The sequence below is a fragment of the Paenibacillus monticola genome, assembly GCF_009664975.1.
GTDB lineage: Bacteria > Bacillota > Bacilli > Paenibacillales > Paenibacillaceae > Paenibacillus_AQ > Paenibacillus_AQ monticola.
The window spans coordinates 1-56,410 of sequence record NZ_WJXB01000009.1; the positions used below are offsets into that span (position 1 = coordinate 1).

Annotated in this window: 61 protein-coding genes, 1 pseudogene and 1 riboswitch (1 of these 63 cut by a window edge); of the genes and pseudogenes, 45 read left to right on the forward strand and 17 right to left on the reverse strand. The window is 46.9% G+C overall.

Annotated elements, in window-relative coordinates; translation table 11 throughout:
• Positions 1-81: 81 nt before the first annotated feature.
• From GJB61_RS20820 to GJB61_RS20835, 4 genes are all read right to left on the reverse strand, one after another.
• On the reverse strand, positions 82-1,062 hold the full coding sequence (locus GJB61_RS20820) for a polyprenyl synthetase family protein (protein WP_154120965.1): 981 nt from the start codon (positions 1,060-1,062) through the stop codon (positions 82-84).
• A 16-nt stretch (positions 1,063-1,078) separates the two neighbouring features.
• Positions 1,079-1,528 carry a hypothetical protein gene (locus GJB61_RS20825; RefSeq protein ID WP_154120966.1) on the reverse strand — a complete coding sequence of 150 codons (450 nt, stop codon included), beginning with the start codon at positions 1,526-1,528 and terminating at the stop codon, positions 1,079-1,081.
• 296 nt (positions 1,529-1,824) lie between these two features.
• Entirely contained in the window at positions 1,825-3,711 is a 1,887-nt protein-coding gene (locus tag GJB61_RS20830; protein WP_154120967.1) for an FAD-dependent oxidoreductase, read from the reverse strand.
• 49 nt (positions 3,712-3,760) lie between these two features.
• Positions 3,761-4,657, reverse strand: a complete 897-nt coding sequence (locus GJB61_RS20835) for an FMN-binding protein (protein WP_154120968.1) — start codon at positions 4,655-4,657, stop codon at positions 3,761-3,763.
• Between the two features lie 497 nt (positions 4,658-5,154).
• Here GJB61_RS20835 and GJB61_RS20840 point away from each other — a divergent pair, with 497 nt between their 5' ends.
• The 5 genes from GJB61_RS20840 to GJB61_RS20860 all read left to right on the forward strand — a co-directional run bounded on the left by GJB61_RS20840 (position 5,155) and on the right by GJB61_RS20860 (position 9,465).
• A complete protein-coding gene (locus GJB61_RS20840) occupies positions 5,155-5,421 on the forward strand; it encodes a hypothetical protein (RefSeq protein ID WP_154120969.1) in 267 nt (88 codons plus the stop codon).
• A gap of 107 nt (positions 5,422-5,528) precedes the next feature.
• The gene (locus tag GJB61_RS20845) at positions 5,529-6,941 is read left to right on the forward strand and encodes a sensor histidine kinase (RefSeq protein WP_154120970.1); all 1,413 of its coding nucleotides are present in this window, start codon (positions 5,529-5,531) and stop codon (positions 6,939-6,941) included.
• A 104-nt stretch (positions 6,942-7,045) separates the two neighbouring features.
• Entirely contained in the window at positions 7,046-8,320 is a 1,275-nt protein-coding gene (locus tag GJB61_RS20850; RefSeq protein ID WP_154120971.1) for an MFS transporter, read from the forward strand.
• 20 nt (positions 8,321-8,340) lie between these two features.
• On the forward strand, positions 8,341-9,006 hold the full coding sequence (locus GJB61_RS20855; protein WP_154120972.1) for an oxidoreductase: 666 nt from the start codon (positions 8,341-8,343) through the stop codon (positions 9,004-9,006).
• Between the two features lie 78 nt (positions 9,007-9,084).
• Complete coding sequence (locus tag GJB61_RS20860) at positions 9,085-9,465, forward strand: RidA family protein (RefSeq protein WP_154120973.1); 381 nt, start codon at positions 9,085-9,087, stop codon at positions 9,463-9,465.
• Between the two features lie 74 nt (positions 9,466-9,539).
• Here GJB61_RS20860 and GJB61_RS20865 read toward each other — a convergent pair whose 3' ends face one another.
• Entirely contained in the window at positions 9,540-10,298 is a 759-nt protein-coding gene (locus GJB61_RS20865) for a TspO/MBR family protein (RefSeq protein ID WP_338115998.1), read from the reverse strand.
• A gap of 171 nt (positions 10,299-10,469) precedes the next feature.
• Between GJB61_RS20865 and GJB61_RS20870 the strand changes: the two genes are divergently transcribed.
• Positions 10,470-12,920 (forward strand): glycoside hydrolase family 31 protein, encoded by a 2,451-nt coding sequence (locus GJB61_RS20870; RefSeq protein ID WP_154120974.1) that lies wholly within the window; start codon positions 10,470-10,472, stop codon positions 12,918-12,920.
• A gap of 49 nt (positions 12,921-12,969) precedes the next feature.
• On the opposite strand, the gene GJB61_RS20875 is transcribed toward GJB61_RS20870, so the two are convergent.
• A complete protein-coding gene (locus GJB61_RS20875; protein WP_154120975.1) occupies positions 12,970-13,644 on the reverse strand; it encodes a hypothetical protein in 675 nt (224 codons plus the stop codon).
• Between the two features lie 308 nt (positions 13,645-13,952).
• Here GJB61_RS20875 and GJB61_RS20880 point away from each other — a divergent pair, with 308 nt between their 5' ends.
• Both GJB61_RS20880 and GJB61_RS20885 read left to right on the forward strand, forming a co-directional pair.
• Positions 13,953-17,039 (forward strand): DEAD/DEAH box helicase, encoded by a 3,087-nt coding sequence (locus GJB61_RS20880; RefSeq protein WP_154120976.1) that lies wholly within the window; start codon positions 13,953-13,955, stop codon positions 17,037-17,039.
• A gap of 33 nt (positions 17,040-17,072) precedes the next feature.
• A complete protein-coding gene (locus tag GJB61_RS20885; protein ID WP_154120977.1) occupies positions 17,073-17,861 on the forward strand; it encodes a hypothetical protein in 789 nt (262 codons plus the stop codon).
• Positions 17,862-17,964: 103 nt separating this feature from the next.
• Here the strand turns inward: GJB61_RS20885 and GJB61_RS20890 are convergent, their stop codons facing one another.
• The gene (locus GJB61_RS20890; RefSeq protein ID WP_420819762.1) at positions 17,965-18,699 is read right to left on the reverse strand and encodes a GTP pyrophosphokinase; all 735 of its coding nucleotides are present in this window, start codon (positions 18,697-18,699) and stop codon (positions 17,965-17,967) included.
• Between the two features lie 199 nt (positions 18,700-18,898).
• Complete coding sequence (locus GJB61_RS20895) at positions 18,899-19,276, reverse strand: hypothetical protein (RefSeq protein WP_229522159.1); 378 nt, start codon at positions 19,274-19,276, stop codon at positions 18,899-18,901.
• A 205-nt stretch (positions 19,277-19,481) separates the two neighbouring features.
• Between GJB61_RS20895 and GJB61_RS20900 the strand changes: the two genes are divergently transcribed.
• From GJB61_RS20900 to GJB61_RS20915, 4 genes are read left to right on the forward strand one after another with little or no spacing between them, the layout of a single operon-like run.
• On the forward strand, positions 19,482-20,264 hold the full coding sequence (locus GJB61_RS20900; RefSeq protein WP_154120979.1) for a zinc ribbon domain-containing protein: 783 nt from the start codon (positions 19,482-19,484) through the stop codon (positions 20,262-20,264).
• Between the two features lie 36 nt (positions 20,265-20,300).
• Positions 20,301-21,101 carry a TrmB family transcriptional regulator gene (locus GJB61_RS20905; protein ID WP_154120980.1) on the forward strand — a complete coding sequence of 267 codons (801 nt, stop codon included), beginning with the start codon at positions 20,301-20,303 and terminating at the stop codon, positions 21,099-21,101.
• A gap of 35 nt (positions 21,102-21,136) precedes the next feature.
• Positions 21,137-21,442, forward strand: a complete 306-nt coding sequence (locus GJB61_RS20910) for a hypothetical protein (protein WP_154120981.1) — start codon at positions 21,137-21,139, stop codon at positions 21,440-21,442.
• Positions 21,443-21,487: 45 nt separating this feature from the next.
• Positions 21,488-22,066, forward strand: coding sequence for a xanthine phosphoribosyltransferase (locus GJB61_RS20915; RefSeq protein ID WP_154120982.1), 579 nt, complete (start codon positions 21,488-21,490; stop codon positions 22,064-22,066).
• A 128-nt stretch (positions 22,067-22,194) separates the two neighbouring features.
• Here GJB61_RS20915 and GJB61_RS20920 read toward each other — a convergent pair whose 3' ends face one another.
• Positions 22,195-23,151, reverse strand: a complete 957-nt coding sequence (locus GJB61_RS20920; protein WP_154120983.1) for a diacylglycerol/lipid kinase family protein — start codon at positions 23,149-23,151, stop codon at positions 22,195-22,197.
• Between the two features lie 101 nt (positions 23,152-23,252).
• The gene (locus tag GJB61_RS20925; protein ID WP_154120984.1) at positions 23,253-23,591 is read right to left on the reverse strand and encodes a DUF4870 domain-containing protein; all 339 of its coding nucleotides are present in this window, start codon (positions 23,589-23,591) and stop codon (positions 23,253-23,255) included.
• A gap of 586 nt (positions 23,592-24,177) precedes the next feature.
• On the opposite strand from GJB61_RS20925, the gene GJB61_RS20930 reads away from it, so the two are divergent.
• From GJB61_RS20930 to GJB61_RS20960, 7 genes are all read left to right on the forward strand, one after another.
• Positions 24,178-24,366, forward strand: a complete 189-nt coding sequence (locus GJB61_RS20930) for a hypothetical protein (protein WP_019913840.1) — start codon at positions 24,178-24,180, stop codon at positions 24,364-24,366.
• A 397-nt stretch (positions 24,367-24,763) separates the two neighbouring features.
• The gene (gene coxB / locus GJB61_RS20935; protein ID WP_154120985.1) at positions 24,764-25,810 is read left to right on the forward strand and encodes a cytochrome c oxidase subunit II; all 1,047 of its coding nucleotides are present in this window, start codon (positions 24,764-24,766) and stop codon (positions 25,808-25,810) included.
• A gap of 127 nt (positions 25,811-25,937) precedes the next feature.
• Positions 25,938-27,782 carry a cytochrome c oxidase subunit I gene (gene ctaD, locus GJB61_RS20940; protein WP_154121091.1) on the forward strand — a complete coding sequence of 615 codons (1,845 nt, stop codon included), beginning with the start codon at positions 25,938-25,940 and terminating at the stop codon, positions 27,780-27,782.
• Positions 27,779-28,405: a cytochrome (ubi)quinol oxidase subunit III gene (locus GJB61_RS20945; RefSeq protein WP_154120986.1), complete on the forward strand. Its 627-nt coding sequence runs from the start codon at positions 27,779-27,781 to the stop codon at positions 28,403-28,405. The genes ctaD and GJB61_RS20945 overlap by 4 nt, the downstream gene beginning before the upstream one ends.
• 4 nt (positions 28,406-28,409) lie before the next feature.
• Positions 28,410-28,733: a cytochrome C oxidase subunit IV family protein gene (locus GJB61_RS20950; protein ID WP_154120987.1), complete on the forward strand. Its 324-nt coding sequence runs from the start codon at positions 28,410-28,412 to the stop codon at positions 28,731-28,733.
• A 100-nt stretch (positions 28,734-28,833) separates the two neighbouring features.
• The gene (gene ctaG, locus GJB61_RS20955) at positions 28,834-29,754 is read left to right on the forward strand and encodes a cytochrome c oxidase assembly factor CtaG (protein ID WP_154120988.1); all 921 of its coding nucleotides are present in this window, start codon (positions 28,834-28,836) and stop codon (positions 29,752-29,754) included.
• Positions 29,755-29,779: 25 nt separating this feature from the next.
• Positions 29,780-30,244 carry a DUF420 domain-containing protein gene (locus GJB61_RS20960; protein WP_154120989.1) on the forward strand — a complete coding sequence of 155 codons (465 nt, stop codon included), beginning with the start codon at positions 29,780-29,782 and terminating at the stop codon, positions 30,242-30,244.
• A gap of 113 nt (positions 30,245-30,357) precedes the next feature.
• On the opposite strand, the gene GJB61_RS20965 is transcribed toward GJB61_RS20960, so the two are convergent.
• The gene (locus tag GJB61_RS20965) at positions 30,358-30,969 is read right to left on the reverse strand and encodes an HD-GYP domain-containing protein (RefSeq protein WP_229522161.1); all 612 of its coding nucleotides are present in this window, start codon (positions 30,967-30,969) and stop codon (positions 30,358-30,360) included.
• A gap of 146 nt (positions 30,970-31,115) precedes the next feature.
• Between GJB61_RS20965 and GJB61_RS20970 the strand changes: the two genes are divergently transcribed.
• The 11 genes from GJB61_RS20970 to GJB61_RS21020 all read left to right on the forward strand — a co-directional run bounded on the left by GJB61_RS20970 (position 31,116) and on the right by GJB61_RS21020 (position 39,340).
• Positions 31,116-32,081, forward strand: coding sequence for a tyrosine-type recombinase/integrase (locus GJB61_RS20970; protein ID WP_154120990.1), 966 nt, complete (start codon positions 31,116-31,118; stop codon positions 32,079-32,081).
• A gap of 496 nt (positions 32,082-32,577) precedes the next feature.
• Positions 32,578-33,312, forward strand: coding sequence for a hypothetical protein (locus GJB61_RS20975; RefSeq protein ID WP_154120991.1), 735 nt, complete (start codon positions 32,578-32,580; stop codon positions 33,310-33,312).
• Positions 33,313-33,371: 59 nt separating this feature from the next.
• Positions 33,372-33,767 (forward strand): GntR family transcriptional regulator, encoded by a 396-nt coding sequence (locus GJB61_RS20980; RefSeq protein ID WP_154120992.1) that lies wholly within the window; start codon positions 33,372-33,374, stop codon positions 33,765-33,767.
• A 16-nt stretch (positions 33,768-33,783) separates the two neighbouring features.
• Positions 33,784-34,713, forward strand: a complete 930-nt coding sequence (locus GJB61_RS20985; protein ID WP_154120993.1) for an ATP-binding cassette domain-containing protein — start codon at positions 33,784-33,786, stop codon at positions 34,711-34,713.
• Between the two features lie 3 nt (positions 34,714-34,716).
• Positions 34,717-35,619: an ABC transporter ATP-binding protein gene (locus tag GJB61_RS20990; protein WP_154120994.1), complete on the forward strand. Its 903-nt coding sequence runs from the start codon at positions 34,717-34,719 to the stop codon at positions 35,617-35,619.
• Positions 35,612-36,895, forward strand: coding sequence for an ABC transporter permease (locus GJB61_RS20995; protein WP_154120995.1), 1,284 nt, complete (start codon positions 35,612-35,614; stop codon positions 36,893-36,895). Before GJB61_RS20990 ends, GJB61_RS20995 begins: the two co-directional genes overlap by 8 nt.
• Positions 36,896-37,124: 229 nt before the next feature.
• Positions 37,125-37,607, forward strand: a complete 483-nt coding sequence (locus tag GJB61_RS21000; RefSeq protein ID WP_154120996.1) for a DUF2975 domain-containing protein — start codon at positions 37,125-37,127, stop codon at positions 37,605-37,607.
• A gap of 11 nt (positions 37,608-37,618) precedes the next feature.
• Positions 37,619-37,819 carry a helix-turn-helix domain-containing protein gene (locus GJB61_RS21005; RefSeq protein WP_154120997.1) on the forward strand — a complete coding sequence of 67 codons (201 nt, stop codon included), beginning with the start codon at positions 37,619-37,621 and terminating at the stop codon, positions 37,817-37,819.
• A complete protein-coding gene (locus tag GJB61_RS21010; protein ID WP_154120998.1) occupies positions 37,816-38,577 on the forward strand; it encodes a DUF817 domain-containing protein in 762 nt (253 codons plus the stop codon). The genes GJB61_RS21005 and GJB61_RS21010 overlap by 4 nt, the downstream gene beginning before the upstream one ends.
• A 62-nt stretch (positions 38,578-38,639) precedes the next feature.
• The gene (locus GJB61_RS21015) at positions 38,640-38,828 is read left to right on the forward strand and encodes a hypothetical protein (protein ID WP_154120999.1); all 189 of its coding nucleotides are present in this window, start codon (positions 38,640-38,642) and stop codon (positions 38,826-38,828) included.
• A 155-nt stretch (positions 38,829-38,983) separates the two neighbouring features.
• A complete protein-coding gene (locus GJB61_RS21020; protein WP_154121000.1) occupies positions 38,984-39,340 on the forward strand; it encodes a nuclear transport factor 2 family protein in 357 nt (118 codons plus the stop codon).
• A 157-nt stretch (positions 39,341-39,497) separates the two neighbouring features.
• Here the strand turns inward: GJB61_RS21020 and GJB61_RS21025 are convergent, their stop codons facing one another.
• Both GJB61_RS21025 and GJB61_RS21030 read right to left on the reverse strand, forming a co-directional pair.
• Positions 39,498-39,950 (reverse strand): hypothetical protein, encoded by a 453-nt coding sequence (locus GJB61_RS21025; RefSeq protein WP_154121001.1) that lies wholly within the window; start codon positions 39,948-39,950, stop codon positions 39,498-39,500.
• Positions 39,951-39,996: 46 nt separating this feature from the next.
• Complete coding sequence (locus GJB61_RS21030; RefSeq protein WP_154121002.1) at positions 39,997-40,515, reverse strand: hypothetical protein; 519 nt, start codon at positions 40,513-40,515, stop codon at positions 39,997-39,999.
• A gap of 129 nt (positions 40,516-40,644) precedes the next feature.
• Positions 40,645-40,813: riboswitch (cyclic di-AMP (ydaO/yuaA leader) on the reverse strand.
• Positions 40,814-41,377: 564 nt separating this feature from the next.
• On the opposite strand from GJB61_RS21030, the gene GJB61_RS21035 reads away from it, so the two are divergent.
• Positions 41,378-41,770 carry a MerR family transcriptional regulator gene (locus tag GJB61_RS21035; protein WP_229522170.1) on the forward strand — a complete coding sequence of 131 codons (393 nt, stop codon included), beginning with the start codon at positions 41,378-41,380 and terminating at the stop codon, positions 41,768-41,770.
• Positions 41,760-42,749: an oxidoreductase gene (locus GJB61_RS21040; RefSeq protein ID WP_420819763.1), complete on the forward strand. Its 990-nt coding sequence runs from the start codon at positions 41,760-41,762 to the stop codon at positions 42,747-42,749. The genes GJB61_RS21035 and GJB61_RS21040 overlap by 11 nt, the downstream gene beginning before the upstream one ends.
• A gap of 118 nt (positions 42,750-42,867) precedes the next feature.
• Here GJB61_RS21040 and GJB61_RS21045 read toward each other — a convergent pair whose 3' ends face one another.
• Together GJB61_RS21045 and ytxJ are read right to left on the reverse strand one after the other, a co-directional pair.
• On the reverse strand, positions 42,868-43,110 hold the full coding sequence (locus GJB61_RS21045; RefSeq protein ID WP_154121004.1) for a glutaredoxin family protein: 243 nt from the start codon (positions 43,108-43,110) through the stop codon (positions 42,868-42,870).
• Positions 43,107-43,433: a bacillithiol system redox-active protein YtxJ gene (gene ytxJ / locus GJB61_RS21050; protein WP_154121005.1), complete on the reverse strand. Its 327-nt coding sequence runs from the start codon at positions 43,431-43,433 to the stop codon at positions 43,107-43,109. Before ytxJ ends, GJB61_RS21045 begins: the two co-directional genes overlap by 4 nt.
• Before the next feature lie 244 nt (positions 43,434-43,677).
• Between ytxJ and GJB61_RS21055 the strand changes: the two genes are divergently transcribed.
• The 8 genes and pseudogenes from GJB61_RS21055 to trxA form a co-directional block, all read left to right on the forward strand.
• Positions 43,678-44,400: an SDR family NAD(P)-dependent oxidoreductase gene (locus GJB61_RS21055; protein WP_154121006.1), complete on the forward strand. Its 723-nt coding sequence runs from the start codon at positions 43,678-43,680 to the stop codon at positions 44,398-44,400.
• A gap of 49 nt (positions 44,401-44,449) precedes the next feature.
• Positions 44,450-45,085, forward strand: a complete 636-nt coding sequence (locus tag GJB61_RS21060) for a ThuA domain-containing protein (protein WP_154121007.1) — start codon at positions 44,450-44,452, stop codon at positions 45,083-45,085.
• Positions 45,086-45,323: 238 nt separating this feature from the next.
• On the forward strand, positions 45,324-47,075 hold the full coding sequence (locus tag GJB61_RS21065) for a spore germination protein (protein WP_420819764.1): 1,752 nt from the start codon (positions 45,324-45,326) through the stop codon (positions 47,073-47,075).
• Positions 47,076-47,109: 34 nt separating this feature from the next.
• Positions 47,110-48,201 carry a GerAB/ArcD/ProY family transporter gene (locus tag GJB61_RS21070; RefSeq protein WP_154121008.1) on the forward strand — a complete coding sequence of 364 codons (1,092 nt, stop codon included), beginning with the start codon at positions 47,110-47,112 and terminating at the stop codon, positions 48,199-48,201.
• Positions 48,198-49,391, forward strand: coding sequence for a Ger(x)C family spore germination protein (locus tag GJB61_RS21075; RefSeq protein WP_154121009.1), 1,194 nt, complete (start codon positions 48,198-48,200; stop codon positions 49,389-49,391). Before GJB61_RS21070 ends, GJB61_RS21075 begins: the two co-directional genes overlap by 4 nt.
• A gap of 83 nt (positions 49,392-49,474) precedes the next feature.
• Complete coding sequence (locus tag GJB61_RS21080) at positions 49,475-50,668, forward strand: Ger(x)C family spore germination protein (protein WP_154121010.1); 1,194 nt, start codon at positions 49,475-49,477, stop codon at positions 50,666-50,668.
• 95 nt (positions 50,669-50,763) lie between these two features.
• Complete coding sequence (locus GJB61_RS21085; RefSeq protein WP_338116001.1) at positions 50,764-51,141, forward strand: MerR family transcriptional regulator; 378 nt, start codon at positions 50,764-50,766, stop codon at positions 51,139-51,141.
• 23 nt (positions 51,142-51,164) lie between these two features.
• Positions 51,165-51,458 (forward strand): annotated as a pseudogene (trxA, locus tag GJB61_RS21090) (thioredoxin); the annotation flags it as partial.
• Positions 51,459-51,542: 84 nt separating this feature from the next.
• On the opposite strand, the gene GJB61_RS21095 reads toward trxA, so the two are convergent.
• A complete protein-coding gene (locus tag GJB61_RS21095; RefSeq protein WP_154121012.1) occupies positions 51,543-52,421 on the reverse strand; it encodes a CHAD domain-containing protein in 879 nt (292 codons plus the stop codon).
• A gap of 193 nt (positions 52,422-52,614) precedes the next feature.
• Here GJB61_RS21095 and GJB61_RS21100 point away from each other — a divergent pair, with 193 nt between their 5' ends.
• Entirely contained in the window at positions 52,615-53,502 is an 888-nt protein-coding gene (locus GJB61_RS21100; protein ID WP_154121013.1) for a lipoate--protein ligase family protein, read from the forward strand.
• A 59-nt stretch (positions 53,503-53,561) separates the two neighbouring features.
• On the opposite strand, the gene GJB61_RS21105 is transcribed toward GJB61_RS21100, so the two are convergent.
• Complete coding sequence (locus GJB61_RS21105; RefSeq protein WP_154121014.1) at positions 53,562-54,341, reverse strand: carbon-nitrogen family hydrolase; 780 nt, start codon at positions 54,339-54,341, stop codon at positions 53,562-53,564.
• 129 nt (positions 54,342-54,470) lie between these two features.
• On the opposite strand from GJB61_RS21105, the gene GJB61_RS21110 reads away from it, so the two are divergent.
• From GJB61_RS21110 to GJB61_RS21125, 4 genes are all read left to right on the forward strand, one after another.
• Complete coding sequence (locus GJB61_RS21110; RefSeq protein WP_229522172.1) at positions 54,471-54,899, forward strand: MarR family winged helix-turn-helix transcriptional regulator; 429 nt, start codon at positions 54,471-54,473, stop codon at positions 54,897-54,899.
• A gap of 37 nt (positions 54,900-54,936) precedes the next feature.
• On the forward strand, positions 54,937-55,572 hold the full coding sequence (locus GJB61_RS21115; RefSeq protein ID WP_154121016.1) for a nitroreductase family protein: 636 nt from the start codon (positions 54,937-54,939) through the stop codon (positions 55,570-55,572).
• A 24-nt stretch (positions 55,573-55,596) separates the two neighbouring features.
• Positions 55,597-55,893 (forward strand): putative quinol monooxygenase, encoded by a 297-nt coding sequence (locus tag GJB61_RS21120; protein ID WP_154121017.1) that lies wholly within the window; start codon positions 55,597-55,599, stop codon positions 55,891-55,893.
• A 162-nt stretch (positions 55,894-56,055) separates the two neighbouring features.
• On the forward strand, positions 56,056-56,410 hold the beginning of the coding sequence (locus GJB61_RS21125) for a phospholipase D-like domain-containing protein (protein WP_154121018.1). Its footprint extends 1,247 nt past the window's final position; 355 of the gene's 1,602 nt are visible here — the first part of the coding sequence; its start codon is at positions 56,056-56,058; its stop codon lies off the right edge, out of view.

The window sequence follows — 56,410 nt, forward strand, 5'->3', positions numbered from 1 at the left end:
AGCATGCAAAAAAGCGGATACGACCCATGAGATGGGGTATCCGCTTTTTTGTTGTTTAGAAGTATGGGCGGGGCTACAGGCTTATCGGTCGCGCCCGGCAAAGTATTGCAGGAGCGTCTCGAGATCCGCGTGCGCTGGGTAAGCAGAGAGTTCCTGCACGATACCAGCGGCCTGCTCCAGATAGTCCTGGCTGATCTCTTCAGCCCGGGCCAAGGCATCGCTGCGGTTGATCAGATTCAGCACATGCACTACTTCAGCATCAGAAGAGTCAGGACCAATTTTACGGATGTCAGAGGCTAGTTCAGAATCCTGAAGGGCATAAAGTACAGGCAAGGTTACTTGGCCGTGGCGCAGATCGCTTCCCGCTGGCTTACCAAGGACCTCTGTAGATTGTGTGAAGTCGAGCAGATCATCCTGAATTTGAAAGGACATCCCCAAGGCTTCTCCAAAGGAATAGAGTAGATTAGCAACCTCCTCAGGACTTTCGGTGGACAATGCGCCAACACGTAAGCAGGTAGCCATGAGCAGTGCTGTTTTGTTTCGTGATTTCTCCAAATACTGATCCATTGTAATATCGTAATCAAAGGCATGTTCCATTTGCTGATACTCACCCAGGCACAGCTGAGCAGTGGCAACAGAGGATAAGTCGTGTACATAACGGTTTTTGTCTCCGGTATGCTTGCTCAATAACTCAATTACGCGGGCGGACATGTAGTTGCCAATATGAACCGCAGATAGTACACCAGTCTTGGTATGCAGGGCAGGGCCACCCCGTCGAAGCTCAGCATCATCAATGATATCGTCATGAATAAGGGAGGCGGCATGAATAAATTCAGCAGCGGCAGATAATTGAAGCGCCCTGCGCCCTGTGGGCTTTCGGCCAAAACGGCTGCCCACAATAACCATAAGCGGTCTAAGTCGTTTGCCGCCAGAAGCGACGAGTTCGAGAACACTTTGTGCCAGTTGCGACTTCTTAGGTACGTCTTTATCGCGTGCTACAAGGTTTTCGATTTCACGATTAATTTCATTCAGATCTATATTCAAGGCTTCGTGCAACTTCATGTATCGTTCCCACCTGTCAAATAGCTTTGCTTGTGCGGTTCTGTTGCCTGCGTTCTTGGTTCAGGAATTGTTCCATTCCAGCAGCCGGATTTTCTTCCGCAAAGTCCCCATTTGACCGTCGGATCTGCATTTTTTTGATCGAAGGAGCCAAATAAGCAACCAGGTCAAGCTCCCGGTATTTTACTGCAAACTGCAGGTAAAAGCTGTAAAGATAGTCTCCATCCAAAATGTTGCGAGTAAGGTCGGGATGATGTGGGGTGCATTCCATATGGCGTTCTGCAGCCAAGGTGAGAATGGTGTGAATACCCAGCAAATGAACTTTGCGGTTATATTCCAGATCATGGCGTTCCAGTACCGAGAGCAGTTGCTCACATTCCGCCGGAGAGAGCTGAAGCTGAATTCCGGCAATCGGTGACATTTCAGCTTGCAGCAACCGGAAGGTATCTTCAATGAGTTGTCTGTTCACAAGATTCTCTCCTTCTTGTCGGTTTTGCCGGAAGAAACCATACCCCTGATTATCCCTACAAAACCATTTGGTAAGAAAAATAGTGGCGCTCTGTTATAGCTGACGCCGGTTATAATAACAAAGCATGACATAAAGTGTATGCTTTCATCTTCTTAAATAAGGAGAGTAATGTGTCCTAGGGACACATTACTCTTAAGTACATCCATATTAGGTAGGCTGTAACAACATTGTTTCTACACTAATCACATATATGATTAACTAATCAAGTCATGAATAATGTGACAAAGGGATTAACGTCAGTCGGTGTACAAGTACCAGCGCCTAACGAGCGGAATTCTCTTCCAATGCTTCTTCAGCCACGGAAGGACATAGTAATCTAAGCCAAACACGCTTCCTGATCCACCAATTGTAGCGATTGCTGCAGCGGTGTACCATAACATTTCAGTTGAAGCCATTTTTGTAGACCAGATCATAACAGCCATACCAATAGTTGCTATAGAAGAAATTGCTGTGAACAAACCAACGATGAGCATTACACCAAATACGATTTCTGCACAGACCATTCCAATTTGGAACCATTTTGCTAAGAAGGTGTAGCTTCCATCGTTATTGTAGAACATTAGATCCATGAACCAGTTAGTAATATTGTATACAAATCCAGGTACGGGCAGTGCTACTACAGCTTCTTTGGCAGTACTAACTGCTGATGCTGCGGAAGAAGCGTCTACCGTAGTTTTAACTGCATCGACTGCTACACTGGCTGCCGAAGCGGCGTCAGTAGCATAAGGTGCGGCTGGAATCAGGAAAATCTTATCCGGATCTTCCCAAATCTTCTTCAACTTATCGATACCTTCATAGAGCCACATGCCACCGAGCAGCATGCGAAGCGGAACGATCCAGAAGTTAGGTGAACGCTTGGAGAAATAACCGCCCAAGAAGCTCTTGCGATTCTCAACATGGAAGAACTCATGCATCATGTATGTCCATACTTTGTTGAAACCTACAACTTGGGACAAGTAGAACATATTGATAAAATGCTTGGACAACATCGCCATAAAGCCAGTAAGCATAAAGAACTTGCCTGGTAGGCCAACGTTCGCTACACCGTAACGGCTACCGATGGAAACCATGGTACCGTGGAAGCCTGGTTTGTATGCTTTTTTAGCTGTACCATTGATGTCTGCTGCAATGTTGGTCGCAATCACCGGAGCGGCTTGTTCAGCATTCTCAACCATCTGTGGGACAGGACGGGTTTCGCCTTCAGGAATAAAGAAAATGTTATCCCCAACAACGTACACGTTCTTATGATCCACACTTTCCAGGTTCTCATTCGTAACAATACGTTTGCGACCTTGTTGTTGAACATTATCACCCAGAGTGCCTACAAGTTCGGAACCTTCAACGCCGGCTGTCCAAACTACTGTGTGTGCATCAACAATGTTTTTCTCGCCGAGAGCAACACTGCCCTTGCCTACTTCGGTGATTTTTGCGCTTGTAACAATCTCTACATTCAGCTTGCGAAGACGAGCTTCAGCTTTCTGAATGAGCTTATCAGGCAGAATCGGAAGAACCTTAGGAGCCATATCCGCCACGACCAGACGAACCTCGGAAGGATCGATGTAGAATTCTTTGCAGAGCTCATCGCGATTTTCGGCCATTTCGCCAATCAATTCCACACCGGTAAATCCAGCGCCTACAACCACGAACGTCAACATGGAGCGGCGAACCGCTGCATTCTTTTCTTTCGCTGCTAATGTGTACATATCACGGATTTGACGTTTCAGAGCAACGGCATCATCGTATGACCAGAAGGAAAGAGTATTTTCTTCTGCTCCGGGAATACCGAAAAATGTTGGCTTGCTGCCTGTGCCGATTACAAGGTAATCATAAGCATAGGTTGCTTTTTCGGATGTTAGCTTTTTAGTTTTGAAATCAATGTTAGTGACTTCATCCAGTACGACATCGACTTTAAGACCAGCAAATATTTTTTTGAGATCAATCTTAATCGAATCCTCTGGAGCGCGGTTAGCAGCAACCTCATGCAGCTCAGTCAATAGAGTGTGGTAAGGATTTCGGTCAATAAGCTTGATTTCAATTTCTTTGTTGTTCTTAAATTTCTTTGCCAGTTTCTTAGCCGTGAGTACGCCGCCGTAGCCGCCACCCAAAATGACTATTTTTTTCAAAAGAAACTCACCTCATTCATCTGATTAGCTGCAAGAGAATTGCGAATAATTATTTCGCGCCTTCGAGTGCTTTTTCTGCCAGTGTAAAGTATTCGCCTACATGGATGGAAACGCCGGAGATAGCATCAGTCTTGCCTTCAGCATCAAGTGCAGGTGCTGCACCTTTATTCTCAAGGAAGTAAGCTTCAGCTTTGGCAATTTCTTCATGCCATTCTGCAGTAGCGCCGCCGGCTTTCATACCGTATTTGCCATCTACAGAATATTGTTTCTTATCGTCGCCAGCAGCATTCACACCACTGAATTTAACTGCTACAATGTTGCCGTTAGCAACACTCAGAGCAACAGTGGATTTCCAGCCGGATTCAGCATCCATTTCACCTTCAGCTACGTAACCGCCGTCTTTATAAGCACCAGCTTCAACAGGACCGGCAGCAAGAGCAGCTTGAGCAGCAACTACAAAATCATTAACATGTACAGATACGCCAGAAACAGCGTCAGTTTTACCTTCAGCGTCAAAAGTAAGAGCAGCTGGATCTTGTTTTTCAATTAGAAATGCTTCAGCTTTAGCAGCTTGTTCATGCCATTCAGCTTGAGCACCGCCTTTTTCAACCAAGCCGTATTTACCATCTTCAGATACCTTTTTCTTGAGATCGCCAGCATTTTTTACATTGAACGCATCCCAGTTAGCCTTGGTAATTTTGCCGCCTTCTACAGTTAAGAGTACGTAAGTTTGCCAGCCAGTTTCTGCATCAGCTTCAATAGTTCCGTAGTAAGTACCGTCTTGGTACTTTGCTGTTTCTGTTGCAGCATTGGCGGAATTAGCAGCTGGTGCAGTTGTTTCAGCAGGGGCATTAGTTGCGGCTGGGGCGTTGTTTGTGTTGTTGCCACAACCAGCGAGTACTCCAAGTAAAAGGGCACTCGACAAGATTACAGAAGCTTTTTTCATTTTGATATGACCTCCAAAAATAGTTTAAAATATATATATTAAAATGTAAAACATTTTAATAGTAAATAGAAGTGATAAAAATCACTTTATAAATGACATTTGTCACTTTGACTTGGGTGCAAAGCCCCACTTTGTAGCAAGCATATGACATATATCGGCATACAATAAGAAAAAATTTAATTATCTCAGTTCTTCTTCGATGGCATTTTAGCACAAGGAAGGAGATAAGGCATGTGAAAATAATCACTTAAAAAAATGATAAATTATTTTACATATGGATCATATCAAATTTTAAAATATATTGATAGCTAATATTATAGACTATTATGTGACAAAAAGTGACTTAATACTTGAAAGTAAGTATGCAGGAAATGGATTCACTCAAAATAGAGCGGGGTAATATAAAAGAAAGAATATAAAGTGCTTAATTCATAATAATTGCTGACCATAAAGCCTCAAGGCAGGGTAATGACATTTCTTAAGGAGAGGCGATGTCTATGTACAAATCTCATGTGGTGGCAGGCAGAATTATTGAAATCAACGCTGATCGGGTGCTTACACAGCAAGGAGACATGTTCTGCACCTACCATCCCCGGTACTATATGCTTCCGGCTGTTGAGACGTGGACAGAAGCCGAGTGTGACCCTGAAGAGGATACTGCAACACAGAAGCAAGGGAACATTACGGGAGACCTGCCTAAAAGGCGTTGGAATCCCATAAAATCCTGGTTCTCGTTACAGAAGAAAAGCGCAAATCGTATCTGATTTGCGCTTTTCTTCTGTAATAATGGTCTTGTAGATTTGAATCATTATTATTATGGTAATATGGTGGATAAGAATTGCAATTTACTATGTGTAACAGGAGTGAATCTATGGAATATCTGAAAATATTTTTCGTGAATACGGCGGTGTTAATTACCTTAGCCTATTTGGCAAATTTGATATATAAATTTACGATCACTAATGCACCTGAACAGATGAAGAAGATTTGCTGGGTACTTTTGACGATATTCGCGGGATGGAGCAGTATGTTTTTTGGCTATAGGTTGGATGAACATGTGATTTTTGATTTGCGGTTTGTGCCGCTAATCATCTCTACTTTGGCTTTTCCACAACCCTTTATACTTATAATGATAGGTGTTGGAACCGGGCTAGCGCGATTAACCTTCGGGGTTAACGAAGCTGCAGTAGTAGGAACTCTTAATTTGTCCATTCTGGGGTTTGTCTGCGCAGCGCTCAGCTTCTGGGTACGTCGTTCTACCTCAACTATAGTGAACAAAGGGCTTACTATAATACTCATCGTAAATCTAGTCAATGCCCTTAATATCATTGCCTTTGGCGTTATACCTGACAAAGAGTACATAACTGGGATAATGCCAGTTACTTTCCCAGCCGGTTTAATTCTCAGCATGCTATTTGCACTTATTATCCGCGACTTCCAACTGGAAATGATGCGTAATGAACAGATCCAGCGGGCAAACAAAATGTTGTCTGCTCAGACTGAGGAGCTGCACAAGAATAAAATTGTGCTTGAAGAAAGAGCAAAGCAATTAATGAAGGCTTCTCAATATAAATCTGAGTTTCTGACGAATATGTCACACGAGCTTAGAACACCACTAAACAGTATCATTAATTTATCGCAGTTAATTGAAGAGAAGGATTCCTCACTCAGTGAGGATGAGATGGTGGAATACGGAATGATTATCCATCGTTCAGGCGAGGATCTACTGATGCTTATTAATGATATCCTGGATCTATCCAAGGTAGAGGCAGGTCAACTGGATATATTAAATGAGGAGTTGAATGTTAGTGAAGTACCGGAGCTCCTTGCTTTGCAGTTTAATGTCATGGCCCGACAGAAGGGGCTGGAATTTAATATTGTTCTAAATGAAGATGTACCGTTAACATTAACTTCAGATCCGCAACGAGTACAGCAGATTCTTCGCAATCTGCTCTCTAATGCTTTTAAATTCACGAAGGTTGGCCACATCTCGCTAATTATTCGAGTAGAGAAGAAAAGAGCAGGAGCTGTAGACAAGCGCTGGGTCGTATTTGACGTGCAAGACAGTGGGATCGGGATTGCCTCGGAGAAGCACACGATTATTTTTGAAGCCTTTCAGCAGGCGGACAGCACAATTAGCCGAATGTATGGCGGGACCGGGCTAGGGTTGTCAATCAGCAATGATCTGGCCAGACTTCTCGGTGGTTTTATTACTTTGAAGAGCGTGGAAGGAAAGGGGAGCTTATTCTCTCTATATTTACCCCTTGAAGGCACATCAAAGTAAGCGGTTAGAGACTCCAACATTTTTTGTGGTTTTGGCGTATTGACAGAAGAGTGATGCTGAGTAGAATGAAGCCAAAGCCGCATCGAAGGAGTGTTATAGTCCGTATGAACATCATGAGAAGGAGGCCGTCGACTAGCCGTCCGAAGCTTAGCCGTAAAGCCTCAATACATCGTAAGAATTTGCGGATAGCTACATTTGAGGGAATCCCGGCAACGATCTTTCAGGTACTGCTTCAAGGGCAGTTCCTGACAGGATTCTTGTTGTATTTAGGAGCTACGTCAAGCCAGATTGGTTTTGTTCTGGCACTGACGACCCTTGTTAATATTGCGCAGATAGGTGTAGCCTTTCTAATTCAAAAACTGCCGAGCCGCAAATGGGCCATGGTTACCTTTATCGGACTGCAGAGGGTGCTCTGGGGTTCTACAGGACTTGTTCCATTTATATTCCCGCATCAATATTGGGTTATAGCCTTTATTGGCTTGTACACTATGGCGTTTATTGTCAACACGGTCAGTGGTGTGCTGTGGAGTTCAGTGATTAGCGATCTTGTTCCCTCGCGTGTACGGGGGCGTTATTTTGGGATTCGGAATACCCTGCTGAATGCTCTGGGGAGTTTGGTCTTGTATGGTGGCGGAGTTATTCTGGACCGTTATCCTGGAGGGCATGGCTTTCTCATCCTTTATATTGTTGTATGGATTTTCTCTATGACGAACGTGGTCGTATTTTTCTTTTACCCGGATGTGCCTTTCGAGAAATCCGAAGAGATTAAGTTTCTGCCCATGTTTAAAAAGCCGCTTCATGATAAGTTGTTTATGAAGTCGACCTTGTTCCTCGCCGCCTGGCTGCTGCTGCAGAACGTGACCGTTCCTCTTTATTCCTATGTCATGCTGCAGCTGCTGCATATTAATTATGAGACGTTATCCTTGCTTAATGTGGCTCAGACGCTCTTTATGATGGCGAGCTTTTATGTCTGGGGCAATCTAAATGCCAAATACAGCAACAAGCGTCTGCTGTTCTGGACATTGCCAATTATTGCGGTTTCCTCATTGCTTTGGGGGCTGTTGTCCGTTCTTCCAATGCTGCTTGTTCTCTTTGCGGCGCATATAGTATTTGGTGTCGGAGTGGGCGGGTTCAACCAATTGGCCTTCAACTTTCTTATCGGAGACACACCTAAGAAGGAGCGTCCGATGTATATGGCCATGTATGCGGCGCTCACGGGTCTATCTTCCTTTTTCGGACCCCTTATTGGAGGTAGGGTTTACGAAGTGATCAAGCACTGGCCGCATTGGACTCAGGTGTACGGTATGCAGTTGGTCATCGGTACCCTGATGATTGTATTGGTGCTGGTGCAGGGCCGGCGTATTCTCAGAGATGAATAGAAGTGAAAGGGAGTTTTACCATGTCAAGGGTAGCAATGGTACTAGGAGCCACCGGTTTGGTGGGCAGTGCGCTTACGGAGGAATTGCTAAGCCGTGCAGGCTGGGCTGAGGTCCGTGTGCTCGTGAGGCGTCCGCTGGCGCTGGAACATCCAAAGCTAAAGCAAACCGTTGTGGATTGGGAGCAGCTTTCACAATATAAGGAGCAGTTCCAGGGTGTAGATGCTGTCTTTTGTTGTCTGGGTACCACTATTAAAAAAGCCGGTTCGCAAAGTCAATTCGAGCGCGTGGATTTACAGTATCCACTGGAGGCTGCTGTGCTTGCCAAAGATCATGGAGTGAAGCAGTTTCTGGCGGTATCCTCGATGGGAGCCAATGCGAAATCGCGCAGCTTCTACCCCCGAACCAAGGGCCGGACTGAGGATGGATTAATTGCTGTAGGTTTTCAAGGCTTACATTTGTTTCGGCCTTCCCTGCTGCTGGGTAAGCGCGAGGAGTTCAGATTGGGTGAGCGGGTTGCAAGCAGGGTGATGAAAGCTCTGGATTTCATGATGGTTGGCAAGGCGGCCAAATACCGGGGGATACCAGCGGCAATAGTGGCCAGGGCAATGGTGAATATCGCGCTTGCGGATACCCATGGTGTACATATGTATACTAATGAAGTGATACACGTGATTGGTAAACGTTAGGAAGTTGCTTTTGGCGGAGTGCTAGTCGTACAATGTCGGTAGTGAAGAAATGTACACAATTTGGGGAGGATCAGAAATATGAGTAAAAAGCAGATCGCTACAACAAAAGCACCCGGAGCCATCGGCCCGTATAGTCAGGCAGTGGCTACTGGTAATTGGGTATATACTTCAGGCCAGCTAGGACTAGACCCGGAGACAGGAACACTGGTAGAAGGCGTGCAGGAGCAAGCCCGTCAGGCCCTCAGTAATATTCAGGCTATCCTCGAAGAAGCTGGAGCTTCATTGGATCATGTCGTGAAGACAACGGTATTCCTTAAGGATATGAATGATTTCGCGGTCGTTAACGAAGTTTACAGCACTTTTTTTACAGAACCTTATCCAGCCCGAAGTGCCATTGAGGTTGCGCGTCTGCCTAAAGACGGACTCGTGGAAATTGAAGCGGTTGCCCGCAAGAAATAAGATAGTAGATTTAGGCTTCATAATATCCCCCGTTGCTCAACTTGTAAGCTGAGCCAACGGGGGATATTTCTGTTTCAGTACCTGTTGCGGCGTGGAGTCAGGAGCAGCCAGATGCTATAGAGAAGCAGGAGTCCGGCGGCAACTAGACCGGTTATATAGACATTGTTAGCATCCTTGTGTTCCAGGGCAATGGCAATGTAAGCCCACACGAATACCAGTGGATAGACGCTATCCCGGTTAGGGTAACTGACTGCAACCGCGAGCAGTGTACCTACACAGAGCATAATAACAGCCCAAGTGGGATCACTAAGGCCAAATCCGTCCCAATTATTTTTCTCCAAAACCACACTGACGTTAACGATAGTGGCTACTGAAATCCAGCCTAGATAGATGCTGAAGGGTAAGCGGATTAGCCATTTCTCACCACGGGTAGGATTTAGGATACGTCGTGAAATCTGGTAGATCATAATAAGTGTAAACAACAAAAATATCATGGCCACCAGCGACAGTTCGATATACAAATACTGCCAGAGCAAGAGCCAACCTATATTAAAGATACAGCTGAGGATAAACCAGATGCCGATCGATTCTATAGCATTATTGGAACCTGCAGCTGGACGGAATTGATAGATGACGAACCCGGCTAGGAGCAGATAGATCAGTGACCAGATTGAAAAAGCGTATCCTGCAGGTGTTAAATAAGTGTAATACATGTCCGAAATTTCAGCGGTATTGTTCCCACCCAATGGTAACGTTATAGAGAGTACATTTACAGTAATCATAGCGAGAAAGAACAGCAGGTTCCACCATTTAAAAGGATTAGTGCGGCTCACATTATTCACTCCTTAAGCTTAGTTATATATAGAATATACCCGCTTTGGTACGACTTAAGACTATTATTCCGAAAAATGACTTACAGGTCATAATCTTTTGGGATAGGTTACCTGCACTGCGGGGTAATATGTAATATTAACAGCGGTAAAAGCCAAAGGGAGGGCAGGTTAATGGAGAGCAGCGAGGCGATTCGTCCTGAGAAAATGGGTCCGATGGTGATAAAGGAGACTTGGAATACCCCGGGCAGTATAGTTTCCTGGGAACGTTCAGAGAATATCTATATCTGCCGTGGGGAGTGCGGCGGCATTGTATTTATTTTTTTGAGTGATGAAATGTTTCGCATGAAGGTATTCCGCGATCGGGTGCCTGATTTAACAACGACAGCAGCAGTACTGGTTGAGAGCTGTATTCCGCATTTATTCCCTGTGGAGGAGACGGAGGAGCAGCTGATCTTCACGACCAGTGCGATCACACTCTTTCTGGAGAAGAAAACATTCATTATTCGGGTGGAGAATGTCCAGGGAAAGGTTATTATGCAACAAAACCTGACCAGTTGGAATCCGCGCGGTGCCAATCATGCCGAATATGATATGCAGCCAGACTCGCATTTTTACGGATTGGGTGAGAAATCGAGCTTTCTGGACAAGCGCGGGGAACACTACACGAACTGGAATACCGATGTATTCGCACCACATTTACCGGAAATCGAAGCCCTCTATGAGTCGATTCCGCTGCTCATTCATATGCACGACGAACTCTCCTATGGACTGTTTCTGGATAACTCGGGCCGCAGTGAGTTTGATATGCGTTCCCATGGGGTGGCCTTTACGATTGGCTGCGCTACCGGAGCTTTGGATATTTATTTTATCAATGGTCCCGAAATGAAAGATGTTGTGAAACGGTATACCTCGCTAACCGGACGGATCGCTCTTCCGCCAAAATGGGCCATAGGTTATCATCAGTCACGTTACAGTTATATGAACCAGCAAGAAGTATTGCAGCTGGCTCGAACCTTCCGCGAGAAGCGGATTCCCTGCGATGTTATTTATCTCGACATACACTATATGGACGAATACCGGGTATTTACGTTTGATCCTGTTAACTTTCCAGAGCCGGCGAAGATGATGGCTGAGCTGCTGGAGCTTGGGGTGCGGATTGTTCCGATCGTGGACCCAGGAGTGAAAAAAGATCCCAATTACAAGGTGTACAAGGAAGGTGTGCTGGATAAGCATTTTTGCCGCAGGCTGGAGGGGGATATTTTCTTAGGTGAAGTATGGCCGGGAATTAGCGTTTTTCCTGACTTCAGTGATAGCCGAACCTCTGAATGGTGGGGCGATCTCCATAAATATTATACGGACCTTGGGATTCAGGGAATCTGGAATGATATGAATGAGCCAGCGGTATTTAACGATACCAAAACAATGGATCTGGATGTGATGCATTTCAACAATGGGCGTCCGGTAACACATGAGGAGTATCATAATTTATATGGCATGATGATGTCCAAGGCCACCTATGAGGGTTTAGCAGAGCATTTGCAGGGTGAGCGTCCTTTCGTACTGACAAGAGCCGGATATGCGGGGATTCAGCGTTATGCGGCTGTATGGACGGGAGATAACCGCAGCTTCTGGGAGCATATGGCCATGGCCATCCCAATGGTGCTTAATATGGGGTTATCCGGGCTGGCTTTTTCAGGGCCGGATATTGGTGGCTTTGCCCACCACACCTCAGCACAACTGCTGGTACGCTGGACGCAAATGGGTGTCTTCTTCCCGTATTGTCGTAATCACTCTTCGATCGGAACGATGCGTCAGGAGCCTTGGTCCTTTGGAGAAGAGGTCGAAGGGATTCTGCGAGAATTCATCGGCCTTCGTTACCGCTGGATGCCATATTTGTATAACCTGTTTCATGAGGCGGAGCAGACTGGAATGCCGGTGATCCGTCCGCTCGTGCTGGAGTATCCACGCGACCCGCATGTGACCAATCTGTGTGACCAGTTCTTACTGGGTGAATCTGTGCTGATTGCTCCCATATACCGTCCGGACACCGATCACCGTTCCGTCTATTTGCCCGAAGGGCAATGGATTGACTACTGGGATGGAACGGTTAATGAAGGGGGACGTCACATCCTGGCTGCAGCACCGCTACATATTATGCCGATGTACATTAAGGCAGGCAGCTTTATAGCGGAAGGTCCGCTGAAGCAATATGCAATGGAAGAGACGGGCGAGCTGGTCATTGTTCATTTGTATGGAGCGAAGGCTGAGGTAGGTTTCAATGCTGCCTTTACCTTGTATGAGGATGACGGACATAGCTTCGGCTACAGGAGAGGTCGTTACTCTGAGCTGGCCGTAAAAGCAGTCGGAGATGAAGCAAGCATAAAGCTCAGTTGGTCCTATCTCCTTCGTGATTACGAGCCGCATAGAGATGTGTTGCGGTTTGCCCTCTGTTATCCTTTCTTTACAATAGCTGCTGTAAGCGGACTTTCACAGATAAGCATGGAGCAACTGGAGGATGGTCGCGAAGGATGGGTACAAAAGGGAAACAAGGGTGGAATTATTGTGCAGGTGGGCGATGCTCCTGAAGGCGGAGAGTTTATGATTAGTGCGGAGAAGGGATAATTCAATATGTTGGTGGGAAGGGGCTGTCCTGAAGAGGGTAGCCCTTAATTTATTTCCAAACTCGGGCATGCTGTCCGTCACTGAGGGTGATCTTAAATGCTCCGTTGATCTGCCCACTAAATGGTTCATTGCTTGTTAAGGCAAGCTTGAACTCCTTATGAAAGGAATTGTCCGCCCGAGGCTGCAGTACAAGGTCAGATAGTAGGATGGACTCTTGAGCTACTGGGTAGAAGGAGTCGATCGGGAGCTCGAGTACAGCCTGAACTGTTATTGCATCCTTGCTGTGGTTCTTGATGGGTAACTGACAGTTACCGCTAAGCTGTTGCTCAATCCATACATAGTTACAATTAACTTGGTGTGGGTCAAGTCCCACCGCATAGATGCTGGATGCAAAATAATGCTGATAACCGATAACTAGCCAGTCTGGAGCACTATTTAAACATATAAAGGCAGCAAAAAATAGCACAAGGCGATGTCTGGAGATCGCTTTATTCAAATAGAAAAGGGCAACAATAAATAGAACTGTCAGGAAGATACCTGAGGAATGGAGTCCGGTTTCAGAAGCCGATCGTGAATAAAGTGGGATGCCTAAGGAACGCAACAGAGCATCAAGCAGAGTATCAGGACCTGGGTAGCGGATGCTAAATACGATCATTACGGTAAAAAGTATCAGTGCGATAATTAAAGAACGTTTGCTTTTAATGAGAGGCGTTCCATGCTTCATAAATCACGACTCCTGTAAAATTTTCTCAATTATAACATGAGATTGAGGCCTAACTCGAGGTAATCGCTTTATTTTCTGCTAAAATCTACAGAAAATGTGCAGAAACGTTTTTAAATCAGGGCTTTTTCGTATAAGATGAAGAGATGAAGATAAATCCATTTGGAAATATAGGAGCGTTCGAGTGCTGCGATGGTATCTAGGACGTCCGTTTCATTTATATAGCTTCAATATGTATTTGACGGACGCCATCCAAAAGAAGGATGGCAAAGCCGTTTCTTCTTACTTGCTTAAAAGACAGGAGATCACCGATGACAAAGCATCTGTATGCAATATGGTTAGGGGACGTATTATTCTGCTTCTCCGGCGAAACTTCAGAGCCGAAGGTAGATGCCTGGACCCGTGTGGTCAAGAGGCTGGAGCTACGGGGAGGCTTGCGTCCTTTTACGGGTGCTGCGCTGCGTTTGGCGGAAGTGAAATATCCGGTTCCTCCTGTAGAAGGAAAACCGGTGCGGCGTGTGCTGCCTGGGCGAACGCTTGAAGGATTGGCGTTGGTACCTCAGGATGCTTTTGAACTGCTTTTGTCCTGGGATGAATCACTATGTTTAAGTCAGGGAGTGGAGCCAGGTGGTGAATTGCGGTACTGGGCTGCTGTAACCCGCTTTGCGCTGGAGTTAATGGGCAAAGGTGGAATTACACCGGGAGCTTTACCGCCGCGTCCCGTGGGATCGCGCCGCCGTGGAGGAGAACAGGCAGCTACGGCTTGCTGGTCTCCTGCTTTTCGCAACCCCGAGGATAAGGAAATCTTTCTGCAGCTGGCGGCATCCATGCCGGTACTTGCCTTGGGAACTCATACTGCAGAGGCTGGTGATTTGTCCTCGCGTGAAGAGGCTGGAGGCTATGTGCTGTACTCTTTTTTACAAGCTGTGATGAGTGCGGAGATTAAGCGGGTTATCGCAGGCATCGAAGGTGAGCTGACGCCGTATAAGGTTAATTATCGCCGTGGTCGCTCTCCTTTGACGGAGCTATGGTGGAATAGTCTGCTCACGGGCAGTCGTGATATTCCCGTGCAGGGGACTCCGGCAGAGGTAACCGAGCTGCTCACCACCGTCAACGAGACGGCTGGCAATGAAATGCCCCATTCCCAGACAGAGGAAGCGCGGAGTGGAATGCTGGGTCTTGGCCTGCGTCTGGAGCCACCAGGGGACGAGAGCGAGGTTTGGCGCTTAACCTTCTGGGCAGAGAGTAGAGAAGAAGGCGAATTCTGGCTTCCGGCAAAATCGGTCTGGAGCAGTAAGGAACGGGAATTCACGTTATGGGGGAAACGCTACCGTAACATTCAGCAGCAGCTTCTTACAGTACTGGGGCGAGCTGCGAAGGTATCACCGGATATTCAGCGTGGGCTGTCTGTGCCGGCTCCGGATGGTGTTGATCTGGAGCCTCAACGCCTGTATTACTTTCTGAAGGAAAGTGTACAGGAATTGACTAGCCGGGGAATAACGGTACAGATGCCTTCTCGCTGGAGTCGGGAGGGACGCCGTAGGATTGGCATGAAGATGCAGATGCAGCCGTTGGAGATTGGAACAGACGGCCCTGCACCGGTGGCTCTTGGTATGGAAGCACTAATTTCATTCCGTATTGAGGCGTCCCTTGGAGAATCATCCATCACTGAAGAGGAACTGAATGCCTTAGTTGAAGCGGGTGTGCCCTTTGTACGTTTCCGTGGGGAATGGATTGAGGTAGATCCGAAGGAAATTCGTCAGGTTCTTAAATATATGAAGCGTCATGAAAGCGGAGAAATGTCCGCAGCAGACTGGATGCGGCTGGAAGCCGAGGATGGTGAGGACCGACTCTGGAAGGGTATGTCTGTTACAGGCATGGAAACGTCTGGATTGCTGGCCTCGCTGATGCGCGGCGATGTGTTGCGTAATCTTCCGGTACGCACTGTACCAGATAGCCTACAGGGTACCCTAAGACCTTATCAGGAGCGGGGTTATCAGTGGCTGACTGCCCTGAGTGGACTGGGTTTTGGTGTGTGTCTAGCTGACGATATGGGCTTGGGCAAGACGATACAGGTCATTACCTGTCTGCTCGACCGTGCGCTGACTGGTCCTCCCAAGGAAGCGCAGAGTCCGGTGTTGATTCTTTGTCCGACCTCACTGCTGGGCAACTGGCAGCGGGAGCTGCAGCGTTTCGCCCCTTCACTTAGAGTGCATATTCACCATGGGGGACGACGTATGCGTGGAGAAAGCTTTATGGATCTGGCAGCAAGCCATGATATTGTGTTAACCACCTACCATTTGGCCGGCCGGGATAGTGAGGATTTAGCGGGTGTCCACTGGTCCACAGTAGTGCTGGATGAGGCGCAGTACATCAAGAATCATCGCACCAAACAGGCGCAAAGCGTGATGAAGCTGTCAGCACCGCACCGAATTGCCATGACAGGCACACCAGTAGAGAATCGGCTTGGTGAGCTTTGGTCCATTTTTCATTTTCTAAACCCAGGTTATTTAGGTACTTATCACTCCTTCCGCCAGCGGTATGTTTCGGGCGAAGGCGGAGAAAGGCTGCGGGAGCTGCATCGTCTGGTATCTCCATTCTTACTGCGCCGGCTCAAAAGCGATCCGGACATCTCCAAGGATCTGCCGGAGAAGCTGGAACTGAAGTCCTATTGTCCTTTGACGGAAACTCAAGCCGCGTTATATCAGGGAGTCGTAGATGAAATGCTCGGTGTAATCGGTGAGCGCTCCGGAATGGCTCGCCGCGGACTGGTTCTGTCTTCTCTAACGAAGCTGAAACAGATTTGTAATCACCCTCAGCTCTTCCGGAAAGAGGAAGGACGCGGTCAGCGCAACGAACAATCCGGCAAAATGGAAGTGATGTTCGAGGTACTTGACAATATTGCCGAGCTAGGCGAGTCTGCGTTGATCTTCACACAATATGTAGCAATGGGTGAACTGCTGGTCAGCCGACTGACCAAGCGATACGGCTCAGCTCCACTGTTCTTGCATGGCGGAATTCCGAAGCGGGAACGCGATGAGATGGTACATGCTTTTCAGGAGGGGGAGGGCCCCGCATTCTTCGTACTTTCCCTTAAAGCCGGGGGAGTAGGGTTGAACCTGACGCGTGCTAACCATGTGATCCATTATGACCGCTGGTGGAATCCGGCAGTCGAGAATCAGGCAACAGACCGGGCCTTCCGGATTGGCCAGAATAAGAATGTGCATGTTCACAAGCTGATCTGCCAAGGAACGCTGGAGGAACGGATTGACGAGCTGATTGAACGTAAAAAGAATCTCTCCGAGCAGGTTGTGGGCTCTGGTGAAACCTGGTTGACCGAAATGTCCAACCATGAACTCAAGGAGCTTATTGAGCTGCAGGGCCAGGACTGGATGTAAAGGGAAGATATGAGTTACAGGAGGGATCTACAAATGAGTGGACAGTTGGAGCTACGGCTGGAAGTTATCCCCGGTGTGTTAAAAGCGTCATGGATACCGCTATCCGGGAAAGCGGTGGTCCCACAGACTATATTAAACAGCGGTGACGCTCCGGCTATTCTGCAGGGAACAAAGGCAGGCCAACCTCTCTCTTTGAAGGTTCCGGTCTGGCCGGTTACCCGGAGACAGGAAGTGCTGCGGCGATTGGCACTCAGCCCTAATGAGATGTACGCGCTGCTTCAGGGACACTTGAGCGGACTTAACGAACTGGAGCTTCTGCCTACCGATACCGAGCTTGCGCACGCATCCTTCGATCAAGCAGGAGGAGGGAATATGGAGGAAGCTCTGAAGCAGGTCAAGAAAAGACTGGCTGAGGAACCCCTGCTGGCCCTTGCGCTTAGAGGATTAACCAAAGCAGAACTTCTTGATGGTATATTTAGTCTATGGGCTGAAGAAGAAAACGAGACTGCTGATGATGTAGGAACAACACCGACGAGTGGGCTGGCGGCAGAGCTGGCTCGACTGGAACGCAAAGGTCCGGCGGTCTCCTCAGGCGAATGGCTGGCGGAAGCTGCTGCTGAAGGCTCGCTTCACCAGCCTGGCCCCCTATTCCATGAGATAGAGGCACGCCCCTTCCCATCTCTGTCTGTTGTAGCGGTTGCAACAGAGGATTGGGCAGCTTTGCTGCCTAAGACCACAAGAGTACAGGAGGGATTGACCCTAATTATGCAGCGTGTGGCTCAAGCTGCTGCGGGAAGAGCGGGCCATTCGCCCAAGCGGTGATCCAGCTCATCTCTTCAGAAGAAGGCAATCCAAAAAGGCAGTCCGTTCCAGCTTGAGCTGTTGCAGGACTGCCTTTTTATTTCGTACAAGAAACAGAGTTAATTTAGCTGTTGCGATGTCCGTTGCCGAAACTGTCTCCCTCGGTGAGTTCGAGAATTTCACGGCGCAGGCGCAGCATTTTCTGATCCAGTTCATCGGCAGCCCTTGCGGCTTCCTTCAGCTCTTCCGCCACATGAGGAGGGAGCTGCTTATCGAATTTATAATACAGGATATGCTCCATGCTTGCCCAGAAGTCCATAGCCAGAGTGCGCAGCTGGATCTCGGCTTTGACCCAGCGAGTACCCTCCATCAAGACGAGCGGAATCGCCACAATAACATGCAGGCTTTGATATCCGTTAGGCTTGGGAAAAGCGATATAGTCTTTAATCTCCAATACACGAATATCCTCGCGTACACTTAGGTGATCTACTAGACGGTATATATCTTTGACGAATGCACATACAATCCGCATGCCGGCAATATCGTGTATGTGTAGTTCCATATTCTCAAGGCTGAATTCATAGCCTTTGCGCTGCATCTTTTGCAGGATGCTCTTGGGCTCTTTAATCCGGGATTTGATATGCTCAATCGGACTGAAGCCATCGCGGATTTGCCATTCTGTCTTGATAACATCGATCTTATTCTGCAGGTCATTTAGAGCGTGGCGATAGAGCGCCGGTAATGCCTTGAATTCCTCAGCCTGGTTGGCAAAATCCTCATTGCCCTGCCACTGCTGCAGATCTTTAACGTGAATCTGTAGCTGATTAAGTGCAGGTTGTGTGCTGTCATGTTCTTCCACTGGTACTCTCCCGAATTACGTTATTGGTGACTACACCAGTTTAACCGATATAGAGCTCCAGAAGCAAAATAAGACTCAAACGTAAAAAATGTTCGGGCCGGGGACAGTGGTTGCAGAAAGTGCAGCACAAAGACTTTATGGAAACATTCTTAAGGGAAAGACGTATAACTGCACATAAAGCTAAGAACAGGTTATATCATTATTTGTTGGTGGGGGAGCCTCCATCGTAGCCTTTATCCTGATATCCCGTGTTTCTGAGTTTGGCCAGCACACCGAGCTCATCAATGGTCTGCTGAGTCTCAATGCTGCCATGCTGACGCAAATATTGAAATAATTGAATGGTTTGTTCATCGAATTGGTCAATGGCTTCATCATGGTCAGCAGATTTATAGGGCACAAAAGCGCGGCGGAAGGCATACTCATCACCCTTCTGCAGATTGTCGAGTAGATTCTGCAGAGTGGTAAGCTCATCCGCTGTTAACAACACATCAAATTCATTGGAGTCATTACGTACTTCTTGAATCAGGCCATGGTTAACGGACACGAAATAATGCTTTTTTAATTCATTAGCTGGCAAGATAACTTCCTCCCATCTTCTTGTAAGATTCGTCATAATCATAGTTATTATTAATACACGGAACGACAAATTATGAATCTGTGTGATACATTTGGTATGATAGTAACACGTTTCCGTTACAGAGGGGGCGTATAAAGAGTTACCTTAATTAGGATTTGGGGCTGTCACTCGACCCTGTTCTTACTGTGGAGAAGGAGGAACTACAATGAATTTAATCCAACGTATCAAAGATGGTGCCAATCGAGTTTCCGAAAAAGCGCAAAACTCCGTAGAGGTCGGTAAGCTGAATGGCCATATTTCCGATATCGAGCGTGAGATGGAAATTGAATTTGTCAAAATGGGAAAGCTTTTCTACGAGGGATACCGTTCAAGAGATATGTCTGTGGCCGAAGGCAAAATGGTAGAGCTGTCACGTACCTGCAATAAGCTGCAGGAGAAGATCGAAGGCCTGCGCTCACGAATTGCCGAGCTGAAGAATGAGCGGCTATGCACATGCGGGTATGTTGTTGCCCTGAATGCCAACTTTTGTCCGAACTGCGGACGGAAGCTGGAGGAGCCCGTGACTTCTAGAAAGGTACCGCCCACACCGGTTACCGTACAAGTGGTGCCTGTAGATGAGGACGAGGACCAATACTACGGCGCGGACGAACTAACGGATGAGGAGAAGGAACTGGCCATGAGACCGGAACAACAAGCTGCTTATGCTGAGGTTCTGAAATCGGATGTTGAGCAGCCCATTGAGGATTATACGGGAAACAGCCAAGATTCCGAACGCGGGCGACGTCAGGCCGATGAGCTGGAACGTGAGCGGGAGAGACAACTTGAGCTTGACCGGCGTATTCGTGACTGGCAGGCAACAGAACATGTGGAAGAAGCTGCAGACAGCGAGAGTGACGGAGTTCGGGAGTTGGTGAAGTGCCAAATTTGCCGGGCTGATCTGCCTAAGGGCTCGATGTGGTGCTCTCGCTGCGGCTCGGAGCAAATCTAGAGTAAAGTTATACAGTCAGCTAGGGGGACAACAAGAATGGAACAGCTGCTGCTGCATCTGCGTAATCTGGGCTTCACAGAGATGGAGTCCAAAATCATGGTGGAGCTGGCCACTAAAGGTCAGGCTTCGGGTTACGAGGTAGCCAAACAGCTTGGAGTATCAAGGTCTAATGTATATGCGGCGCTGCAGCGCTTGACTCAGCAAGGATACGTAAGATGTGGAGAAGGGGAGCCAGCACGTTATAGTGTGCTGAACCCGGATGAGCTGGCTACCATGATCTCTGGCCGGGTTCAAGCCTCTCTCGCTTATATGGAAAGTGAAATGCCGCGCGGTGGCCCGGTCAGCCCCTCTTTTTATAACGTGGAGGGCGATCGCAATGTGTTGGGCGCTTTGGTTCGTCAGCTAAATCTGGCTGAGCAGGAAATTGTAGTAGATATGTGGCGGGAGGAAGCCTCGCTTCTGCGCAGTGAGCTTGAACAGGCTGAGTTACGGGGAGTGAAGCTGCTCTGGGCCTTCGACGGCGGGAATGCTGTTCCTGCTCCCTATCCGACTTGGCCTCCTTTGGGAGACAAGCAGCGGCGGAGTGACGGACGAAAGTTCTCTTTCGTGATTGACCGCAGCTGGTGTATGCTGGGCATGCGTTATGAGGACGGAACAGCACAAGCGGTAGTAACGGAGCATTCCGTGTTGATCGAGCTGCTACTCAACCACTTTACACAGGAAATGGTGCTTTTTGAGCTGGAGCAGGATATGGGCGCCGAGCTGGAGAAGCGTTATGGTGAGCGTTACAACCATATATATGGTAAATATGTTATGCAGGATGAAGATGAAGAATAAAGAATGAAGGAAACTAATTTAGGGAGGTGACAAGCATGGAATGTATCGTTCATTTTGAAGTGCAGCATAAGGATGGACCCAAGCCTTTACGCGGCCTGCTTTTTCTGGATGATGGAGAAACACCGGGCGAAACTCAGCTAATCGATATGTTTAAGGAAATGAAGTTTAATGTGAGGTTGGAGGATCGGGAGAAGCTGATATTTAAGCCGTTGAATCCCGGAGATCCTTTTTCGGAGATCCGTATCACTAGCTTCGATAATGGCAAAGACAATTATAAAGAGGATCATAATCTCAAAACAATTGTGGGTAATTTGTTGCCGCAGAAGCCAACAGGGTTGTAGCCTAGGAAGAATGGGTCCATTTGCGGGGAGAAGGAGTGAGCACATATGAAGTTATTGAGGCAAAAGGTACTTAATGAAGGTATTGTACTCGGTCAAGGCGTGCTCAAGGTGGATTCTTTTCTAAATCACCAGATGGACCCGTTTCTGATGCGTGAAGTGGGCCGCGAGTTTACCCGCCGTTTTGCGGGTGAAGAGATTACTAAGGTGCTGACCATTGAGTCTTCCGGTATTGCTCCGGGGATTATGACAGCACTGGAGCTTGAGGTGCCGTTGATTTTTGCCCGTAAGCAGAAATCGCTGACTCTGACGGAAGATATTTTTGTGGAGAAGGTCTATTCTTTTACGAAAAAAGAAAGTAATGAAATTACGGTTTCCAAAAAGTTCATTGCTTCTGGCGAACGTGTGCTGATAGTAGATGATTTTCTGGCAAACGGTGAGGCAGCCTTCGGTCTTGCCCGTATTGTGGAGCAGGCAGGAGGCACGGTTGTTGGAATTGGGATTGTGATCGAAAAAGCCTTCCAGCCAGGAAATCGGCTGCTGAAGGAAGCTGGCTACCGTGTGGAGTCGCTCGTACGGATCGCCTCGCTGGAGGATGGAGTAATCTTATTCGTAGAAGAGGATTAATCTTTTAATGTAAACAAGTATGGAACGCAAAAAGCAAGCTTCCTGATCTCTGGAAGCTTGCTTTTTGCTGTTCAGGGTAACTGAAGCAACAAGTCCAGAGGACCCTGCTTCAGTTGCGGGTTCCCAGCCTAGCCGCTCGCTTGGCAGGATGCTGCAGTACCGGCCGCAGCCAGAACGCTGCTGACGGCCTGCGGGGAGAGCACGCGCAGCGCTCCAGACTCGCAGCGCACGGCTAGCGGCTCGGTGCCAAGGCTCTCGCCGTCGCCAATGGCGTGACGCGCCTGCGCGAAGGTGACGGCTACGCTACGTCCGCGCAGCATGGACACGAAGGGCAGCGTCACATGCCTGCCCTTCAGTACCGTCGGGAACAGCCGCAGTAGCTGCCAGCGGCTGCACCCGTGTACGACGCAGACGTCGAGGTGGCCGTCATCGGCCTTCGCCTGCGGGCAGATCAAGAACCCGCCGCCGTAGTTAGGCAGGTTGCAGATAGAGACAAGCCATGCCGTCTCATAGACATGCTCTGTCCCATCGCAGGCCACGCTCACGCGGCAGGGCTTAAAGGTTATCAGCGTATGCAAGATGCCGATGATAAAGGCCAGCTGTCCGGCCCCAATGGCGTTGCACAGCCGTTTGTACCAGCTGGTATTCACATTCTCCGACACCTGAGCGTCGAAGCCGCTGGCTACGGCGGTTAAGGTTAATCCGTCCGCGCCGGAGAGAAGATCAGACTCGAGATAACAGTCACTAAGCGCAACTTCCAGCGCCGCTTCAAGCGTAAGGGGGATGCCGAAGCCGCGGGCCGTGTCGTTGCCGGAGCCAGCGGGAATAACTGCCAGCGGTACACGTGAGTGCCGCAGAGCCCCGAGCACACTGTGGATGGTACCATCACCACCGATGACGACAGCTGCAGTCCAATTCTCCTGGTGCGACAGCCGCTCTGCTACCAGTTGTTCCGCTTCATCTGCGCTATGAGTAAATAAGCTCTCATAGGAAACTTTACGCTCTTTAAGCAGCTTCTCAACGCTCAGCCAGGTGCGATGCCCCGCACCACCGCCGGAGCGGGGATTTATGATAAATAAATACATGTATGTTCCTCCAACCTCTGAATGTACAATGGATGTTCTGTCTCCATTGTAAAGAGTGAAGGGCCAAAAGGGAATCCTTTTTAAGAGGGGAGAGCTTTGCCTTACAGATGGTGAAGCTGGCTTTCAGCAAACTCTCCGGCCCAAGGCAGTTTATACCATCTACCGCTCAGAGCATGGTAAATCATCAGCAGCCACACGGTCAAGCCGCATAGGGAGAAGATTACCTCAAGTAGCGGTCCTAATAGGGGAATGGCAGCGCTCAAGACATGACAGATCATCAGTACTCCGAAGGCAATTAGCGACTGCAGCGCATGGAACAGCACGAAGCGGCTGCGTTTCTCAAGGGCAAGAAAGATGATGCCGCCAATAAAAGGGAAGAAATAACAGAGTGCACCCGCAATATTATCGGGTAATCCAGTAGATGATTTGAAAGGGGACAATTAGCTCACTCTCCTTGTGGCATGGAGAAGAAGGGGATGACTTAAGTCAGGTGTTGTAGCTTGGCAACCGGGCTTTCCTTCTTCCTTAGAAGCCTATGATTTGCCCGGACAAAGTATGTGGATTTAAATGGCCATATAACGGCTAATAGCTGGAAGACTACAGTCTTCCTAAATATCTTCCGATATATATAGAACAGCCTAGTGCTTTCGTTTTCGCTTGTAAAATAAAAAAAATTCCAGTAATACATTTTATCAGGAAAGGTGGAAGTTAGGCCGGAATATGATACAATATAACGATAAGGCCCGAAAGGAGTGATTCAGTAAGAGGCTCTTCGGGTAACTATAGTGTCAAGGTGATCTACTCAATAGTCACCTTACAACGCTCAGCCCAAATCACGACGAACCTGCTTCACCGGCAAGATGATGTTTCCAAATCTTCAGTTCATGGATCTATTGTTTTGGCGGATAATGCAAGCCACGTATGTGTAAAGGATACTTACTTGCATTTCGAAGTTACGGCGCACTTTTCATCATGCATTCTCTGCAACGGAGCATTCATTTTTAATGTTTTGGGAGGGAACTGATCATGGCAAGTAAAGGTCATAACGAAGTCAAGGAAAGTCTACGGGAAATGACACGCATTTTCCGGCCCAAAGACCCGAAGAAGTTCGTAAAGGAGTATGTCCGGAAGTATCGGATTACGGGAGGTTATGAAGAAGAGCTGACCATGGTCGTAGAGCATGAGTTGGTAAGGATGAACTCATCCGTCTCCTAAATACAGATAGGCTTGCCCCTTGCTTTTCTTACTCATCATTTCTGAGCTTACATCCATGAGGATTCTCATAAACCGTGCCCGGACAGCGTGCTGTCATCGGAATCGGTTTTTTTTGTGCGCAACCTTAAATAAGCGCAGCGTCTCTAGCAGATTAGTCAAATGAATTAATAGACACAATTATATTTGTAAGCGCTTTATATTATTATACCAGAACTATTCGTTTTCTGAAAGCGTTCTTAAATTCATATTTGACAAGCTTTTTACATATCCACAAAGTCATTGTGAACTAGTTGTGAACGATTGACAAAACACCCCTATAAACTTATATTAAGAGTGATTATTATAATTGACAGGAAAAATACAGAAATCTACGAATTCGGAAAAGCGGGGTAGATTAATGATGAAAACGTGGCAGGCTGTAAAGCGACTCCTCCCCATGACCGCTATTTTTGGACTTATTCTTGCTGGCTGCGGACGAGAGGACTTGTCAGTACTTAGACCACAAGGACCTGCAGCGGAAAGCTCTCTGGGGCTTATGAAGCTGTCGATCGCTATCATGGTCGTTGTACTGCTGATCGTCTTTTCGATTGCAGCTTATGTAATCATCCGTTTCCGCAGAAAGCCGGGACAACAGGAGATTCCAAAGCAGGTTGAAGGAAATTTCAAGCTGGAAGTCCTCTGGACGGTTATTCCACTTATCCTGGTAGTGGTGCTGGCGGTTCCAACAGTAAAGGCAGTATTTGCTGCCGGAAATGATCATGCCAATGATAAAAATGCGATTAAGGTCAAAGTAACCGGCCACCAATTCTGGTGGGAGTTCGAATATACCGATTACGGGGTGAAGACCGCGCAGGATCTGGTTATTCCTAAGGGGAAGGATATTGCATTTGAATTGACAACAGCCGATGTGTTGCATTCCTTCTGGGTACCGTCCCTGTCCGGTAAAATAGATACCAACCCTGCCGGAACCATTAACCGTTTCAGCTTTAGTGCGCCTAATGAAGGCGTTTACCGTGGCAAATGTGCCGAGCTGTGCGGTCCTTCCCATGGACTTATGGAATTCAAAGTGAAATCGGTCAGTGAAGACGCCTTCGAGCAATGGATAGCTTCCATGAAGTCGCCAGTAGCTGTTCTGCCGGAAGATCCGGAGCTTGCCAAGACCTTTAAGAATCAATGCCTGAAATGCCATGCGATAGGGGATCAGGGCCTAGCCGTTGGCCCGAACCTGACTGGGATCGGTTCACGTGAAGCCATTGCCGGTATTCTGCTTAATGACGATACGGGTGTTGATGGGGCTCCCATAGAAGAGAACCTCAAGACTTGGCTGCATGATCCTCAGAGTGTGAAGCCTGGCAATCTGATGCCTAACCCCAAAGACCTGGGCTTGAGTGATGCAGAGATTGACGGCATCGCTGCCTATCTGGCGAACTATACACTGGACTGATGACTTAGCCGATTAGAGAACAGCTTTTTTAAAAAGGGGGGGACGAACCTTGGCTCAAGCAGCGCATACCTTAAATCCTTCCAAGCCTTTAGGACATGGCCACAGCGTCAAGCGACATACCGGGCTGATGGATTGGATCACCACCGTCGATCATAAAAAGATAGCGATTCTGTACCTTATTGCTGGGGGATTGTTCTTTGGAATTGGAGGATTTGAGGCCATCCTGATCCGTATCCAGCTGATTAAGCCGATGAACAGCTTTCTGGATGCCCAGACGTTCAACGAGCTGATTACGATGCATGGCACAACGATGATTTTCCTTGGTGTCATGCCGGTCATCTTTGCACTTATGAATGCGGTTATCCCACTGCAGATCGGCGCACGTGATGTAGCCTTTCCTTTTCTGAATGCGCTCGGTTTCTGGACCTTTCTGTTCGGCGGTATTCTGCTCAATCTTAGCTGGGTTATGGGTGGCGCTCCCGATGCGGGCTGGACTGCTTATACCCCCCTGTCCACGAGTACTTACAGCACTACACATGGGGTAGACTTTTATACGATTGGGCTACAGATTGCCGGTCTCGGGACCCTGATCGGGGGTATTAACTTTCTGGCAACGATCATTACGATGCGCGCACCGGGAATGTCCTTTATGCGCATGCCGATGTTTGCCTGGACTACATTTATAACCTCTGCGATTATATTGTTTGCTTTTCCCGCAATTACAGTAGGGTTGGTCCTGCTTACGTTCGACCGGATTATCGGGGCTAATTTCTTCGAGGTTGGCGCTGGGGGCAACCCGATCCTCTGGCAACATATTTTCTGGATATTCGGTCATCCAGAAGTATATATACTTATTCTGCCTGCTTTCGGAATTATTTCTGAGGTGATTCCTACTTTCGCACGTAAACGCTTGTTTGGGTACAGCTCGATGGTGTTCGCAACCATTCTAATTGCCTTTCTTGGTTTCATGGTCTGGGCGCATCATATGTTCACAACGGGTCTTGGACCCGTAGCGAATGCCTTGTTCTCGGTATCGACGATGCTGATCGCTGTTCCGACAGGGATTAAGATCTTTAACTGGCTGCTTACCATGTGGGGCGGGCAAGTACGCTTTACCACGCCGAACTTGTTCGCTGTTGGCTTCATCCCCACGTTTACGATGGGTGGAGTAACGGGTGTCATGCTGGCCTCCGCGCCTGCAGATTTCCAGTTCCATGATACTTATTTTGTTGTAGCGCATTTTCACTACGTTATTGTGGGTGGCTTGGTGCTTGGCCTCTTTGCGGGACTGCACTATTGGTGGCCCAAAATGTTCGGGCGCATGCTTAGTGAGAAGCTGGGTAAGTGGACGTTCTGGACTTTCATCCTGGGATTCCATTTGACCTTCTTTGTACAGCATTTTCTAGGCTTGATGGGCATGCAGCGCCGCGTATTCACATACTTGCCAAATCAGCACTTCGATGTGCTTAATCTGGTCAGTACGATCGGTGCGTTTCTGATGGGTGTGGGGATGATTATCTTCCTGACCAATATCTTCTTAACTTCGAGAAAACCTGCGGATGCTGCTGCTGATCCGTGGGAGGATGGACGGACACTGGAATGGTCTATCCCTTCTCCGCCGCCAGAATATAACTTTAAGCAGACGCCGCTCGTACGCGGGATTGATGCTTTTTGGAAAGAAAAAACAGCGGGTCATACAGAAATGACTCCGGCAGAACCAGTAGGTTCGATTCATATGCCATCGGCAACCATGCTACCGTTCTTGATGTCAGTTGGAATCTTTATCGCCGGACTTGGCTTTATGTTCAGTCGGGATGAATTCAAAAGCGACTTTGTCGGCTTTATGTTTAATAATTACCTGGTGACGGCAATCGGTCTTCTTATTACATTTGGGTCCATGCTGATGAGATCATTGTTTGACGATCAGGGCTGGCATATTGAACCTGAAGAGCTGGAAGGTGAGCAGATATGACAACGCCACACGCAGAAGCTGCTAATAATACTCTTCCCTACGAGCCGGAAAAGGCGACTCTGGAGGGCCGTAATAAGGTGCTGGGTTTCTGGCTCTTCCTGGGCGGTGAGGCTGTGCTCTTCGGCACCTTGTTCGCTACTTTTCTGGCCCTACGTAACCAGACGAATGACGGACCTACTGCTAATGAGCTGTTCCATCTGCCGCTTGTTGCGGCAGCAACCTTTATTTTGCTGGTGAGCAGTCTGACTAGTGTGTTTGCGATTCAGGCCATGCATCGAAACCGCCCAGCGTTATTGCGCAACTGGCTACTGGTTACCGTTGGGCTCGGATTAGGCTTCCTTATTCTTGAGATTTATGAGTTTAGTCAATATATTAGGCATGAGGAATTCGGAATGACAACAAGTGCATTCAGCTCTGCATTCTATACATTGGTCGGCTTTCACGGCGCTCACGTAGCTTTTGGGATACTCTGGATATTCGTCCTGATCTTACAGATGTCCCGTAAGGGGCTGACGGTTGTGACTGCACCCAAAGTGTATGTGTCGGCTATATACTGGCATTTTATCGATGTGGTGTGGGTCTTTATCTTCACGGTTGTATACCTGCTCGGAAAGGTGGGCTAAGGCCATGACGACTGATCAGCATTCGCCAGAGGGTGGAATTAAGCATCGCCACCGGCATGAAGGGCCGCAGCGGCATATAGTAGTCTTTATATTCTCCATCGTCCTGACACTAATTGCCTTTGCCGCTGTGGCGGCTGGCGGTGTCAATGCTACCTTTGCCGTTATTATCCTACTGGTAATGGCAGTGCTGCAGGTGATTCTGCAGATGGGCTTCTGGATGCATCTGAAGGACAAGGGACATTTGCTGCCAATTATTTTTATGCTGGGTGGATTTTTTATCGCTGGCACCTGTATTGTAATGTCGCTGTATTGGGTCTGGTGGGATTAAGCCAGGAGAGATAGAGGTGGGCTGCGATGCCCCCCTTTTTTTGATTGTGGAACTTGAATACCATCCCTACCAAGAGAATGCCCGCGAGGAGGCTTAGGCCATGCTGGGATTAGAATATTTTAGCTTTGTCGATCTGTGGAGTCCGCTCTTTCTGGCAGTGATGCTGCTTCTGGTTGCTGGTTATTTCGTGCTGATCGGTCCGCTTGCCGGATGGTTTCCTGGATCAACCTCTGTGCCTCTCTGGCGGCGGGGGCTGTTTGTCTGTGGAATGATATTTCTCTATCTGGCTCAAGGAGGCCCACTTAGCCTGCTGGGGCATCTGATGTTTTCCTTCCATATGGTCAGTATGGCCTTGTCCTATCTGGTAGCCGTGCCGTTAATCATGTTGGGCATCCCGGACTTTATATGGCGGGCTGCGCTAAGAGTTAACCCACTGCAGCGTTTATCCTTTCTTGCTCGCCCTATTGTGGCTGCGCTCCTGTTCAATGGATTATTCTCTCTGTACCATATTCCGGTTGTTCATGACTATGTGATGCTGCATTTTACAATTCATCGCAGCTACTATGCCGTATTATTTCTGACATCTGCCTTGATGTGGTGGACATTGATTAATCCGTTGCCGGAGCACCGGATGGTTGACGGATTGGGTAAGATTGGTTTTATCTTCTTGAATATGGTGTTGCTGACGCCTGCCTGCGGGTTGATTATCTTTGCGGATCATCCACTGTATGCCACGTATAGTGATCCGGATACCTGGGCGCAGGCCATGGGCTATTGTGTAGCGGGGAATCCGACAGCCTTGTTGCAGGCATTTGGAGGCCCGACATTCTTCGGAATCATGTCCCCAAAGGTGGATCAGCAGGTCGGAGGCATTGCGATGAAATTCATTCAGGAATTTATTTTTGCCTCTATGCTTGCTTATGTGTTCTATCATTGGTATAAAAAAGAGAACGGGCAAGAGGATGCAGAAGCATCTATGCCATCCTCCGAACTGGAGGGAGGCCGTTTGACTCGGGTTTAGCTGGTGACTGTCGAGGAGGATAATCATGGATATTTTCACACTGTTTCCAACGATCAGTACATTTTTCATCGTAATCAGTGCGGTGTTGGTGGCGATAGGCTGGAGACTCATTATTATGGGCAAGCGCGAAGCACACAAGAAGACGATGATTGCTGCCGCGATCGCGGCTATGTTGTTCTTCATCGTCTACGTCTCAAGAACACTGTTCGTGGGCAATACAGAATGGGGAGGGCCGGATAATCTAAAGACGATTTATCAGGTGTTTCTAATCTTTCATATTGTATTGGCAACGGTGGCGGCTGTATTCGGACTGACCACATTAACGCTTGGATTTAAAGCGAAATATGCCAAACACCGCAAATGGGGCAGAATCACATCTATGATCTGGTTTGTAACCGCCATTACCGGTGTTATGGTGTATGTGCTGCTCTATATACTGTATCCAGGTGGACACACAAAGCCGGTTTGGGAAGTCATATTAGGTGCTTAAGCTTAGAGGACTCGGCCTGTGTATCTGTTGTTCCGAATTGGAGCAACTGGTCACAGGCCACTTTGAGGTTGGGAGGATGCAAAAAAGCTGTCCCTCTGCAAGACAGCTCAAGCTTATAAAGTTAGCTGCTGATCGGTTAGCATAAGAAACTGTTCCACGATATTAGGGTCGAACTGTGTTCCAGCTGCACTTCTTAGTTCATTTTTTGCTTGCTCTATGGAGCTTCGCTCACGGTAGCTGCGAAAGGATTGCATCGCATCATAAGCATCAACAACAGAGCATATCCGAGCGAGTAGAGGAATGTCATCTCCTTGTAAACCGTTTGGATAACCTGTTCCATTCCATCTCTCATGATGGAAGCGGATGACATCCGTAATACTGTTATTAATACCAGGGAAATCTTTGGCCATTTCCGCACCAAGCAAAGGATGCAGCTTCAAAATATTCCATTGCTCTTCAGAAAGCGGCTCTTGTTGATCTAGTATATGTACAGGAATGAATGATTTCCCGATATCGTGCAGAAAGCACCCTCGCACAAGATTATTCTTGTCTTTTTCACTAAGCTTCATCGAAATAGCCAATTCTTCCCCCAGAATGGCAACTCTCACGGAATGACGATGAGTCTCTGGATGCTTATTACGCAGGAAATTCATCCATACGCTCACATGCGCTTCTTCCGATAGAGCAATTTGTACCTTTTTTACCAGTGCTGCTAACTCCCCCAAGCTTCTCCCTCCTTACTATTTCTTGCGTATTCACACAAAATTCAATACATAAAATAACATCATGAGAAAAAAAAGGAACAAAAGCAACAAAATAATGTCGTACAATATCACTTATACGACATTTATAACGACGAAGGGGTAATGGAATGAGCACAGAGCGAACGACATCTACTTATTTTCAACTAGCTGTTGTAGACCATGATGAGACATCGAACAGTGATGAACAAATCGTCCAAATGTTTTTGGCGACCTGTTGCAGAAACGTAAATACACGACGGAATTATGAACGGGCGATCATCGCCTTTCGTAAGTTCATCTCGAATACGGCCTTAAAGGATGTAACCTGGAGGGAAATTGAAGCCTATAAAATATTTCTAATTCAAGGGGGAAACAGCTATCCGAAGCAATTTGCTCCGGCAAGCATTGCTGCATTTCTAGCACCCTTAAAATCATTTTATAAATGGGGAAGTGATCAGCATATTGCTTTTTTTATTAAAAATCCTACAGCTAGCGTCCGAATACCTACTATTACAATTACCAGTAGACGGAACTTTTTAACTAAAAGAGAAGTAGGTGATTTACTCCGCGAATTGCATAAACAGAGCTTACGGAACTATCTAATCGGGCTAACTCTTGTAATGTTAGGATTGCGTGTATCCGAGCTAACTGCAATGAAATGGGGGGATTTTCATACAGATCCACTCGAAACCTCGATTTGGTTGACCATTGCGAATGCAAAGGGTGGTAAACGGAGAGAAATCAAAGTGCCGGTTATTCTTTGGGAATTATATTCCCAATTATCAAACTCACTTGCGGAAGACGGTGATCCGGATCGCGAGCTTCTGATGTTTCCATTATCTTCAAGACAGGTGGAACGAATTATTAAGAATGCCGGTGAATTCAGCTTCATCGAAAAAAAACTGACTCCCCACTGGCTGCGACATACCAATGCGACGCTTGCCTTACTGCAGGGAGCAACTCTTCAGCAGGTGCAGGAGAATCTTGGACATTCTCATATCAATACAACTCAGCGTTACTTGCATACCGTTCAACAAATTCAAAAGGCTGCTCCGGATTTTGTGGAAGATAGCCTGCGTGCTTTTATTGAATAAGACACAATAAGACAGAATATCACTATATTCTCATTTTATAACTATACAGTATTATACAAATGTCCTATAATACTAGGAGGGTGAAATTTATGCATAAATGCGAAATACACTCATTTTCGTCGTTATAAATGTCGTATAAGTGATATTGTACGACATTTACGTTATTTTTCGACATAATTTTGTCGAATTTTAGATTAAATACCCGTTTTTTAGTATCCTTAATCAGTACTGAGTTCTCTTAGTTTTTACCCTTTTTTTGCGAATCATACTAAAGCTATCCCTACATAATTCCCTACGGAACTTAAGAACCGGGCACATTAGTGTCCGGTTTTTTTGTTGTTTTTAGAGTAATAGGATTGACGATGGATAATAAAGGGCATATACTGTGTATATAGATATATACTGTGTATATAGATATATACAGTAAGCACACAGAAACACAGCCTTAAATTTATTGTTGTTTACTATAGGAGAAATTGTAAAGCGAGGTTGATTCATGAAGACGATAAAGGATGCCTGGTTCATGATTCAAGGGGATTTTCGGGGTGACAAACTGAGAGTACTGTGGACTTTTCTGTTTTCGATCCTCTTTATGGGGTACTTGGCTTTACTGACAGGAATGGTTGTAGATGACGTATTGGACAGTAATGGGCAGACCGGGTCATTATTAGTGGATTTCTTGCTGGTTTCGTTAATCCCGATGTTGGGATTTACCTTCTCCCGTCGTACGATGAAATATTGGAGTGAGGATCCATACACAAAGACGCTAGCGTATTTTCGAAGTATGCCTATCCCATCCGCCGTTATATTATGTAAAAGAAAATTTCAGGCTGTTCTCGCTTTCGTTCTGAATGGGGGGCTGTTCTTTGTCTTAATGTATATCTTAAGCAGTCATTTGAGGATAGAGCTGTCTTTGTCTTCGTACCTGTCCTTTGCCTTGAGCTGGGTTGGCTTGGGGTTAGTGTTGACTGGGGTATACATCAGTATGGAACTACTGGTTAGTGGCAGAGCTTACTTCTGGCTTACCATACTGATTGTGCTGCTCTCTATGGGAAGTACATTCTTGATCTGGCTGGCTGGAGGCAACTTGTTCCTCTATAGTATCTCGTATTCGCAGGAGTGGGGGCTGTTATCTCCAATCATGTGGGGAATGCTGCTGCTGGGGATGATTTCCGTTCAGTTGTTCTCTAAATGGACTATACATCGGCTAAAGAGCCGGGACCTTATATGAAGAATCCAACTGGCAGAATGGTCATCCGACATGGCAGAGTGGAAGGCGGGATGTGAAGCATGTGGATACCGATACAAATCAATGAGAATAGCGCTGAGCCGCTCTACCATCAGATTGAGACGCAGCTCAGATCGCTAATCATAAGCGGAGTAATTACAGAAGGAACACTGCTCCCCTCTATCCGTGAATTTTCCGCAGATCTGAAATGCAGTGTCATTACTGTCCGCCGAGTATATCAGGATCTGGAGAATGAGGGTCTACTGCGGACAAGGCAAGGAACAGGTACTTTTGTCTCTCATGTAGGGGATGGTGCGATGGAGGGTTACAAACAGGATGCGGTTCGTAAGGCACTAGAGAGTGCGGTAGAAGTTGCGCAGTCGGTTCAGTGCAGTTTTGATGAGCTACAACAGATCTTTCAGGAAATTGTAGAGCGCAAGTACAAAGGACTGGAATGAAAGGTGGGCGCACTTAATGGTACAGATGGCAATAGAACTGCGGAATGTGCGTAAAGAGCGGCGTAACAAGACGATAGGTCCATTAACACTAAATCTGCCGCAAGGCTATATTACCGCACTGGTAGGTCAGAATGGTTCTGGCAAAAGCACTCTGCTGCATATGTTGCTGCAACTAACGAATCCCGAGGAGGGCGAGATACACTGGTTCGAAAACAAACATGAGAGTGGCCTGCCGCTGGAGCTTCGCCAAGCCATTGCTTATGTCCCGGAAATCTCGCTTACAGAAGAGAATCATTGGACTACCATGGATGCAGCCAGGTTTAGGAGTCATTGGTACCCACTTTGGGACAACGCTTATCTTGAGGAGTTACTTACTAAGTTTGAAGTGCCGCGCAATTTAACGCTTGGCAGAATGTCCAAGGGTGAACGCCGTAAGTTCGAAATAGCCGCTGCGCTTGCGGCATGTCCAAGTCTTTTGCTGCTGGATGAGCCCTCTTCGGGGCTGGACCCTTTTGCCTGGAAGATGATGATTGAAATGCTGACCAGGTATATGGATAAGAGCAATGCGACGATCATCATGTCCACCCATAATGTGGAGGAGGTTCGTCGGCTGGCTGATTATATTGTGCTCATGCATCAGGGGCAAGTACTCGGCATGGCCGAGAAGGACAGTCTTTTTGGCTTATGGAGTGAGGTGTGGATTCATGCCAATGATGAAGAGGAACTTGCCGATCTGGCAGCAGAACTGCCGGGAAGTGTGCACTTTGCCATGGAGACACCTGGGGTAGCTTCATTTATTACACAACAATTTCAGCAGATTGAGGAACGCATTCATTCTTTAGGCGTAAAGGTTATCAAGAGTCGCAGTCTTGAATTGGATGAAATATTGAGTTTATGGACACAGGGACATCGTCCGATCCTGATTGATCAGATGAGAGGGGTATGAAGAATGGAAGCTTTGAAGCTTGAAAGTGTAGTAAAGCAGTACGGTGACAAGACCGCTGTAAACGGCATTAACCTCAGTGTGGGCCAAGGAGAGATTTACGGCTTGCTTGGAGCTAACGGAGCGGGGAAAACGACGACCATGCGCATGGTGCTTGGTCTGATCTATCCGGATGAAGGGACAATTCTGTATAACGGCAAACCGTTTAACAGTGGGCTTCAGCAGATTATGGGTTATCTTCCGGAAGAACGGGGTTTGTACCCGAAGGTGAAGGTCAGTGACCAGATCGTGTATTTGGCCCGACTGCGCGGAATGTCTACCAGCGATGCAGATAAGAGCCTGCGCTATTGGCTGGACCGCTTTGACGTACCGGAATATTACAATAAGAAGATTGAAGAGCTCTCCAAGGGGAATCAGCAAAAAATGGGCTTTATCGCTGCGGTTGTTCATAAGCCGCAAATTCTAATCCTTGACGAAGCCTTCAGTGGTCTGGACCCAGTTAATGTGGAGCTGCTCAAGGATACGGTTAGGGAATTGCGAGACCAAGGTACAAGCATTCTATTCTCTACTCACCGGATGGAGCATGTCGAAGAGTTATGCCGCCAGATTACCATTCTGGATCGGGCAAATACTGTTGTGCAGGGGGATATCCGGGAGATTAAGAATAGTTACCCTCGTGAAGAGGTACTGCTTCGTACAGCTGGGGAAGTATCCGGTCTGGAGGGTATCACGGGCGTGACCGCTGTAGAGCGGCAGGAACGGGGCTACCTGCTAAGCATTAGCGACATTGCCGCAGCACAGCGCATTTTGCAGCTGGCGATTGGGCAGAGCGAAGTGGAGCATTTTGAAATCAAAGAACCAACGTTAAATCAAATCTTTATCAGAGCGGTGGGTGAATCTCATGAATAAAATGGGGACCATTATTGGCTTTACCTTTAAGAATAAAGTGAAAACGAAGTCTTTTATGATTACAACCTTGATTCTCGTATTGCTGCTCAGCATTGGGATGAACGTTCCTTATATGATCAAATTATTTAAGGGTGATGACGCGGCAACCAATATTACTCAGGTTGGTGTTATTGCCGAAGAAGGAAATCGAACGGCTGAATTGCTGAAGGCTTACATTCCACCTGAAGGTCTGGCCAAGGTTACGGTGAATCAGTATGCTTCTGTTGATAATGCAGACCTGAAGAAGGCACTGGATGATGGGAAGGTAGAAGGTTATCTTACTTTTGCTGAGCCAACCGGTGAAGGGATTCCGTCAGTCACTTACCATAGTGAAGATGGGGAGCTAAAAGGGGATGTACAGGTCTATCTGCAGAGCGCTTTGCAGCAGGCGAATACACAGCTTATCGTGGGTGACAAGCTGACTCAGGAGCAGGTAGCTGCCATGTTTGCACCGGTACAGATTGGTACAGAGCAGCTGAGCGCTGGAGTAGATGGTGGGGAAGCAACGAAAGAAGCACCACCCATTATTAACTATGTAATTGTATATGTTCTGTTGATTCTGTTCTTTATGTCCATTACGATGACCGGAAATATGATCTCGGCGGAGATTACTTCGGAAAAAAGCTCGCGGATCATGGAAATTCTCATTACGAGCGCCTCGCCTTTAACGCAGATGTTTGGCAAGGTGATCGGTATTTTCCTGGTCGGATTGCTGCAAATTGGTATTATCGCCGCAGCTGTAGCTGCCAATCTGCTGCTTCCGCATAATGCTAGCATCTTGACTGACTTTGATCTGGATTTAGGCCAGTTCGATATCAGCATTCTGCTGTACGGGTTGGTTCTCTATATCCTAGGGTACTTCCTGTATGCCTTGATGTATGCGGCAGTAGGTTCGATTGTCAGCCGTACCGAAGATTTGGGGCAAGCCATCATGCCAGTTCTGATGCTGGGCTTCGTCAACTTCTATCTTCCGTTGTTCAGTATTTCCAACGCGGATACGACGCTCATCAAGGTAGCGAGCTATATTCCATTTACCTCCCCGCTCAGCATGCTGTTGCGTATAGGTATAGGTGATGTGGCTATCTGGGAAATCATTGTATCGCTGCTTATCCTTCTAGTTACCACTTTCATCTTTGGCTGGCTGGCCGCCAAGATCTACCGTACTGGCGTATTGATGTACGGCAAGCGACCAACCATCAAAGAGATTAGAAAAGCGATGAAGGCTTATAAGATATAAGGTTTGTTATAATAATTGTGGGTAACCATTCAGAGTTTGCAGCATCAATACCCATATTAAATTAAAACCCAGTTGCGCAGTTTTCTAGCTGCAGCTGGGTTTTTCTGTTGATAAGTTATAATGATGTGCAAAACAATCTATATACATTGTATATCAATCAAAATATATTGATAAACAATAAAACCTATGTTAAAGTAAACTCAATAATAAACAAGTGAGGTGCTTTTTAATGAAACTAGGATCAACACTCTTTTTAAAGATAGCTCTTATTCTTATTGGCATTCCAGTTCTTGCTTTATGCATATTTGTAGTGCCTGAGATAGCCAATTATGCAGTGGAATTGTATCCGGATTATACTTATCTGAAATATCTCATTTTCTTTGATTTGTATGCATCGGTGTTACCGTTTTACTTTGCGCTGTATCAAGCTTTTAAACTTTTAAGTTATATTGACAAGAACAAAGCTTTCTCGGAATTATCTGTACGGGCTTTAAAAAATATAAAATACAGTGCAATCACCTTCAGTTGCTTATATGTGTTAGGTATGCCACTCTTCTATCTCATGGCGGAGAGAGACGATGCCCCAGGTATCATAGTCATCGGAATGCTCCTGATTTTTGCCTCCTTAGTGATTGCAGTCTTCGCTGCCGTTCTTCAAAGGCTTTTACAAGAAGCCATAGATATAAAATCAGAAAATGACTTAATAGTCTGAGGTGAATAACAATGGCGATTATAATCAATATTGACGTAATGTTAGCGAAAAGGAAAATGAGCGTTACAGAACTTTCGGAGCGGGTGGGAATAACGATGGCCAATCTGTCCATATTGAAAAATGGAAAGGCAAAAGCGATTCGATTTTCCACTTTGGAGGCAATATGTAAGGCATTGGAGTGTCAACCTGGTGATATTTTAGAATACAAATGAAACCAATAGTACAACTACTGCATTTTGGCTATCATCAGGCGATGAGTTGCATATTTCCAATTGCGATCTTTGGAACTTTAGCTCTTTCTAGCATAATAGAGGTGCCTTTTGTTTACCGTTATGATGCCATTCTTATTACACTGCTTACAGTGCAGTACCTGATGTACCGCAGTGGATTAGAGACACTCGATGAAATTAAAGTGATCTGTATATTTCACGTTATAGGTTTGTTGTTGGAAATATATAAGGTGAGGATGGGATCATGGTCATACCCTGAGCCCGGGCTAACGAAGGTATTCGGTGTACCGCTTTATAGCGGATTTATGTATGCGAGTGTCGCAAGCTTTATGTGTCAGGTATGGCGTAGACTGAAGATGGATATGACCGGCTGGCCGGGACTTTTTTCTACGGGACTACTAGGGGGAGCCATCTATCTGAACTTTTTCACCCATCATTTCATTCCTGATTTTCGTTGGTGGCTGACGGGGCTTGTGCTCATTGTTTTTTGGAGAACATGGATCATATATCGGGTACGGACCACTACTTATCGCATGCCCTTGACACTGGCTTTTCTTATAGTTGGTTTCTCCATCTGGTTAGCCGAAAATATAGCTACATTTTTTAATGCTTGGAAATATCCTGATCAGTACCAAGCCTGGAGACTAGTAGGTTTCAGTAAGATCAGTTCGTGGTTCCTTCTGGTCATCATTAGCGTCATTATTGTTGCCCAGCTTAAACATGTTAAAGCTAGACGGTAATAGAGATGAGGAGCCACATCTTCTTATGGTAGAATGATGATTATGGCTTAAGGAGTGTTAGCTTGAATAAAAAGTATCAGTTACCCGTATTGTTTGTAGCATCAGCGCTGCTAATTATAATCAGCACTTTGATTCCTTCGGAGAAATCGACTTGGCTGGGAGTATTGCAGACGCTTTTGCTTGGAATCGGATTGTTAGGCGGTTGCCGGGCCTTTTGGAGATTTATCCATGGTGGCAAGAAAAAAGGTTGAAATTTAACCTATCAAGAACAGTGAGGCCATGGCTAATGCCGTGGCTTTTTTTGTACGCGTAAATAAATTTATATAGATGTCTATAACATGACGTGATGTAGTCAAGTTATGAAAGCTATGATGAATATGTAGTTAACGAATAAAGGAGAGATATCATGCTTACCAAGTTATCACAGCCAGTAGCCACATATTTTGATACAGCCAATCATCCCGATAAGGTTGCCTTTGTTAGCAACTTCTCAGACCATGCCGTTCTTGTGGATGATGGACGCGAATATAAGGGTATAGCCGAAATTCAAGAGTGGAGCAACGTCAATGTCTTTGCCGCCCAACTTAAATATGAGATCACTAAGGTTGTACAAAATATTGAGCGCAGCGATGAGACGATTGTCACGGCTAAGGTGGATGGTAATTTTGACAAAACCGGACTGCCCGATCCACTGATGTTTGAGCATCACTTTACGGTCGAGAAAGGTGAAATTGTGAGGCTGACCATCCGCTTTCTAGTCTGAACTGACCCGCGATCCTGCGGAGCTTCAGACTATTCACAGAAGGCCCCCGCCGGGTTGGCGGGTCATCCGGTTACACCACTCGCCATGTACATGAAGTGATTGAGGGTCCACAGATTGAAGGACTATTGTCGAGGGTTTATAAGTTTCAATGTAGTAATTACACGGCTGACAGATTGGCATTTGGCAAAGTGTTCCCTTGAGCAGCCATTTCCTCCCGCACATGTCTCAGCTGTGCTTTCAGCACGGGCACACTTTTCTGGAGAATAGTGCTTATCTCAGGCAAAGAAAGCTTCATACCATACCACAGTGATTTTACAATCTGCTCATCCCAGGTGAAGTCTTTGGCAGAACGGGATACCCGGCCTGCAGTTAGCCCCGCACAATGATGAATACAGCTCCGGTACGCCAGGATTGGGAATAATTGAGGGTTTAATTCAGCCCGTCGGTTTGGCTTATACAGCTCTGTAAAGGTGCTGACCGTAATCTGTTCCGCTTCCGTGGATTCCTCTAACAATAAAGAGCTGAGGGTGAGGATTGCACCGGAGTATTTTTGAACGTATTCGGTAAAGGTAGCACTGTAAGCAGCTTCTGTAGGTAACGGGTCTGGCATGTGGGCACGTTCCTTTCTGAACGTAAGATTATTTGTTCTATAATTTCTATAGTATTGAGAAGTAAGCAATTGATTTGTCCATGAGCTCGGCTGTATTCCAATCAGGCCAGCTTCGCTTCTGAAGCGACATACCAGATAGTGCCTTCGATGGCTTATAATACAATCGTCCTGCTCGTGAATTCCCACCAGCAACAGCTACATGTAGACGGTCAAGCTGGATATGCCCTGTGAGAAATTTGCCTTGTAGTTTAGCTCTCAAGTCCAGCAAGGCCATTTGTACCATCACAAGCTGATCAGGTTCCCACACCATACTCTGGCACTTTACGATATTTAAGGCCTCGTCTAGCTGACAGTTGCGGATGCTTCTTAGGAAAGTAGCCCATTTGATGAGATCGAAGATTTTCGCATTATTAGTTATGATGCAGGCTCCCCAGCTATGTTCATTGTGGGAAGTGAGTTTCAGAATGCCATAACGGTCACTTTCGGATGCAATCATTCCGTGGTGGACAGCTTGTGGCTCATTGAATGCAAATACTTCAATACGCGACAGTCTGCTTTGAGCCATTGTAAGTTCCTCTTTTCTTTGATTATCCATAATTCCGGCAACCCAAAAACCGCAGGCAGAGGAGGACCTCTGCCTGCGGTTTTTGGGAACAGGCATAAATAAACCTGCGCAAAAGCACGGCGGATCAAGGATCTCTCTCTTTACGCTTACGAGGTTAGCTGTCGGATTCGGACGGTGAGAGTCGCCCTACCTTAATGAGACTGTAACGATATCGTCTCTTTTGGATTCACCCCAGTAGACCTTGCGGCCTGATGGTTCCCCCGTTTCCCGCGAGGCGGGAATTCAGCGTGCATTCAATAATGATTTCAAATCGAATCATACACTTTTAGGATTTTTTTGTAAAAAACAAAAGGCATTCTTTATAGTTCGATATTGCGCAAATTTCGGTGGAAGTAGGAGCGAAAGTGAGCCAATATATATATTTCATCAATTATCGGCCATTTTTCTCTGAAATGCGCCATTTCTCAATTTACTTATCGCAGGGAGGGGGATTATCAGGATTCACCTTTAATTTGAATTAAATCAGAATAATAACGATTAATCGCTAATGAATAAAAAGACGAGTAAATGAGCGAAAATAAGAGATTAGACCTTAAGTAAACGTCACCTTTCTTGTAATTAGTTTTCTTTAAGCATTATTTTGGCAACCTTCGTGTTTTACAAGCGAGCCTGTCGGAGAGTATGATTACATCTGTTTCCACGAACCGATGTGAGAGTCGGAGTCGATTATGGAGTGAATAAGTGTAATGTGATCGCTTGCGAGCCGCAGAGGATATCCTTTGGGGTTTTTTGCTGTTGACTTGGAGCATACTCCAGGGGATATCATTCAATGTGTAAGGACTTACATGAAAGGAGCCTATAAATGTTGGAGCCTATCTTTAGCATAGCCGAGGTCGCTGAAATTACGGGTCTTAGTCAGGATACTCTCCGCTATTACGAGAAAATAAAGCTACTGCCCTCCACTAAGCGGAAGGAGAACGGGCAGCGGGAATATAGCAAGCTTGACCTTGACCGCGTACGCTTCGTTACTATTCTCAGACGAACCCATATGCCGCTGCGGAAAATCAATGAATATATGAATAACTCGTCCATTAAGAACTATGAGGAGTGCTACAGCTTACTGAATGAGCATAAGACGCTAATTGAAACGCAAATGGCAGAGATGGCGACGACGCTGGATATTCTGAAGCATAAGCTGAAGAACTTTGAAGAGCTTAAGGAAGGCAACTTTCTGGATGCAGAATATGATAAATGATGAGATTACGAAACAGGCTCCCCTAAATTCGGGCTTTGGGCCACAGACAACAGCTGCGGAAGCGCTTGGTGGCCGTGATTTGAGTGGCAAAATTGCGATCGTGACTGGAGGGTATTCTGGTCTAGGACTTGAAACCTCGCGCGTGCTTGCCGAAGCAGGAGCTACCGTTATCGTTCCTGTACGCACACTAGAGAAAGCTCGTGCTTCTTTAGCTGGCATTCCCCGTATTGAGATGGAAATCCTGGATCTACTTGATCCTGCCTCTATTGATGCTTTCGCGCAGCGGTTTCTTGATTCAGGGCGGCCGCTGCACATCCTCATCAACAGCGCAGGGATAATGGCCCCACCACTGGTTCGGGATGCCCGTGGTTACGAATCGCAGCTCGCTACGAACCATCTGGGTCATTTCCAGTTGGTTGCCCGTCTCTGGCCTGCCTTACAACAAGCCGGAGCTGCAAGGGTCGTCGCAGTATCTTCGCGGGGCCACCATAGAAGCGGAGTGGACTTCGAAGATCCGAATTATGAGCGGCGGGAATATGAGAAGTGGAATGGCTACGGTCAATCAAAGACGGCCAATGTCTTATTTGCAGTCGAGCTGGACAAGCGGGGGAAGAAGCATGGCGTTCGGGCGTTTTCCTTGCATCCTGGCAGTATCCTGACAGATCTGGCCCGTAATTTGTCTGATGCTGAACTGCGATCCATGGGAGCTTTGGACGATGCTGGGCAGCCTATTTCTGCCGAATTGACGACTCATATGAAGACTGTCCAGCAGGGAGCTGCGACTAGCATCTGGTGTGCAACGAACCAGCAGCTGGAGGGCAAGGGCGGTGTTTATTGCGAGGACTGTGATATTGCTGAGATCGTTCCGGTCGACAGCGAGAAGAAAGAAGGAGTACGGTCTTGGGCGATTGATTCTCAGTTTGCTGAGCAGTTGTGGAAGTTGAGCGAGAACTTGACTGGCGTGAATTTTGCCATCTAAACAATGTGCAAATTAAACACTGTCGTTACAACAACAAAACGGGTGCCGTCCACATAAGGACGGCACCCGTTTCTTCTTGCAAATTTAACATCATGTAATGAATGATTCAGCAGTTTAATTATTTACCTGCAGTTTCGATAAGAACCTTGAGCTCAGGGAGATTAAATCCCTTAACCACTTGATCTCCAGAGACAGTAACTGGCACACCCATGAAACCGAGCTGTTCAACTTCTTCCTGGTAAACGGTGCTGGTCATGACATCTCTTACTTCGAAGGGAATGCCTTGCTCGGTGAGCAGTTGTTTGACCAAATTGCAGTCGCTGCAGCCTGCTGTGGAATAGACTATGACTTGCCCGCTCATGAGTTTACAGCCGCTTTGATAGCATCACGCGTAATTTTCCAGTGGGAAGTATTCCAGCGGACTTCCGAATTCTCAAGCAGGAAGATTTGCGGAGATTCATGCTTAATGCCAAAATCCTCAGCGATTTGTGTGGAGACAGGGCGATCCTCAATGACAAGGACGATGGCTGCCGTAGTATCTGTATCTTTTAGAAAGGCTTCGAATTCCTCGTTCGCCTTCGCACTGATAGGGCAGGTAGTGCTGTGTTTGAAGAGCAGTTTCTTGCCTGGTTGCTCAACATATTGGTGCAGATCCTCCAGAGAATGGAGTCGTTGGATAGACAAAGTTATCACCTTCCTGGGATAGTTGTTTGCTAACAATTGTGTTGCTAGCAACTGTTATTATGATTGTAACATAGTTCAAAATTAAATCAAAAAAATATTCTTAACTGCTTGGATAAGCAAGCTGAAATGAGTAATGAAATGGCGTTGAAAAAACAGATGTCACATGCTAAGGTGAGGGGGATGGAAGTAAGATACTGGAAATAAGATACACCTGTATTTGCCACAGGAAAGGGAGTTCGTTATCATGCAAAAGATCGCTTGTGTTACCGGTGCAGACCGAGGTCTGGGATTATTTATTGTACGTTGGTTATTGGAGAATCAGTTCACTGTATTTGCGGGCCAATATATGGTGGATTCAGAACCACTGAGCATGCTTAAATCCCAATACCCAGAGAATTTAAAGCTGATTCCTCTGGATATAGGCAATAGTGACAATGTGAAGCAAGCGGCGCGAGCCATTGCAGGCAGCACTGGGCACGTCGATATTATTATCAACAACGCCGGCATTATTCATAAGGCGGATTGTGCTACGATGCTGGTTGATATGGATGATGAAGCCATGGCACAAATCTATAATGTGAACACACTGGGGTCTTTGAGAGTCAGCAATGCACTAATGGGTCTGCTGCTGCAAGGCAAGGATAAACTCATTGTCAATATTTCCTCGGAGGCTGGCAGCATAGCCAGCAATAAGCGAATCAACATGTACGGATATTGTATGTCCAAGGCGGCACTTAATATGCAGTCCTCCTTGATGCATAATCATTTGAAGAACTTAGGCGGTCAGGTCATGGTGTTCCACCCCGGCTGGTTGCAGACCTATATGAATGGCCACAAGAATGAAGAGGCGCCCATATCACCTGAGGAGTCAGCCTATAAGATTATGAATCTCGTGCAGCGGCATAAGGATTACCTTGGTGAAGAACCGGCCTATCTCGATCTGGATGGCAAACGTTGGCCATGGTAACCGGATTTCTATATTTACTTTGAGATGATAATAGAAGGGCGTGGATGAATTGTCGACAATAAAAGCTTTGGCGCTGGGCAGCTACACAGAGGCTAAATACCATCCTTTTGCCGGTGTGGATCATGAATTTGAACAGGTTTTTGCAGGTGAGTTGGAGGTTCAATCTTCAGAGGATTATGGCCTGCTGAATAAGGATACGTTATCTGAATATAAGCTGGTGATTGCCTATACGGAATTTTCTGATGTAAAAATATCCCTACAGCACAGCAGCGCATTGCTCTCTTATGTGGCTGGCGGTGGTGGACTACTTGTTGTACACAATGGGATCTCGCTGCAGCGGAATCAGGAGCTTGGCGTTATGCTGGGGGGGTATTTCACTCATCACCCAGAATATACTTCGCTTCATCTATCGATCCCGGTGCCGGAACATCCAATTATGCAGGGTATTGGGGATTTTGTGATACAGGACGAGCCCTATTATTTTGAGATGCAGCCTCATTTTGAGACGACAATCCTGGCAGAGTATCCACATGATGGTGCCATGAGACCGGCAGCCTGGTGTCACGAGTTCGGTCTTGGGCGGGTAGTCTATCTGATGCCTGGGCATCATCTGCCTTCATTTTCGGTAGAACCCTTTCGTCAGATGATCAAGCAGGGTGGACTTTGGGCAGCGGCATTGCTGTAGTAGTCAGTTTTGAATGGCTAATACCAATATAGTATTTATAGAGTCCAACTGTAGCGACAGCTACGGTTGGACTCTTTTGGTGCGCCCAGCAGCGTGCAGAGGGTCGGAAGGCCATTGGTGGTATGTAGGCATAGGAATGCTGGATTTTGTACATCATTTATCGTTTTCCCTAGTTGCGTGCATGAATTATCCTGTGCTGGCAAAAAATATGACTGCAGCTATAAAGGGGGCGTTAATGGTGTGGAAGACGATAGCGGGCTTATTTCCGAGCTGGAGCATGCTGTTTCAGGGATTCATCATCTTCATTGTACCCGTTGCCTTAACGCGTACAATGACCTGGATCGGAGCAAAAGAGGGAAAAGTGAGCACTAGAGGACTCAGGGCTGAAGGCACAAAGGGTGGTGGTGTTCCAAGTGCTGCAGGGTCAGGCGGAAATGTGCAGAAGAGCAATCCAGCTCCCCGTAAGATCAAGGAGGGGGGGGATTCTGTTAGTGTTGCGGATCATGTGTCCGCCTCTATGACCTATACTGGCCAATTTCAGGAGGATTTGCAGAAGTTTAAAGAGATGAGCGCAGATATGGCCGATGTCAATGTGAGAGAACTGCGCATTGGAGCTCTGCAGATCAAAGCGGCGCTGCTGTTCGTGGATGGGCTTACGGACAAGGATGGAATGGATCGTAATATTCTGAAGCCTCTAATGAATGCGATGCGCCCTTTTGAAGGCATGACCACCGCTCCAGAAGCGAACGTGCTCAAAAACATTATTATTCATCAGGTTATTTTAGTCTCGGAAATCGAATTTACCGCAAATCCGCTGATGTCGCTGCAAAAGGTATTGTTCGGCTCTGCTGTATTGCTGGTCGAGGGTATGACTGAAGTTTTTGTAATGGGTACCCCGAAGGGCAGAACAAGAATAGGTGAGGAGCCGGTATCGGAAGCACTCCTGCGCGGTCCGCGGATCGGTTTCACCGAGACGCTCAGTGATAATACGGCTATGCTCCGGAGGAATGGGCAGAACACCGAACTTGCTATGATTTCTTTTACAGTGGGCAAAAGAATACAGAAAGAAATGGTTTTGACGTATATCAAAGATATCGCTAACGAGGAGCTTGTAGAGGAGGTCAAGCGAAGAATCCGCACGATCGATATAGATGATGTTAAAGAATCTGGCTATGTGGAGCAACTGATTGAAGATAACTATCTCAGTCCTTTTCAGCAGATCCAGAATACTGAAAGGCCGGACCGTGTAATGGCGGCCCTGCTGGAGGGAAGGGTGGCTATCCTTCTTGACGGTACACCGTTTGCTTTGATCATGCCGGTTACGTTCGCGATGCTGCTGCAATCTCCGGAGGATTATTATGACCGCTGGATTGCGGGTTCTCTGCTCCGTGTACTTCGTTTTTTGGCAGCAACCATATCGTTGTTTGGTCCTGCCTTGTATATCTCATTTCTCTCCTTTCATCCGGGATTGATTCCGACCAAGCTGGTCATTTCTATTATTAATTCCCGGCAGGGGGTGCCCTTTCCTTCATTAATTGAAGCGCTGATCATGGAGGTATCCATAGAAATATTGCGGGAAGCCGGACTGCGTCTGCCTAAACCGATTGGACCCGCGATGGGGATTGTTGGCGGCTTAATTATTGGACAAGCAGCCGTAGAAGCGGGGATTGTCAGTCCGATTCTTGTCATTGTTGTGGCGGTTACAGCGATTTCTTCCTTTTCAATGCCCATGTATAGTGCTGGTATTACATTGCGGATGCTTCGGTTCGTTGCGATGTTCTTCGCCGCGACGTTTGGATTGTACGGTGTGATTCTGTTCTTCCTTTTGCTGAGCAGTCATTTAATCAAGCTGAAAAGCTTTGGCGTTCCATACCTTAGCATGGCAGCTCCCTACCGGATACGTGATTGGAAGGATTTCATTATCCGGATGCCGCTGCAGTTTATGAAACGCAGGCCGGAACTGCTGAAACCCAAGGAACCTCGGCGATAAGGATGAGAAATTAAAGGAATTGGAGGTGTGAGATATGAACGCCGAAGTAAAGGATCGAATAACAACCACTCAAGCAACAATCATGATGGTGAATTATATACTCGCTGCAGGTATTCTCACCCTTCCCAGGACAGTAGTTCAAGCCAGTGGAACTCCCGATGTATGGATATCCGTAATTCTGGGCGGCATACTCTCTATGCTGACAGGAGCTGTAATTGTGAGGCTCAATCAGCGGTTTCCGGGCCAAACCTTTTTTCAATATAGTCGGCGCATCATTGGCAAGCCGCTGGGAGTGTTGCTGGGAATGGTAATTGCCGGGTATTTTCTATGTATAGCCAGTTATGAAATACGTTCCGTACAGGAAGTGACTGTTTTTTTTCTGTTAGAGGGGACACCTTCCTGGGCTTTTGCGTTCGCGTTTATATGGACTGCTCTTTACTTATGCAGAGGCGGAATCAATGCTGTATCCCGCATGTGTCGGTTGATTGTTCCTATTACTTGGACGGTATTTGCCATAGTATGTCTGCTTAGTCTCAAAGTCTTTGATATCAATAATCTACGCCCCGTACTTGGGGAAGGATTGGGACCCGTCTGGAAAGGGGTTAAGCCGACCTCTCTGACCTTTACGGCAGGGGAAGCCCTGTTCTTCCTGATTGCTTTTATGGATAAGCCGAAGAAGGCTATGAGAGTACTTGTAGTCGGAACATGTATACCCACATTTTTTTATGTTGCCGCTGTTGTACTGACTATCGGGGCATTCTCTGTAGACGGAGTAGTAACGAGAACGTGGCCGTTCCTTGATCTGATACGCAGCTTTGAGGTGGATTATCTCATATTCGAACGTTTTGAATCGCTGCTGCTGGTTATCTGGATCATGCAGATATTTTGTACATTTTGCATTGCTTTCTACGGTGCTGCTCTCGGCATGTCGCAAATACTGAACAAAAAATTCCACAATTGCCTGTTTGCCCTGTTGCCAGTAGTTTATGTCATTTCCGAGATTATTCCTAGTATTAATGCGCTGTTTGCGTTTGGGACAGGAATCGGAAACTGGGCCATAGTCCTGTTTGGATGCATGCCGCTGCCTTTGTTAATCATCGCCCGCTTAAGGAGGATTGGGCCATGAAGCGCACAGCTGTAATTCTGGTGCTGCTTGCAGCGTGTGTACTACTCTCTGGGTGCTGGAGCAGCTCGCCCATTGAGGATTTAAATATGATAGTTGGTGTCGCATTGGATAGCGCGGATGAAACCGAGGTTGAAGCGATATTTGAGCGTGAGGGCGGGGATTACCCGAAACGGAAAAAAATATCTTGTACCTACCAATTTGTTATTCCACAAGGCGCGGGAGGAACCCCAAAAGGTGCACCTCCATCCAAAAATTTCAATAACATGACTGAAACTGGAGACTCTATCTTTGAAGCTGTAAGGGAGTTTTCATTGCGTACGAACCGTCCTCCGATTGGACATCATCTGAAGATCGTTGTGATTGGAGAGGAGCTTGCACGTTCAACGAATATATCCGAGCTCATAGATTTCTACGCCCGGGATAATGATCTCCGTCCAAGTGTATTGCTGATGATCAGTGGTGGCAAGGCCAGGGATGTACTGAGTAATTCGCTGCCAGGCCAGATCCCCTCATTTGTGTTGGAAGATATTTTCAATAACGTGGACCGGAACTCAAGAATATGGGAGCCTCTGTCTATTGCCAAGGTGGTCGGTCTTTTGCATGGAAAAAAGAGTTTTTTAATGCAAAATGTGATTATTTCAGGGAAGGAATATAAATTTGCAGGAGCAGGAGTGATCAGAGGGAAAACGGGAAAGTACATTGGCTTTCTGGATGAGTCAGAGCTGGAGGGTATGGTCTGGGTTACGGGAAAGGGAAAGGGTGGAGTTCTCAAGACGTATGATCCGGATAGAGACAAGCTCCTAACGTATGAAATCAATTCTATGAGCAGTAAAATCAAGGCGAAAGTGGAGGGTGACGACATTTCTTTTGTCGTTAACATAAAGTCCAGCGGAAGATATGCTGAAGTATTTGCCTCCGGTGGAAAAAAACTAGACAAGGCTTGGGTAGAGAAAGATGAGAAAACGCTGCAGAAGCAGATCGAAAAATTGGCTCAATCCACCGTGGACAAAATGCAGCATGAACTGCATGTTGACGTTGCGGGATTCGGAAACAGTCTCCATATTCAGTATCCGTCCGTATGGCGCAAGGTCAAGGAGGATTGGGACGAAACCTTCAGCGAAATTCCGGTTACCTATGAGGTGAAGCTGGATTTAGAGAATTATGGTGCCTCCGGAATAACTGCTGAGTAAGGGAGGGGGCATGGGTTGCAGGAACTGGGCGATCATGCTGTTGTCCTTACTGATCAGCTTCCGCTTAAGAGGAGGGTTGAGTTATGAAGCGCGCAGGTGTAATTATGATGCTGCTCGCAGCGTGTGTACTGCTGTCCGCATGCTGGAGCAGCACGCCAATTGAGGATTTAAATTTGATAGTAGGTATCGCACTGGATAGCGCGGATGAAACCGAAGTTGAAGCGGGATTTGAGCGTGAGGGCGGAAATTATCCGAAAGAGGATAAAATATCCTGTACCTACCAATTTATGATTCCGCAAGGCGCGGCAGGCCCCCAAAAAGGAAGTTCACAAACCAGGAATTTCAATAACATAACAGAAACTGGAGATTCTATCTTTGAAGCTATACGGGAGCTTTTACTGCGTACGAATCGTCCTTTAAATGGATATCACCTGAAGACCGTTGTGATTGGGGAGCAGCTTGCACGTTCAATGAATATCTCCGAGCTTATAGGATTCTACACCCGCGACAATAACATCCGTCCGAATGTTCTACTGTTGGTCAGCAGGGGGAGGGCCAGGGACGTGCTGAATAATGCGCTTCCGGGTCAAATCCCTGCCTTTGTGCTGGAAGGTATCTTTAATAACCGGGACCGGAACACTAAGATATGGGAACCGGTATCTATGGCTATGGTAGTCGGTCCCTTGTACGGGAAAACAAGCTTTTTGCTGCAAAATGTAAATTCTGCAGGCAAGGAACCCAAATTTGCGGGAGCAGGTGTAATCAAAGGGAAAACGGGAAAACTCATTGGCTTTTTGGATGAGTCAGAGCTGGAGGGTATGGTCTGGGTTACGGGAAAGGGAAAGGGTGGAGTTCTCAAGACATATGATCCGGATAGAGACAAGCTCTTAACGTATGAAATCAAATCTATGAGCAGTAAAATCAAGGCGAAAGTGGAGGGTGACGACATTTCTTTTGTCGTTAACATAAAGTCCAGCGGAAGATATGCTGAAGTATTAGCCTCCGGTGGGAAAAAATTAGACAAGGCTTGGGTAGAGAAAGATGAGAAAACGCTACAGAAGCAGGTCGAAAAATTGGCTCAATCCACCGTGGACAAAATGCAGCATGAACTGCATGTCGACGTTGCCGGATTCGGAAAAAGTCTTCATATCCAGTTTCCGTCCGTATGGCGAAAGGTCAAGGAGGATTGGGACGAAACCTTCAGCGAAATTCCGGTTACTTATGAAGTGAATATAGATATCGAAGAGTATGGGGCATCAGGTATCACAGCCGACTAATAAGGGAGGACGCTGCAAAAAAAGTGTTGACCCCCTCACTGGTGTCAGGGTTTATACTGACTGTAAACCATTTCTCATGAACCCCGGGGAGAGGCGTGAGCGTCCGTTCATTGCGATATTATGAGAGTCAGGGATTGATTACACCGATTCGTCAAGCCAACGGCTACCAAACGTATACACCGCTTGAAGTGGAAACGGTGGAAACGATCAAGCTATATTTAAATTTGGGTCTGTCCACAGAGCAAATTGCAGGCTTTCTGCACTGTGTCCTGAAGAATAAGGAAGCCTTCTGCGCGGACGTGATGCCGCTATACCAGACTAAGCTTGCGGATATTGAAAAACAGCTCCTGCAACTGAATCAGATTAAGCTGAATTTAGAGCAGCGAATGGCGGCCATACTGCATGAACAGGAGCAAAGTAATAGCGGGCAGGAGGCTGATACCAGGTTATCGCCTAAGTGTGCCTGCCCTTAAGATGATGTAGGGAGGAATGTTAATTACAAGGCACCGGAACGGTACTGGTAGATTTCGGGGCACCGTGGTGTCCTCCTTGTAAGGTGCTGTTGCCTCTGCTGGAGGAGCTTCATCAGGAATATGGGGACACTGTATCTATTCTAAAGGTGAACTGTGATGAGCTACCAGAGCTGGCAGCAGAGGCTGGTGTTATGAGCATGCCTACGGTTATTGTATTTAAAGAAGGACAACCGATGGAAAAACTGGTCGGATTACGTCCGAAGTCAGCCTATCAAGGGGTATTAAATAAGTATGTTCTAACACCGAGTATTCTTTAATAAACAGTAAGAGGCAGGAAGAAGCATAGACTCTATGCGACTTCCTGCCTTTATTAGTTCCGTGGATAAACGGATAGTCACTAGTTACTTAGTTCTATCAGCAATATGGACAACATCGTTCTGATGCAGAGCATCCAGTACTTCAGCTCTCAAGGTACTTGTGAAGGTGTTCCAAGTTTTTTTGCCAATATCAAGCTCAGCTCGTCCGATGGAGTTAAGCGTATCCAACCATACCCGTTTGTCATTAATAACCCCAAGCTGTTCCTGAATATTCTTGTATATCTCTTCATGGGCATGGAATTTCTGGTTCAGTGAAAAAGCAGCCGCACTGGCAGTATAGCGAAGCTCCTTCGCAGCGATCCGCAACTGGTGCAGGGCGTCGAAGGCCTCTGTAGATTCTGCACCCTGTTGGAATATAGTTTTGCAGGCTTTTTTCTTCTGCTCATAGGCTACCTCAAGCTCGCGCATAACAACATTGGCATCTCTTTTTGCGACCAGACCTTCAAGCTGTCCGCTCAAGAAGTCATTCCACAGTCCATCCAGATCCTTGCCCATCAGTTTCGGCAGATCTTCCGCCAGCTTCTTGCGGTAGGTCTTACGCTTGTCTTTCTGGTGTTTAATTACAGCTTCCAGTAGCTCAGCGGTTCTTGTGTCGCTGCCTTCCTTGGCTAGCTTGCGTCTACTCTTGAAGGATTCAATCAGCACATCCGCATCTCTCACCTTGCCCAGTCTTTTCTGAGCTTGCTTGAACACGGGGTAGAGTCCCGAAGTATGCTGCGGATCAAGAATGGACAGTAGCGTCAACAGTTTCCGGCTATTCACTCTAGCTTGATGAATGTCTTCGCTGTTGAATGTTCGGAGTGTTTCCTTGCTATAATCCCTAAAGTTAACATAGAGCAGATTGAGCGCTTGCTCCCATTGTCTGGTCTTGCTCTGGTCCTTGGATAGTTGTTCCATTGTCATGCAGCATCACTCCTAAAAGTTGTGTATAGCATGAACCTCTAGCGTGTAAGCTTTCGCTTGGGAATTCGTTATATCCTCTAAGGATAGCGTTATCATAGCGGTATATCAAATGCTAAATGGACGAGTGGCAGATCGGTTACAATGTAACTAGGTAAGGGAAGACGAATTTGATCTGTACTTGGAGGTATTGTTTATGAGTAGTGGATCGTTTAATGAGGAACCGCTCCAGAGAGAACTTCCAGAGGTTATGGCACTCTTTCAGCATTTGATTGATGAGAGTATAGAAGGAGGGGGCGGAGCAGGTGGAGAGATGCTGATCCCTTTTGCTTTCGAGGAGACGCTCTGCAGGGATATCGGCACAGGGCTTGCCCCGCCATCGCTGCATCTATGGAGTCATCCCGGGGGCGTGGCCTTAGGTTTGCGGGACAGCAAGCTGCCCTTCGCCGCTGAGGCGATGGCTAAGCTTGAACGAAGCGGGCTGCGCACAGCGGTCAGGCACTCTGGCGGTGCGGCGGTACCCCTCGATGCAGGGATCGTCAATGTCTCTCTGATTCTCCCGAAGAGCCGTGGTAAGCTGGACTTCCACGATGATTTCCGGCTGCTGGTTTCTCTGATTACCGAAGCCGTAGCTGTAAGCCACCCGAAGGCTGCTGCACAAATCGTGGCAGGTGAGGTCCAAGGCTCCTATTGCCCTGGCGAATTCGATCTGGCGATTGGCGGCCGGAAATTTTGCGGTATTGCCCAGCGGCGGCAAAGTAATGCTTATTTTGTCCATGCCTTTATTGTTGTCGCGGGCTCCGGACAAGAGCGCGGAGAACTTATCCGCAGCTTCTATGAAGATGCCGCAGGCGAAGAGCAATCGTTATCTTATCCGCGGGTAAGTCCAGAGACGATGGCCGGACTCCAAGAACTCGGCGGACCAGACACAGTCGGCATGTTTGCCACAGGGTTTAGGCAGGCGTTAGCCCGTCGTGGCGTAGAACTAATATCGTCAGCCAACACTGGTTATACTCTAGAGTATACAGACCCACGGGTCGTGGAAGCCGCACAGATGTTGCAGGAGCGTTATTCGCTGCAGTAGTGAACGGGTGCCGTCCCTATAAAGGACAGCACCCGTTTCTTTTTGACGGGGTTACTGGATTAATAGTATAAATGAGGCCTTCTATCGGAGAAAATCGGGATTTGCTCCCGAATCTCTCGTACTCTCGGCAAATCAAGGGTACCGGTAAGGATCTCTTCGCCTTCGGAAGCTTCACAGATGATGTCTCCCCAAGGATCAATAATCATGGAATGGCCAGCAAAAGTGTTCGTTGGGTCGCTACCTGCACGGTTGCAGGCTACGACATAACACTGATTCTCGATGGCACGGCTAATTAGCAAAGCTCGCCAGTGAGACAACCTTGGCAGCGGCCATTCCGCACTGATGAATAGGACTTCGGCGCCTTGCGCCGTATGGGCTCGAACCCATTCCGGAAAGCGGATGTCATAACAGATCAGACCCGCGCATAACGTGCCGTCGAGCGTAAATAGTCCTTTGGCCTCGCCGGGCTGCAAGTATAAGTGTTCATCCATCAACCGGAATAAATGCAGCTTGCTGTATTCACCAACCAGTTCTCCCTGGCGACTAAAGATGAACATGCTGTTGGTTATGCCTGCGGACCCTTTGCTCGCAACTGAGCCTGCCACAATGTTGATATTATATTGTTTTGCTAGGGTTGAGATGAAGCCTTTGGTAATCCGCCCTTCTGGATCACCTATTTCTTCAAGACGGGACAAGTCATAGCCGGTAGTCCACAATTCAGGCAGGATCAGGCAGTCGGGTTGCTCAGCGGCAGCCTGATGAATTTTACGTTCGGCAGTGGCATAATTAATCTCAGGATTTCCAAAAGCGATATCAAGCTGGATAAGGGATATTCTCATAGTTAATCCTCCTTCGTCTTTGATTTACGACATAATATTTTGATAATGGTTGACGGGTCAAGTAATTAGGTATAGTATAATTTTTATAAATATGATTTTGCACAATACATTACAATGAGGAGGTTGATTTTGAGCGAATATCAGCCTGAGGAAGAGCGCATCTTTGAACTGCTGCAGGCGTTGAACAAAGGGATCGCACCTAAATTTGAACGCTGTGCAGGCATCAGTCCCACTCGTCTTCGTCTTCTCCACGAGTTATTTCAGGTCGATGAGATCAGCCAAATCGCTCTGCAGAAGGAAATCGATATTGATGCTGCTGCCATTACTCGTCACCTGAAGTGTATGGAGGAATATGGGACAATAACGCGTCGTAATAATCCAGCCGATAACAGAGTCACCCTCGTCTGTCTTACAGAGCAAGGACGGGGTAAGGTAGCCTCATACAGAGAAGAGAAGAAACGTTTTATCAGCAGTCTGCTCACGGGCTTTAATGATCAGGAACAGACAGTGCTTATAGATATGCTTAACCGGTTGCAACATAATATCAATCTGCTGTAGCCGCACCCTATAATTATATAATAAAGGAGAATAACACATGAGTACTACACAAATCAGTGATTTCACAGGAATAATTACAGGTCGCCGCTCCATTCGTAAATATGATCCAGCAGTCAAGATCAGCAAAGAGGAAATGACTCAGATTCTTACGGAGGCCACCCTTGCTCCTTCTTCAGTGAACATGCAGCCTTGGCGCTTCCTCGTGATTGATAGTGCAGAAGGAAAGGCAACATTAGCACCACTTGCCCGCTTTAATCAGACGCAGGTAGAGACCTCAGCGGCAGTGATTGCCGTGTTTGGAGATTTGAACAACTTCGATTATGCTGAAGAAATATACAGTGCCGCTGTGGAGCGCGGGTTTATGCCTGCCGATGTCAAAGAAAATCAATTGGCTAGACTAGCCGGCCATTTCTCCACCTTGCCAGCAGCAGCAAACAAAGACACCGTGCTGATTGATTCCGCTTTGGCTTCTATGCAATTGATGTTGGTAGCCCGTGCGCATGGCTACGACACGAATCCTATCGGCGGTTTCGAAAAAGATAAAATCGCGGAAGCTTTTGGAATGGACAAAGATCGTTACGTCCCGGTTATGCTGATTTCGATTGGTAAAGCTTTAGAAGAGGGCCATGAATCCGTTCGTTTACCAATTGAAACAATCGCTCAGTGGAAGTAAAAAATAAAGGAGGAAACACAGACAATGATTATTATTCATGCCGTATTTCATGTTAAACCCGACCTCAAGGTGCAATTTCTGGAAGAGGTTAAGCCGCTGATTGCAGCTACCCATGCAGAAGAGGGCAATCTCTCTTATGACCTTTACAATCATGCAGAACAAGAAAATGTATATATCATGGTAGAGACCTGGCTTGACTCTGAAGCGGTTTCCAGCCACAATACAAGCAGTCATTTTACAGCCTTCGCAGCCAAGGCTGGCGAATTCTTGACTGCACCACTCGATGTTAAGGTATATAACGGCGAACAGATCAACAAGTAATTTCTGCTGAAACAGGGTGTTCCGAGAACCACTTGGAACACCCTGTTTTTGTGCAAAAATGTGGTGGCACGTTTATAAGAAGGTCTTCTGGGGTATCTACGCTTAGCCCGGATTGGGTTAACCCTTAACGATGTCAATAAGAATAGATGGAGGTCCTTACATATGGAGAACAAGCTACCGATTTCTGAATGGGATGACCATTTACGAAAGAATATGATTGATTACGTGAACTATTACTTATCCGGTGGTTCACTGCGCAGTATTGAGCCAGATGCTGGCGAAGCAGTAGAGAAAATTACAGAGGTGATGGATCGGAAGACCGCCCGCGCATATCGCCAGGAACTTGGCGGAGTAATTACTGAAGCTGGGCAGTTGCAACAATTGCCTGGCTTCAGTCAACTTATGCTCGAACAGCTTGCTTTTGCCGTGAACAGATTCGATTCCGGTAAGCTCAGAGCGCTTGCTCCGCAGACGACCCAGAATAACTGTGTAGATCCGTATACGAATGGTCCACAGT

Excerpts from the sequence above, each read along its gene's own strand:
- GJB61_RS20820 (WP_154120965.1), bottom strand. The coding sequence starts at position 1,062 with ATGAAGTTGCACGAAGCCTTGAATATAGATCTGAATGAAATTAATCGT.
- GJB61_RS20835 (WP_154120968.1), bottom strand. The coding sequence starts at position 4,657 with ATGAAAAAAGCTTCTGTAATCTTGTCGAGTGCCCTTTTACTTGGAGTA.
- GJB61_RS20840 (WP_154120969.1), top strand. The coding sequence starts at position 5,155 with ATGTACAAATCTCATGTGGTGGCAGGCAGAATTATTGAAATCAACGCT.
- GJB61_RS20845 (WP_154120970.1), top strand. The coding sequence starts at position 5,529 with ATGGAATATCTGAAAATATTTTTCGTGAATACGGCGGTGTTAATTACC.
- GJB61_RS20850 (WP_154120971.1), top strand. The coding sequence starts at position 7,046 with ATGAACATCATGAGAAGGAGGCCGTCGACTAGCCGTCCGAAGCTTAGC.
- GJB61_RS20855 (WP_154120972.1), top strand. The coding sequence starts at position 8,341 with ATGTCAAGGGTAGCAATGGTACTAGGAGCCACCGGTTTGGTGGGCAGT.
- GJB61_RS20860 (WP_154120973.1), top strand. The coding sequence starts at position 9,085 with ATGAGTAAAAAGCAGATCGCTACAACAAAAGCACCCGGAGCCATCGGC.
- GJB61_RS20870 (WP_154120974.1), top strand. The coding sequence starts at position 10,470 with ATGGAGAGCAGCGAGGCGATTCGTCCTGAGAAAATGGGTCCGATGGTG.
- GJB61_RS20875 (WP_154120975.1), bottom strand. The coding sequence starts at position 13,644 with ATGAAGCATGGAACGCCTCTCATTAAAAGCAAACGTTCTTTAATTATC.
- GJB61_RS20880 (WP_154120976.1), top strand. The coding sequence starts at position 13,953 with ATGACAAAGCATCTGTATGCAATATGGTTAGGGGACGTATTATTCTGC.
- GJB61_RS20885 (WP_154120977.1), top strand. The coding sequence starts at position 17,073 with ATGAGTGGACAGTTGGAGCTACGGCTGGAAGTTATCCCCGGTGTGTTA.
- GJB61_RS20900 (WP_154120979.1), top strand. The coding sequence starts at position 19,482 with ATGAATTTAATCCAACGTATCAAAGATGGTGCCAATCGAGTTTCCGAA.
- GJB61_RS20905 (WP_154120980.1), top strand. The coding sequence starts at position 20,301 with ATGGAACAGCTGCTGCTGCATCTGCGTAATCTGGGCTTCACAGAGATG.
- GJB61_RS20910 (WP_154120981.1), top strand. The coding sequence starts at position 21,137 with ATGGAATGTATCGTTCATTTTGAAGTGCAGCATAAGGATGGACCCAAG.
- GJB61_RS20915 (WP_154120982.1), top strand. The coding sequence starts at position 21,488 with ATGAAGTTATTGAGGCAAAAGGTACTTAATGAAGGTATTGTACTCGGT.
- GJB61_RS20920 (WP_154120983.1), bottom strand. The coding sequence starts at position 23,151 with ATGTATTTATTTATCATAAATCCCCGCTCCGGCGGTGGTGCGGGGCAT.
- GJB61_RS20930 (WP_019913840.1), top strand. The coding sequence starts at position 24,178 with ATGGCAAGTAAAGGTCATAACGAAGTCAAGGAAAGTCTACGGGAAATG.
- coxB (WP_154120985.1), top strand. The coding sequence starts at position 24,764 with ATGATGAAAACGTGGCAGGCTGTAAAGCGACTCCTCCCCATGACCGCT.
- ctaD (WP_154121091.1), top strand. The coding sequence starts at position 25,938 with ATGGATTGGATCACCACCGTCGATCATAAAAAGATAGCGATTCTGTAC.
- GJB61_RS20945 (WP_154120986.1), top strand. The coding sequence starts at position 27,779 with ATGACAACGCCACACGCAGAAGCTGCTAATAATACTCTTCCCTACGAG.
- GJB61_RS20950 (WP_154120987.1), top strand. The coding sequence starts at position 28,410 with ATGACGACTGATCAGCATTCGCCAGAGGGTGGAATTAAGCATCGCCAC.
- ctaG (WP_154120988.1), top strand. The coding sequence starts at position 28,834 with ATGCTGGGATTAGAATATTTTAGCTTTGTCGATCTGTGGAGTCCGCTC.
- GJB61_RS20960 (WP_154120989.1), top strand. The coding sequence starts at position 29,780 with ATGGATATTTTCACACTGTTTCCAACGATCAGTACATTTTTCATCGTA.
- GJB61_RS20970 (WP_154120990.1), top strand. The coding sequence starts at position 31,116 with ATGAGCACAGAGCGAACGACATCTACTTATTTTCAACTAGCTGTTGTA.
- GJB61_RS20975 (WP_154120991.1), top strand. The coding sequence starts at position 32,578 with ATGAAGACGATAAAGGATGCCTGGTTCATGATTCAAGGGGATTTTCGG.
- GJB61_RS20980 (WP_154120992.1), top strand. The coding sequence starts at position 33,372 with ATGTGGATACCGATACAAATCAATGAGAATAGCGCTGAGCCGCTCTAC.
- GJB61_RS20985 (WP_154120993.1), top strand. The coding sequence starts at position 33,784 with ATGGTACAGATGGCAATAGAACTGCGGAATGTGCGTAAAGAGCGGCGT.
- GJB61_RS20990 (WP_154120994.1), top strand. The coding sequence starts at position 34,717 with ATGGAAGCTTTGAAGCTTGAAAGTGTAGTAAAGCAGTACGGTGACAAG.
- GJB61_RS20995 (WP_154120995.1), top strand. The coding sequence starts at position 35,612 with ATGAATAAAATGGGGACCATTATTGGCTTTACCTTTAAGAATAAAGTG.
- GJB61_RS21000 (WP_154120996.1), top strand. The coding sequence starts at position 37,125 with ATGAAACTAGGATCAACACTCTTTTTAAAGATAGCTCTTATTCTTATT.
- GJB61_RS21005 (WP_154120997.1), top strand. The coding sequence starts at position 37,619 with ATGGCGATTATAATCAATATTGACGTAATGTTAGCGAAAAGGAAAATG.
- GJB61_RS21010 (WP_154120998.1), top strand. The coding sequence starts at position 37,816 with ATGAAACCAATAGTACAACTACTGCATTTTGGCTATCATCAGGCGATG.
- GJB61_RS21020 (WP_154121000.1), top strand. The coding sequence starts at position 38,984 with ATGCTTACCAAGTTATCACAGCCAGTAGCCACATATTTTGATACAGCC.
- GJB61_RS21025 (WP_154121001.1), bottom strand. The coding sequence starts at position 39,950 with ATGCCAGACCCGTTACCTACAGAAGCTGCTTACAGTGCTACCTTTACC.
- GJB61_RS21030 (WP_154121002.1), bottom strand. The coding sequence starts at position 40,515 with ATGGCTCAAAGCAGACTGTCGCGTATTGAAGTATTTGCATTCAATGAG.
- GJB61_RS21035 (WP_229522170.1), top strand. The coding sequence starts at position 41,378 with ATGTTGGAGCCTATCTTTAGCATAGCCGAGGTCGCTGAAATTACGGGT.
- GJB61_RS21040 (WP_420819763.1), top strand. The coding sequence starts at position 41,760 with ATGATAAATGATGAGATTACGAAACAGGCTCCCCTAAATTCGGGCTTT.
- GJB61_RS21045 (WP_154121004.1), bottom strand. The coding sequence starts at position 43,110 with ATGAGCGGGCAAGTCATAGTCTATTCCACAGCAGGCTGCAGCGACTGC.
- GJB61_RS21055 (WP_154121006.1), top strand. The coding sequence starts at position 43,678 with ATGCAAAAGATCGCTTGTGTTACCGGTGCAGACCGAGGTCTGGGATTA.
- GJB61_RS21070 (WP_154121008.1), top strand. The coding sequence starts at position 47,110 with ATGAACGCCGAAGTAAAGGATCGAATAACAACCACTCAAGCAACAATC.
- GJB61_RS21075 (WP_154121009.1), top strand. The coding sequence starts at position 48,198 with ATGAAGCGCACAGCTGTAATTCTGGTGCTGCTTGCAGCGTGTGTACTA.
- GJB61_RS21080 (WP_154121010.1), top strand. The coding sequence starts at position 49,475 with ATGAAGCGCGCAGGTGTAATTATGATGCTGCTCGCAGCGTGTGTACTG.
- GJB61_RS21095 (WP_154121012.1), bottom strand. The coding sequence starts at position 52,421 with ATGACAATGGAACAACTATCCAAGGACCAGAGCAAGACCAGACAATGG.
- GJB61_RS21100 (WP_154121013.1), top strand. The coding sequence starts at position 52,615 with ATGAGTAGTGGATCGTTTAATGAGGAACCGCTCCAGAGAGAACTTCCA.
- GJB61_RS21105 (WP_154121014.1), bottom strand. The coding sequence starts at position 54,341 with ATGAGAATATCCCTTATCCAGCTTGATATCGCTTTTGGAAATCCTGAG.
- GJB61_RS21115 (WP_154121016.1), top strand. The coding sequence starts at position 54,937 with ATGAGTACTACACAAATCAGTGATTTCACAGGAATAATTACAGGTCGC.
- GJB61_RS21120 (WP_154121017.1), top strand. The coding sequence starts at position 55,597 with ATGATTATTATTCATGCCGTATTTCATGTTAAACCCGACCTCAAGGTG.